General features: G+C 41.4%; 59 protein-coding genes and 1 pseudogene (1 of these 60 running past the window's edge). 22 read left to right on the forward strand and 38 right to left on the reverse strand.

The features are described from left to right. Positions 1 to 93 precede the first annotated feature (93 nt). The 3 genes from FTU37_RS07920 to FTU37_RS07930 all read right to left on the reverse strand — a co-directional run bounded on the left by FTU37_RS07920 (position 94) and on the right by FTU37_RS07930 (position 1,955). A complete protein-coding gene (locus FTU37_RS07920; protein ID WP_180124131.1) occupies positions 94 to 609 on the reverse strand; it encodes a hypothetical protein in 516 nt (171 codons plus the stop codon). Continuing rightward, complete coding sequence (locus tag FTU37_RS07925) at positions 606 to 1,247, reverse strand: ABC transporter ATP-binding protein (RefSeq protein ID WP_180124132.1); 642 nt, start codon at positions 1,245 to 1,247, stop codon at positions 606 to 608. Before FTU37_RS07925 ends, FTU37_RS07920 begins: the two co-directional genes overlap by 4 nt. Positions 1,248 to 1,361: 114 nt before the next feature. Further along, complete coding sequence (locus FTU37_RS07930) at positions 1,362 to 1,955, reverse strand: TetR/AcrR family transcriptional regulator (RefSeq protein ID WP_180124133.1); 594 nt, start codon at positions 1,953 to 1,955, stop codon at positions 1,362 to 1,364. Between the two features lie 95 nt (positions 1,956 to 2,050). Between FTU37_RS07930 and FTU37_RS07935 the strand changes: the two genes are divergently transcribed. Then, the gene (locus tag FTU37_RS07935) at positions 2,051 to 3,256 is read left to right on the forward strand and encodes an oxygenase MpaB family protein (RefSeq protein WP_180124134.1); all 1,206 of its coding nucleotides are present in this window, start codon (positions 2,051 to 2,053) and stop codon (positions 3,254 to 3,256) included. A 47-nt stretch (positions 3,257 to 3,303) separates the two neighbouring features. Here the strand turns inward: FTU37_RS07935 and FTU37_RS07940 are convergent, their stop codons facing one another. The 3 genes from FTU37_RS07940 to def all read right to left on the reverse strand — a co-directional run bounded on the left by FTU37_RS07940 (position 3,304) and on the right by def (position 6,505). Continuing rightward, positions 3,304 to 5,391 (reverse strand): TonB-dependent copper receptor, encoded by a 2,088-nt coding sequence (locus tag FTU37_RS07940; RefSeq protein ID WP_180124135.1) that lies wholly within the window; start codon positions 5,389 to 5,391, stop codon positions 3,304 to 3,306. 73 nt (positions 5,392 to 5,464) lie between these two features. Beyond that, entirely contained in the window at positions 5,465 to 5,893 is a 429-nt protein-coding gene (locus FTU37_RS07945) for a DUF2946 family protein (RefSeq protein ID WP_180005330.1), read from the reverse strand. An 81-nt stretch (positions 5,894 to 5,974) separates the two neighbouring features. Then, the gene (def, locus tag FTU37_RS07950) at positions 5,975 to 6,505 is read right to left on the reverse strand and encodes a peptide deformylase (protein ID WP_078191459.1); all 531 of its coding nucleotides are present in this window, start codon (positions 6,503 to 6,505) and stop codon (positions 5,975 to 5,977) included. 119 nt (positions 6,506 to 6,624) lie between these two features. Here def and FTU37_RS07955 point away from each other — a divergent pair, with 119 nt between their 5' ends. The 3 genes from FTU37_RS07955 (at position 6,625) to FTU37_RS07965 (ending at position 9,672) form a co-directional block, all read left to right on the forward strand. Then, positions 6,625 to 7,779 carry a LysM peptidoglycan-binding domain-containing protein gene (locus FTU37_RS07955; protein ID WP_180124136.1) on the forward strand — a complete coding sequence of 385 codons (1,155 nt, stop codon included), beginning with the start codon at positions 6,625 to 6,627 and terminating at the stop codon, positions 7,777 to 7,779. 110 nt (positions 7,780 to 7,889) lie between these two features. Continuing rightward, on the forward strand, positions 7,890 to 9,071 hold the full coding sequence (gene dprA, locus FTU37_RS07960; protein ID WP_180124137.1) for a DNA-processing protein DprA: 1,182 nt from the start codon (positions 7,890 to 7,892) through the stop codon (positions 9,069 to 9,071). Between the two features lie 31 nt (positions 9,072 to 9,102). After that, the gene (locus tag FTU37_RS07965; protein WP_180063288.1) at positions 9,103 to 9,672 is read left to right on the forward strand and encodes an L-threonylcarbamoyladenylate synthase; all 570 of its coding nucleotides are present in this window, start codon (positions 9,103 to 9,105) and stop codon (positions 9,670 to 9,672) included. Between the two features lie 438 nt (positions 9,673 to 10,110). Here FTU37_RS07965 and FTU37_RS07970 read toward each other — a convergent pair whose 3' ends face one another. Next, positions 10,111 to 10,992, reverse strand: a complete 882-nt coding sequence (locus FTU37_RS07970; RefSeq protein ID WP_180079238.1) for a DMT family transporter — start codon at positions 10,990 to 10,992, stop codon at positions 10,111 to 10,113. A gap of 122 nt (positions 10,993 to 11,114) precedes the next feature. Here FTU37_RS07970 and FTU37_RS07975 point away from each other — a divergent pair, with 122 nt between their 5' ends. From FTU37_RS07975 to FTU37_RS07995, 5 genes and pseudogenes are all read left to right on the forward strand, one after another. Then, positions 11,115 to 11,873, forward strand: a complete 759-nt coding sequence (locus FTU37_RS07975) for a helix-turn-helix transcriptional regulator (protein ID WP_180022165.1) — start codon at positions 11,115 to 11,117, stop codon at positions 11,871 to 11,873. 144 nt (positions 11,874 to 12,017) lie between these two features. Continuing rightward, the gene (locus FTU37_RS07980) at positions 12,018 to 12,563 is read left to right on the forward strand and encodes a glutathione peroxidase (RefSeq protein ID WP_180124138.1); all 546 of its coding nucleotides are present in this window, start codon (positions 12,018 to 12,020) and stop codon (positions 12,561 to 12,563) included. A 247-nt stretch (positions 12,564 to 12,810) separates the two neighbouring features. After that, positions 12,811 to 13,189 (forward strand): annotated as a pseudogene (locus FTU37_RS16840) (RcnB family protein). 144 nt (positions 13,190 to 13,333) lie between these two features. Beyond that, the gene (locus FTU37_RS07990) at positions 13,334 to 13,957 is read left to right on the forward strand and encodes a hypothetical protein (protein WP_180005336.1); all 624 of its coding nucleotides are present in this window, start codon (positions 13,334 to 13,336) and stop codon (positions 13,955 to 13,957) included. A 158-nt stretch (positions 13,958 to 14,115) separates the two neighbouring features. Continuing rightward, complete coding sequence (locus FTU37_RS07995; RefSeq protein WP_180124139.1) at positions 14,116 to 15,129, forward strand: pirin family protein; 1,014 nt, start codon at positions 14,116 to 14,118, stop codon at positions 15,127 to 15,129. 7 nt (positions 15,130 to 15,136) lie between these two features. Here the strand turns inward: FTU37_RS07995 and FTU37_RS08000 are convergent, their stop codons facing one another. Beyond that, entirely contained in the window at positions 15,137 to 15,604 is a 468-nt protein-coding gene (locus tag FTU37_RS08000) for a hypothetical protein (protein WP_180124140.1), read from the reverse strand. Positions 15,605 to 15,709: 105 nt separating this feature from the next. Here FTU37_RS08000 and FTU37_RS08005 point away from each other — a divergent pair, with 105 nt between their 5' ends. Further along, complete coding sequence (locus tag FTU37_RS08005) at positions 15,710 to 16,153, forward strand: AAA family ATPase (protein WP_180124141.1); 444 nt, start codon at positions 15,710 to 15,712, stop codon at positions 16,151 to 16,153. 6 nt (positions 16,154 to 16,159) lie between these two features. Here the strand turns inward: FTU37_RS08005 and FTU37_RS08010 are convergent, their stop codons facing one another. The 12 genes from FTU37_RS08010 to FTU37_RS08065 form a co-directional block, all read right to left on the reverse strand. After that, a complete protein-coding gene (locus FTU37_RS08010) occupies positions 16,160 to 16,465 on the reverse strand; it encodes a hypothetical protein (protein ID WP_180124142.1) in 306 nt (101 codons plus the stop codon). A 217-nt stretch (positions 16,466 to 16,682) separates the two neighbouring features. Then, positions 16,683 to 17,162: a hypothetical protein gene (locus tag FTU37_RS08015; RefSeq protein WP_180124143.1), complete on the reverse strand. Its 480-nt coding sequence runs from the start codon at positions 17,160 to 17,162 to the stop codon at positions 16,683 to 16,685. A gap of 183 nt (positions 17,163 to 17,345) precedes the next feature. Beyond that, positions 17,346 to 17,765, reverse strand: coding sequence for a F0F1 ATP synthase subunit epsilon (locus tag FTU37_RS08020; protein WP_078191472.1), 420 nt, complete (start codon positions 17,763 to 17,765; stop codon positions 17,346 to 17,348). A 26-nt stretch (positions 17,766 to 17,791) separates the two neighbouring features. Further along, positions 17,792 to 19,186, reverse strand: coding sequence for a F0F1 ATP synthase subunit beta (gene atpD / locus FTU37_RS08025; protein WP_078191473.1), 1,395 nt, complete (start codon positions 19,184 to 19,186; stop codon positions 17,792 to 17,794). 29 nt (positions 19,187 to 19,215) lie between these two features. Continuing rightward, the gene (gene atpG / locus FTU37_RS08030) at positions 19,216 to 20,085 is read right to left on the reverse strand and encodes a F0F1 ATP synthase subunit gamma (protein WP_078191474.1); all 870 of its coding nucleotides are present in this window, start codon (positions 20,083 to 20,085) and stop codon (positions 19,216 to 19,218) included. An 88-nt stretch (positions 20,086 to 20,173) separates the two neighbouring features. Then, positions 20,174 to 21,718, reverse strand: a complete 1,545-nt coding sequence (gene atpA, locus FTU37_RS08035) for a F0F1 ATP synthase subunit alpha (protein WP_078191475.1) — start codon at positions 21,716 to 21,718, stop codon at positions 20,174 to 20,176. 42 nt (positions 21,719 to 21,760) lie between these two features. Next, entirely contained in the window at positions 21,761 to 22,297 is a 537-nt protein-coding gene (locus FTU37_RS08040; protein WP_078191476.1) for a F0F1 ATP synthase subunit delta, read from the reverse strand. Positions 22,298 to 22,309: 12 nt separating this feature from the next. Beyond that, entirely contained in the window at positions 22,310 to 22,780 is a 471-nt protein-coding gene (locus tag FTU37_RS08045) for a F0F1 ATP synthase subunit B (protein WP_078191477.1), read from the reverse strand. 38 nt (positions 22,781 to 22,818) lie between these two features. Further along, a complete protein-coding gene (gene atpE, locus FTU37_RS08050; RefSeq protein ID WP_000424060.1) occupies positions 22,819 to 23,064 on the reverse strand; it encodes a F0F1 ATP synthase subunit C in 246 nt (81 codons plus the stop codon). A gap of 84 nt (positions 23,065 to 23,148) precedes the next feature. Continuing rightward, positions 23,149 to 24,024, reverse strand: a complete 876-nt coding sequence (gene atpB, locus FTU37_RS08055; protein ID WP_078191478.1) for a F0F1 ATP synthase subunit A — start codon at positions 24,022 to 24,024, stop codon at positions 23,149 to 23,151. Positions 24,025 to 24,126: 102 nt separating this feature from the next. After that, positions 24,127 to 24,525: an ATP synthase subunit I gene (locus tag FTU37_RS08060; RefSeq protein ID WP_078194025.1), complete on the reverse strand. Its 399-nt coding sequence runs from the start codon at positions 24,523 to 24,525 to the stop codon at positions 24,127 to 24,129. Positions 24,526 to 24,695: 170 nt separating this feature from the next. Further along, a complete protein-coding gene (locus tag FTU37_RS08065) occupies positions 24,696 to 25,535 on the reverse strand; it encodes a metal ABC transporter solute-binding protein, Zn/Mn family (RefSeq protein ID WP_180124144.1) in 840 nt (279 codons plus the stop codon). Positions 25,536 to 25,674: 139 nt separating this feature from the next. Here FTU37_RS08065 and FTU37_RS08070 point away from each other — a divergent pair, with 139 nt between their 5' ends. Genes FTU37_RS08070 through znuB form a run of 3 tightly spaced genes read left to right on the forward strand, consistent with a single transcriptional unit; the run spans position 25,675 to position 27,740 of the window. Continuing rightward, a complete protein-coding gene (locus FTU37_RS08070) occupies positions 25,675 to 26,172 on the forward strand; it encodes a transcriptional repressor (RefSeq protein WP_168378806.1) in 498 nt (165 codons plus the stop codon). Continuing rightward, complete coding sequence (gene znuC, locus FTU37_RS08075; protein WP_143221629.1) at positions 26,145 to 26,936, forward strand: zinc ABC transporter ATP-binding protein ZnuC; 792 nt, start codon at positions 26,145 to 26,147, stop codon at positions 26,934 to 26,936. The genes FTU37_RS08070 and znuC overlap by 28 nt, the downstream gene beginning before the upstream one ends. Before the next feature lie 3 nt (positions 26,937 to 26,939). Next, positions 26,940 to 27,740, forward strand: a complete 801-nt coding sequence (gene znuB / locus FTU37_RS08080; protein WP_180105975.1) for a zinc ABC transporter permease subunit ZnuB — start codon at positions 26,940 to 26,942, stop codon at positions 27,738 to 27,740. Between the two features lie 109 nt (positions 27,741 to 27,849). Here the strand turns inward: znuB and FTU37_RS08085 are convergent, their stop codons facing one another. Further along, positions 27,850 to 28,470, reverse strand: a complete 621-nt coding sequence (locus tag FTU37_RS08085; RefSeq protein WP_180085709.1) for a LysE family transporter — start codon at positions 28,468 to 28,470, stop codon at positions 27,850 to 27,852. A gap of 159 nt (positions 28,471 to 28,629) precedes the next feature. Here FTU37_RS08085 and FTU37_RS08090 point away from each other — a divergent pair, with 159 nt between their 5' ends. Then, a complete protein-coding gene (locus tag FTU37_RS08090; RefSeq protein WP_180124145.1) occupies positions 28,630 to 29,550 on the forward strand; it encodes a Dyp-type peroxidase in 921 nt (306 codons plus the stop codon). Positions 29,551 to 29,614: 64 nt separating this feature from the next. Here FTU37_RS08090 and FTU37_RS08095 read toward each other — a convergent pair whose 3' ends face one another. From FTU37_RS08095 to FTU37_RS08110, 4 genes are read right to left on the reverse strand one after another with little or no spacing between them, the layout of a single operon-like run. After that, positions 29,615 to 31,168, reverse strand: a complete 1,554-nt coding sequence (locus tag FTU37_RS08095; protein ID WP_180124146.1) for a DUF2235 domain-containing protein — start codon at positions 31,166 to 31,168, stop codon at positions 29,615 to 29,617. After that, positions 31,161 to 31,655, reverse strand: a complete 495-nt coding sequence (locus tag FTU37_RS08100) for a hypothetical protein (RefSeq protein WP_180124147.1) — start codon at positions 31,653 to 31,655, stop codon at positions 31,161 to 31,163. Before FTU37_RS08100 ends, FTU37_RS08095 begins: the two co-directional genes overlap by 8 nt. A 4-nt stretch (positions 31,656 to 31,659) precedes the next feature. Next, positions 31,660 to 32,505 (reverse strand): hypothetical protein, encoded by an 846-nt coding sequence (locus tag FTU37_RS08105; protein ID WP_180124148.1) that lies wholly within the window; start codon positions 32,503 to 32,505, stop codon positions 31,660 to 31,662. Next, the gene (locus FTU37_RS08110; RefSeq protein ID WP_180124149.1) at positions 32,498 to 35,116 is read right to left on the reverse strand and encodes a type VI secretion system Vgr family protein; all 2,619 of its coding nucleotides are present in this window, start codon (positions 35,114 to 35,116) and stop codon (positions 32,498 to 32,500) included. Before FTU37_RS08110 ends, FTU37_RS08105 begins: the two co-directional genes overlap by 8 nt. A 188-nt stretch (positions 35,117 to 35,304) precedes the next feature. On the opposite strand from FTU37_RS08110, the gene FTU37_RS08115 reads away from it, so the two are divergent. The 4 genes from FTU37_RS08115 (at position 35,305) to FTU37_RS08130 (ending at position 41,255) form a co-directional block, all read left to right on the forward strand. Further along, positions 35,305 to 36,459, forward strand: coding sequence for a methionine aminotransferase (locus tag FTU37_RS08115; RefSeq protein ID WP_180124150.1), 1,155 nt, complete (start codon positions 35,305 to 35,307; stop codon positions 36,457 to 36,459). 147 nt (positions 36,460 to 36,606) lie between these two features. After that, positions 36,607 to 37,974 (forward strand): MATE family efflux transporter, encoded by a 1,368-nt coding sequence (locus FTU37_RS08120; RefSeq protein WP_180124151.1) that lies wholly within the window; start codon positions 36,607 to 36,609, stop codon positions 37,972 to 37,974. Positions 37,975 to 38,228: 254 nt separating this feature from the next. Continuing rightward, positions 38,229 to 39,590, forward strand: a complete 1,362-nt coding sequence (locus FTU37_RS08125; protein ID WP_180124152.1) for an LLM class flavin-dependent oxidoreductase — start codon at positions 38,229 to 38,231, stop codon at positions 39,588 to 39,590. Positions 39,591 to 39,887: 297 nt separating this feature from the next. Beyond that, a complete protein-coding gene (locus FTU37_RS08130) occupies positions 39,888 to 41,255 on the forward strand; it encodes an LLM class flavin-dependent oxidoreductase (RefSeq protein ID WP_180124153.1) in 1,368 nt (455 codons plus the stop codon). 161 nt (positions 41,256 to 41,416) lie between these two features. On the opposite strand, the gene FTU37_RS08135 is transcribed toward FTU37_RS08130, so the two are convergent. Continuing rightward, positions 41,417 to 42,241 (reverse strand): ABC transporter ATP-binding protein, encoded by an 825-nt coding sequence (locus tag FTU37_RS08135; protein ID WP_180124154.1) that lies wholly within the window; start codon positions 42,239 to 42,241, stop codon positions 41,417 to 41,419. Between the two features lie 45 nt (positions 42,242 to 42,286). After that, entirely contained in the window at positions 42,287 to 42,502 is a 216-nt protein-coding gene (locus FTU37_RS08140; RefSeq protein WP_067765474.1) for a molybdopterin-binding protein, read from the reverse strand. Between the two features lie 230 nt (positions 42,503 to 42,732). Here FTU37_RS08140 and FTU37_RS08145 point away from each other — a divergent pair, with 230 nt between their 5' ends. Beyond that, a complete protein-coding gene (locus FTU37_RS08145) occupies positions 42,733 to 43,827 on the forward strand; it encodes a sigma-54-dependent Fis family transcriptional regulator (protein ID WP_180124155.1) in 1,095 nt (364 codons plus the stop codon). Between the two features lie 172 nt (positions 43,828 to 43,999). Here FTU37_RS08145 and FTU37_RS08150 read toward each other — a convergent pair whose 3' ends face one another. From FTU37_RS08150 to FTU37_RS08190, 9 genes are all read right to left on the reverse strand, one after another. Next, positions 44,000 to 44,830 carry an ABC transporter permease gene (locus tag FTU37_RS08150; RefSeq protein ID WP_111885796.1) on the reverse strand — a complete coding sequence of 277 codons (831 nt, stop codon included), beginning with the start codon at positions 44,828 to 44,830 and terminating at the stop codon, positions 44,000 to 44,002. A 20-nt stretch (positions 44,831 to 44,850) separates the two neighbouring features. Then, positions 44,851 to 45,684: an ABC transporter ATP-binding protein gene (locus tag FTU37_RS08155; RefSeq protein ID WP_180118168.1), complete on the reverse strand. Its 834-nt coding sequence runs from the start codon at positions 45,682 to 45,684 to the stop codon at positions 44,851 to 44,853. Between the two features lie 2 nt (positions 45,685 to 45,686). Continuing rightward, complete coding sequence (locus FTU37_RS08160) at positions 45,687 to 46,742, reverse strand: ABC transporter substrate-binding protein (RefSeq protein WP_257225240.1); 1,056 nt, start codon at positions 46,740 to 46,742, stop codon at positions 45,687 to 45,689. Between the two features lie 12 nt (positions 46,743 to 46,754). After that, positions 46,755 to 47,549, reverse strand: coding sequence for an ABC transporter permease (locus tag FTU37_RS08165; protein ID WP_180022181.1), 795 nt, complete (start codon positions 47,547 to 47,549; stop codon positions 46,755 to 46,757). After that, on the reverse strand, positions 47,546 to 48,394 hold the full coding sequence (locus FTU37_RS08170; RefSeq protein WP_180010791.1) for an ABC transporter permease: 849 nt from the start codon (positions 48,392 to 48,394) through the stop codon (positions 47,546 to 47,548). The genes FTU37_RS08165 and FTU37_RS08170 overlap by 4 nt, the downstream gene beginning before the upstream one ends. Beyond that, positions 48,391 to 49,644, reverse strand: a complete 1,254-nt coding sequence (locus FTU37_RS08175) for an MFS transporter (protein ID WP_180039784.1) — start codon at positions 49,642 to 49,644, stop codon at positions 48,391 to 48,393. The genes FTU37_RS08170 and FTU37_RS08175 overlap by 4 nt, the downstream gene beginning before the upstream one ends. A gap of 9 nt (positions 49,645 to 49,653) precedes the next feature. Next, positions 49,654 to 50,709: an ABC transporter substrate-binding protein gene (locus FTU37_RS08180; protein WP_180124156.1), complete on the reverse strand. Its 1,056-nt coding sequence runs from the start codon at positions 50,707 to 50,709 to the stop codon at positions 49,654 to 49,656. 32 nt (positions 50,710 to 50,741) lie between these two features. Then, positions 50,742 to 52,223 (reverse strand): carbohydrate porin, encoded by a 1,482-nt coding sequence (locus FTU37_RS08185; protein WP_180124157.1) that lies wholly within the window; start codon positions 52,221 to 52,223, stop codon positions 50,742 to 50,744. 535 nt (positions 52,224 to 52,758) lie between these two features. Continuing rightward, positions 52,759 to 53,589: an SDR family oxidoreductase gene (locus FTU37_RS08190; protein WP_180022186.1), complete on the reverse strand. Its 831-nt coding sequence runs from the start codon at positions 53,587 to 53,589 to the stop codon at positions 52,759 to 52,761. Positions 53,590 to 53,813: 224 nt separating this feature from the next. Between FTU37_RS08190 and FTU37_RS08195 the strand changes: the two genes are divergently transcribed. The 3 genes from FTU37_RS08195 (at position 53,814) to phoR (ending at position 56,819) form a co-directional block, all read left to right on the forward strand. Beyond that, positions 53,814 to 54,497 carry a TetR/AcrR family transcriptional regulator gene (locus tag FTU37_RS08195; RefSeq protein WP_180124158.1) on the forward strand — a complete coding sequence of 228 codons (684 nt, stop codon included), beginning with the start codon at positions 53,814 to 53,816 and terminating at the stop codon, positions 54,495 to 54,497. A gap of 229 nt (positions 54,498 to 54,726) precedes the next feature. Then, positions 54,727 to 55,437 carry a phosphate regulon transcriptional regulator PhoB gene (gene phoB / locus FTU37_RS08200; RefSeq protein ID WP_078194048.1) on the forward strand — a complete coding sequence of 237 codons (711 nt, stop codon included), beginning with the start codon at positions 54,727 to 54,729 and terminating at the stop codon, positions 55,435 to 55,437. 23 nt (positions 55,438 to 55,460) lie between these two features. After that, on the forward strand, positions 55,461 to 56,819 hold the full coding sequence (gene phoR / locus FTU37_RS08205) for a phosphate regulon sensor histidine kinase PhoR (RefSeq protein ID WP_078191505.1): 1,359 nt from the start codon (positions 55,461 to 55,463) through the stop codon (positions 56,817 to 56,819). On the opposite strand, the gene FTU37_RS08210 is transcribed toward phoR, so the two are convergent. Together FTU37_RS08210 and FTU37_RS08215 are read right to left on the reverse strand one after the other, a co-directional pair. Further along, a complete protein-coding gene (locus FTU37_RS08210) occupies positions 56,816 to 57,493 on the reverse strand; it encodes a glutathione S-transferase family protein (RefSeq protein ID WP_180003539.1) in 678 nt (225 codons plus the stop codon). The two genes, phoR and FTU37_RS08210, sit on opposite strands and share 4 nt — an antisense overlap. A 151-nt stretch (positions 57,494 to 57,644) precedes the next feature. After that, a protein-coding gene (locus FTU37_RS08215; protein ID WP_180124159.1) for an OsmC family protein crosses the window boundary here: on the reverse strand, positions 57,645 to 57,671 show its final stretch. 372 nt of this gene lie beyond the right edge of the window; 27 of the gene's 399 nt are visible here — the last part of the coding sequence; its start codon lies off the right edge, out of view; it ends in the stop codon at positions 57,645 to 57,647.

Below are 57,671 nucleotides of genomic sequence, written 5' to 3' on the forward strand. Positions count from 1 at the left end.
TCATTCGAGTCTAGACAAAATGACACCAAATGAGTTTTACTATGATCAGCTACCCCAACAAAACAAGGTGGCTTAACTAGAGCGGAATATCACTTATAAATACGCTTTTAGTTGTTCAAACAAGTGGGACCACCTCTGTAGCATCAATACACTGATGCCAATGGAAGCTAAGATTTCATACTCAACCCAAACATATAGAAGCGCTAAAACAAATGGCAATAACAGCAAAAAGCTTAAACTGCCTAAAAATTTGATTTCCACTGCAAAGCGACTTTTGAGCGTGATGGGCAATAGCGCTAGATAGCGATACCCTTCTCCACCGCTCAAAGCTTTACGTTGTATCGCACACCAAAAGACATTTAAGGCAAGAAAGCCAGTCCAAAGAAACAGATTCGTGATTAATGATTTGCAATAAACCAAATCAATAATGGGCTGTACTAAAGATAAGAGCAGTCCGAATAGCATTGGCCCGAGAATTAATGTGACTAAAATAAGTAAATGCTTTTGCCGTGCAACTGCGTCTGCTGTGGTCTTGACATAAAATCTCCATCGATATTTCAAAACCGTTTTTATGATTGTTCGCTGCCCAACATATCTTTGTTTATTCATGCCGCCTGCTCATTGGACTTTAGCCGATCTAGCTCGATGATTTTTGCTGCAAGACTGTCTCTAAATACAGGATCATGGCAAGACAATAGAATCAATTTTGATTGGCTCTGCTGTAAAAGTATGCTTGTTAATTCAGCCAAGGCGTTTTGATCTAAGCCATTGCTCGGTTCATCTAAAATCAGTAAAGGTGCCGAAGTCATTAAGGCTGCAACCAATAAAAACTTTTTGGTTGTACCAAAAGACATGTCAGCAAACGGCGTGGCTAAATAGTTTTCTAATTTAAATTTTTCAATGAAGATTTGATACTGCTCATGCGCTATCCCTCGAATATCACACATTAAATTCAGAAACTCCTGCCCTTGTAAAAAATCATAAATAGGGCTTTTATCTGGCACATAGGCCACAAGTTTCTTGTATTCATTGTTATGAGGGGCATATTGCTGATCATTAATCAAAATATTGCCTGTATCAAAATCCAACATCCCAGCAATCATCGCAAGTAAGGTGGACTTCCCTACTCCATTCTCAGCAACAACAGCGACAATTCCGAATTCGCTTAACTCTAAATTTAAATTTGAAAATATACATTTTCCCGCAAAAGATTTGGACAGTTGCTGCAAACTCAAAGAAACCATCATGATGTTCCTGATTTATTATCTTAAGTTATTGATTTATTATTAATCTATCTTCACATATCTTAGATCTGAATTAAATAGATTCTTTAATAGACAAATTTATTTTTTTCAGTGTTATTAACTATCTAAATACGCCAAAATCATCTTCAACAATTCCACTTTAAGCTGCTGTTCTGTAATTAAAAAACTATTATTGCTCACATAGCGCATCATGGTAAATAAGGTACTATTAATGATCACAAAAGAGCGATGTTTCAGCGTTTCAAAGTTCCAATGTGAATAATAGCGATTAAATAAATACATCCCAACTTCAAAAAAATGCTTTTCCAAAACCTGAGAGGCATCTGAATGACTGTATTGATGCCAATGTTTTAAGATCTCAATGAAGAAGCCACGATCAGCTTTCAACATATCAAAGCCAAACTGAATACAAAGTGGGATCACCTCATAAATACTGTGCTGTTCTTGCTCCACGACTATATTTTTTAGTGCCAACCCCAATTGTTCTGATTTTCTGAGCAGTAATTCTTCTACGATTTGTTCTTTATTTTCAAAATATTGATAAATCGACCCAACGCTCACGCCAGATTTTTCCGCAATTTTGGGCGTCGTCAACTCCAGTAAGCCTTGTTCTGCAATACACAACTGCGCAGCTTGCAAAATGCTTTCCACAATCATTTTCGCGCGTTGTTGTTGTGGTCTTTTTCTCATTCTATTGCTCTCCAATGCGATAGTGTTATGCGAATTGAATGCGAATAAATATTCATATTAGTGTGGTATGCAACAATAACATTGAAGATCAAAACATGACCACTCACTTCAATACCCGACTGACTTCATTTCAGGCCACGCAGCAATCTAATCTGCTGAGTTTTCTGCTGTCTCATTTGACGGGTCAGGCTGCACAGCCGAATTACGCTCAATATCTTGCCCTCAATAAAGCTTTGCAATGTGGTGACCCACAGATGGAAAAAGTGCTCACGTGGATGATGCAGAACCCTAAGCAGCATCGTGAATATTTTGAAATCGCTTTATTTAAAGGCGTAGAGCAACTTCCCTTTTCTATTCCCGAACTCGAACATTTTTTTAAGCATGTTGAACAAATACCGCCCTGGCTAGAGCCAGAAAAAATACAGCAAGCCCTTGAGTTCACCCATCGGCTAGGGATTAATAATGGCTTTATTTTGCGCGATCTTTCACTTATGGTCGGTTATCTTTTCCCCGGTTTCAATCAGCCGCTCATGCTGACCGGTGCTTTAAATAAACAAGCCGGTACACGGCTGGCTGAAACTACCAAATGGTGGGTAGATATCACTGAAGAACGCGGACTCGAACGTTTGCATGCGGGATTTACATCGACGATTTATGTGCGTTTTATTCACGCTTTGGTACGGCATCAACTCCAAAAAGGCAAAGACTGGGATTTTGCAACGTGGGGGGCGCCGATGAATCAATTTGACTTGGCGATGACCAATCTTGCCTTTAGCAGTGTGGTACTTTTGGGCATTCGCGCTTTAGGAATTTTTCCATCAAAACAAGAAACTGAAAGCTTTTTACATTTTTGGCGTTATGTGGGCTGGTTAATGGGTATTGATGAAAAATGGTTAATTGAAAAAGAATCAGATGGTTGGAAACTGCTGTATTGGATGCAATTTGTACACCCCCAATCCGATGCAAGCAGCATGGCTCTCGGCGCCAGTCTCTCTAAAGAACCCTTTGAACGACAATACAAATACCTCCGACCATTTCAGCAAAAACTGGCTTATCGACAACATCTGGAGCTGATAAAATTTTTTATTGGCAAAAAACGCATGCATAAATTAGGGCTCAAACCCCAGTCCGCCGCATGGTTTGCCTATTATTTATTGGCTAGAAATCTCGTCCTATATTCAGGTGCTAAGCATGTTCCGAGTTTAAATCAAAAATTACAGCAAAAAGGCCGTGCGATTCAAAAACTCGGTTTAGCACTGTATCAAAGTAAGGCCAAACAACTGGCGAGTATGCACCAATAAAAAAAGCAGAGCGATCGCTCTGCTTTTTAGATGACAAATATCAAGATTTAGAATTTCATCGAAATACGTGCCCAATAATTGCGACCGATATTATTAAACTGTTGATCGGTCGCTAAACCTGTCCCTGCATCACCTAGTTTATTTAGATGTTCGGTATAGGTTTTATTCAGGAGATTATCCACACCGATAGATACATCTACACCCTCATTAATATGATAAGTACCATTTAAAGACAGTGTGCCAAAACCTGCACTTTCTTTCAGGTCATAACCCACGATATTGCCTTGGTACGCACTGATACGATTTTGTCCATCAACCACACGCCAAAACGCTCCCAAAGTATAATTATCTTGGATATAACGTAGGTTGATACGTGTTTCTAAAGGTGAAATTTGTGGTAATGGCTTGCCATCTGTGGTGTTTTTTCCCCACGCATACATTGCGCTGACATCGGCTTGAATATGATCGTTAAATTGATAGCCAATCCCCGCTTCAGCTCCCGCAATAGTCGCATCGACATTTTTCGCACCCGCGCTAAAGGTTGAACCATGATCATGCTCACCTGTATTTGGATGATCGTGATAACTCATCAAAATAAAGTCTTGAATCAGTCCCGCATAGGCAGACGCCCATGAACTGAATGCGCCATGTTCATGTTGATAGCCCACATCTAACTGCAAGGTTTTTTCAGTCTCGACGCCATTAAAGGTGTTTGTTGTGCCTGCATTACCGTGTTTAGGGCTAAATAATTCCCAATAATCTGGCATGCGTTCCACATAGCCTAGACCGATATAGGTTTTACCATTGTCATGTTCAGGGTGTTTATTTTCAAAACGAATAAAAGCACTTGGCAATGTTTCATTCAGCTCCGTGTTATAGCCACTCGCTTTCGAAGCGGCACGCTCATCTTTCACTTGCACTTGATCAAGACGAAGACCTGAAACCAATTTATTGTTGTCACTCAATTGATAACTGACTTCTCCAAAACCGCCATAGGACTGAAACTTCATATCTGTTTCACGTGCTTTGTCTTTATAGCTATTGCGCATCCCTTTGCGAATACTATGTTCATTGTTCTGTGTGTCAATGCCTGTGACAAAGTCAATCTTATCCCATTCATGTGTCACAGCCATACGTGCATTTAATGTTCTGCGAGCAACATTCGATGCCATTGGCATATTCATCATGCCACTTGGTTGAAACTCACGTAAGCTGAAGTTATCCATGACATGATCATTAAAACTATAGTTGACCTGTGCTTCGATTTTTTTAATCACCTCCGTGACATTCTTTTTCTCGACACGAAGGCCTAAGCTTTCACGGGCAAATTGCGAACCATCCATTGAACGGCCTGCGTATACCGCCTCACCATCGGCTTTACCTCCAGTAAGTTCTACCCATGTATCTTCGTTTGGCGTCCAACCGAGTGCCAAATCTGTATTCCAACGCTCCCAGTCTGACGGCACAGTATTACCATCTCCATCTTGGTAGCTGTCTGCAACAGACCGGCTAGCATTTAAACGGACATATTTATGTTCATCCCCCACGGCCGCTTCGACATTATGATCTAAACGACCATAAGAACCGATCATCACACTGGCTTGACCACGGTAGTTTTTATCAGCATCCAACTGTTCAGGTTTACGTTCAAACAAGACTGTTGCAGCAGAACCTGTATTGGCATATTGAACCGTTTGAGGTCCTTTAATTACTGAAATTCGATCATAACTTTCAGGGGAAATATAAGAAGTTGGTGCATCCATACGACTCGGACACGCCCCTAGATTTTCTGTGCCATCGGTCAAAATTTTAATGCGTGAACCAAACATGCCACGGAAGGTTGGATCTGCATTGGTTCCCCCATTTTTAATAGCACTAAAACCTACAATACTTTTTAAATAATCGGCCCCATCACTGGCAGGTATCGGTTGAATCGGCTGTTTGGGATTGGCACGAACAATCAGGCCATTGGCATCATTCCCCTGATGTGATGTCACCACAATCGGTGCCAAAGTCTGTACCGCATTGGTTTCCGTCATCTCTACGGACATCTCGTCAGCCATCACAGAAGTTGAATAGCAGGCAACACAAATTGCAGCCGCAAGAGGCTGTAGAAAAAATTTAGGCTGAGCCATGTTTATCTCACAAAATACATAAATAAAGGCGTACCTGAGTCCTCAACGACCCAAGTTAAAAAAAACGTCGGATTTATGCAGCGAGTGGTGGGGCTCGACCTTGCGGAAGTAAAAAGAGTTGTTGAAGAACAAACCAGACATGCTTGAAAGCTTTTTGAAAAGCAATTAAACGAACTTGAATTCGATCAAGCACTTCTTTTACATCAAGTTCAGGGGGCAAAACCAAATTGCCATAGACTGTACAATACTGACATTGATGACTGGCATCATGTTCATGGCCAGTATGATCGACTTGAACTTGCTCAGCGTGAGCGGAAGATGAATGGTGTGAATGTGCGGTATGTTCAGCATGAACATTGGGAAGTAAAAGTGCACGCGTAATGGTTTCGCAGACCGGAGCAACTTGATATTGCTTGGGCAACAATGGCTGTAAAAAAACAGCAATCTGCAAAAAAACGGCTGCAAAGGACAGCAGCACTCCACTACGAAACAATACAGGCAAACCCTAACATTTGTCTGCCCCAAGTATAACAAAGCCCAATCAAAATTGGGCTTGTCTTAGGTATTTTTTAACCGCGATCAATTAACGTTTAACTGCGACTTTATCTTTTTGGCGTTGGCGAACCAATTTTTCCACTTTGTCACGTGCACGTTGACGTTTCAAAGGTGAAAGATAGTCGACGAACAACTTACCATTTAAGTGATCCATTTCATGTTGGATACAAACTGCGAGAAGTCCGTCCGCTTCCACTTCAAATGATTGACCTTCAAGGTTAATTGCCTGAATTTTTACACGTGACGGGCGCTCAACTTTATCGTATATTTGAGGCACTGATAAACAGCCTTCTTCATAGGGCTGCGTCTCTTGCGTCAATGGCGTAATTTTGGGGTTAATAAACACCATGGGTTGATCTTTTTCTTCAGATAAATCCATGACTATCAGCTGAATATGGTGATCTACCTGTGTTGCTGCCAGGCCAATTCCCGGTGCTTCATACATAGTTTCAAACATGTCGGCTGCTAACTGACGAATTTCATCAGTAACTTCTTCGACTGGTTTTGCAATGGTACGAAGACGGGGATCGGGGAAACTTAAAATAGGTAATAAGGCCATACGACGTCCTCACTTATGCCATTGATCAAAAAACAAAATGAAGGAATGCTTCATCAAAAAATTGTGTGTAATATCGTTATTATAACGCAGTTGCATACATAATTTTAGGAATTATGATAATGAAAAAGGTTTTGAAGGGCATGCCAACTTTTAGTGCCTTGGGGTTTAAAAAACAATTATTGGCACTTACAGTCTGTGTAAGTGTGGGGATGGGAATGGTCAGTGTTGCAGAAGCTGCCCCTGCTCGTAACATCAATCCACCATCATTGAAGGCAGGTGCGCCTCAAGTTTATGTGGTGAAAAAAGGTGATACGTTATGGGATATTTCCAAGCGTTTCTTAAAAAATCCTGTGCGCTGGCCTGAAATCTGGGCGAGCAATAAACACGTGAAAAATCCGCACTGGATTTTCCCAGGTGACCGCCTATTAATGTGTACTTACAATGGCCGCCCAATCATCGGTAAGGATGAAGGTGATGGCTGTGAAGGCATTATTCGTCGCTATACCGGTGGCACTAAACTTCAACCACAAGTTCGTGTTGAATCCCTCAACAGTGCGATTCCGGTTATTCCATTGGAATATATTAAGCAATGGCTTGAGCGCAGCATGATTGTTGCCGCTGATTCTGTTGAAGGCACACCTTACATTTTAGGTACAGCTGATCAACGTGTATTGGCAGCCAAAGGCCAAACAGTTTATGCACGCGGCCAAGGCATGCAAGTCGGTCAACGATATGCTGTTTACCGTGAAGGCGAACCGTACATCTTTACCGATGCAAACGGCAAAAAATACAACGCAGGTTTAGAACTGACTCAAGTCGCTTCAGGTGTTGCCGTTCGTGGTGAAAATGACATTACCACTTTAGAACTGACCGATACTTATAATGCCGAAGTTCGTCGTGGCGATCGTGTTCTTCCTGAATATGACCCAATGCTGCCAACACTGTTCTATCCAACCAATGCTGAAAATGTCACTGCTGGCGGTAGTATTGTTCGTGTCATGGGCTCGATTGGTACTGCAGCGGTTCACAGTGTTGTGACGATCGACCGTGGTAGCTTGCAAGGCGTTCAATCTGGTCAAGTCTTTAGCGTGAACCAAAAAGGTGAAATCGTGACTGATCCGAAAACCAAAGAACGTGTTCAACTTCCAGGACAACGTATTGGCAACATCATGGTATTCAAAACGTTTGATAACTTAAGCTATGCTTATGTACTTGAGAGCGAATTACCAATCAAAGTGGGTGCAACGATTCAGCCACCACTGATGGATGACTAAGACCAAATCCATAAAAATGAGGCTGTATTCAGCCTCATTTTTTATTATCCAACAACGATATCACTAATAATTTTAACCCATAAAAAGAAGACATATTCAAAGGTCTCATTATGCTCAACTCATTGACTGACTTGCATTTAGATTACATTCGCCTGTGGTTTGTGGTGCAACACTCACTTCGTAGTTTCTATAAAATTCAGCAGCACTATCCTGCCCTACACTACGCCCTTAAGCCTAATCAAATCACCACATGGCAAAAATTAGGACTGCATAAAAATCATTTAAAGCGCTTTGAGGAATTTCACAGCCCAAGTGGACAGCTTAGCTTTGAAAAATGTCTCAAGGATATTGAACAATACAGTGACTTTGTACTGATTCCTGAAGACCTAAACTATCCACAACAGCTTTTACCTTATAGCGACAAGCCGCCGATTCTATTTGGGCAAGGTAATACCCAAGCCTTGATGCAACCCCAAATTGCGATTGTTGGTAGCCGCAAACCCAGTCCCCAAGGTCGACAAATTGCCTATGATTTTGCTTATTATCTGAGTGAGCAAGGGTTCTATATTAATAGCGGTTTAGCACAAGGAATTGATGAAGCGGCACATCGCGCTGCCATACAACACCACAGAACCATTGCCGTGATGGGTACAGGTTTAGATCAAACTTATCCGACCGCACATCAGCGTTTAAGACAAGAGATCATCCAACATGGTGGGACCGTAATCAGTGAGTTTCTTCCACACACTCCACCCCTGCAACACCATTTTCCACATCGAAATCGTATCGTCAGTGGGCTCAGCCTTGGTGTCATCGTGGCGGAGGCGGCATTAAAAAGTGGTTCACTTATCACAGCTCAACGCGCTGCCGAACAAGGCAAATCTATTTTTGCCATCCCAGGCCATATTTATAGTGAGTCACATCAAGGTTGCCATCAACTCATACGCGAAGGTGCAATTTTGATTGATCATCCACAACAGGTCATTGAAGACTTGGCATTGGCTACACAATGGCAATCGCAGGCTGCCGAAACCTTAACAAACACCGAAATAGCGACACCCAAAACAGCAACACCGGACACCCCTCCACCCGAACCTATCCCAGAACATTTAATTGCGCTGTATCGGCAGCTTGATTGGGTCGGCCAAAGCCTTGATCAATTGTCCATTCAACTCAAAATTGATACCGCGACATTGACCAGTCAACTGATGGAATTAGAGTTAATGGGCTATGCCACACAACAAGCCGGACACTACTTACGTTGTCGAATGGGTAAATTAGGTTCACAATAGTCCTTTGTCGAATCAGATAAGGTCTATAGAAATGATTACCACCTCTGTTGCAGAAGCAGCTTCCTGTCTTAAAAAAGGTCAGGTTCTCGCATATCCTACAGAGGCTGTTTGGGGATTGGGCTGTGATCCCTACAATGAGCAAGCCTTTCTCGAAATTTTGCACTTAAAACAACGTCCCATTGAAAAAGGTGTGATTTTATTGGCGGCCAATGTCGCTCAAGTTGAACACCTGCTCCAAGGCTTAACAGAAGATATGCGTCAGCAGGTCATTGCGACATGGACCAACCGTAAACCCAATGAACGTGCAACTACATGGTTATTACCGGCTGGCGACCATATTCCAACATGGATTAAAGGCAATCATCCAAAAGTCGCAGTCCGTGTGACTACTCACTCTTTATGTGTGGCTTTATGCCAAGCTTTTAATGGCTTTATTGTGTCTACTAGTGCCAATCCTGCAGGATTAACCCCTGCACGGTCCTTACAAGAAGCCAATCAGTATTTTGCCAATGAACTAAATTACTTAAATGGTGATCTCGGCCTAAGCCAAGAACCAAGCAAAATTATTGATGCTGAAACAGGTGAAATCATCCGCGCATAAGCTCGGATGCCTGTCTATACCTGCCTTTTAGAAAATACAAACAAAAAAAAGCTCAGCCATATAGGGATGGCTGAGCATAAAAAAGGATGTGTATAAAATCACATCCAGAGGGTCTTGCAATCTCTGGGTAAATATCAAGTAATTATTAAGAATTACTTCCTCATTTACGATGAAAGTATTATGTAATATTTTTTTAAATTTAACAAATATATTTTTTATATAAATAAAACTACTGATAAGCACTTTATTTCTGATTTTATAACTACTTAGTCAAAATATGTATCTATTTTTGATTGATTTTTAAGACGATAATTTGTTTTTTTAATTCAGTTTTACACTCAAAAATCCATTTTCAAAAGATTTGCTCTATAAAAAATAAGTTTGTTTGCTTGTTTTTTAATCAGCACTTCTCGTAAATTTTCAACTTTTTTACTAGATTTACTTACGCTGCGCCAAGATCACCCCAGTAATCGCCATCACTGTGCCAACAGTATGATAAATCATCCACTGCTCAGCCAACCAGAAATAAGCAATGATCGCGGTAAATACCGGCATTAAATTCATAAAAATACTGGTGCGATTCGGCCCGAGATGTTGCACAGCCAACATCCATACCAACGGTGCAATCAATGATGGAAAAATTGCCGCATAAAATACACTTGGCGCATTCGCAGGATTAATCGCGTCAATGCCTAAATACAACACGAATGGCAAGTGATATAAAACGGCAAAGAAAATTTGTACATATAAACTCAACAGTAGCGGAAGTTTCAATTGCCATTTTTTTAAAAACACCCCATAAAAGGCATAGAAAAACACTGCGAAGATCATGAGGATATCGCCGAAATGTCCGCCCATATTCAGTAATTGACTGAAATCTCCTTGCGCAATGACAAACAATAGCCCCGTAAATGAAATCGCACAGCCCAAGATGGCATAGCGATTAGGCACATCTTTCAGTATGAAAAATGCAACGGCAATCGTAAAAACAGGGATAAAGGCATTGATGATGCCCATATTGGTCGCCGTCGTATAATGCGCAGCGGTATAGCCCAAGCCTTGATATAACACCATGCCAAAAGCACTCAGCACAGCCAATTGCTGCCAATGCTGCCCGATAAGCTGTCTTTGCTGCCAAACGGTTTTGAGCATAAAGGGGGTTAGGATCAAAAATGCAATAAACCATCGATAAAAACTGATACTGACTGGTGAAATATAATCAGTTACATAGCGGGTGACGGTAATATTTAACGACCATATAAATACTGCGATCAGAGGCAAACAAATTGCAAATTTCGCCCAACGCGCTTGAAGCAACATGTCTGACTCCTCAATATATCGTGCAAAGATTGGTCTAGGTATTTTGAGTGATGTCTGTTTTAATTGAAATACATGATTTCAGACATTTATATTGTAGTTCAGACATCGACACCTAGGCATATATGACATCAGCACCGATTGAACAACAAATCGAGCTTTTTGAAGCGCACTACACCACATTAGATACGGTCTATCCGCACAGTTGTCTTTGGGGTGATTTTAATTTTTGTCTCGATGGTATTTTCGAATATGAGATACAAGGGCAACACCATCTCTCACCTGCCAGTTATGGGGTGTGGATTCCCCCACATACAGAACATTGCTCAGTCGCGATTGATGAGCAACCTATTCATTATGTGGCAATCCGACTGGCACCTGATCTCTGCATAAATTTCCCCAAGCAGACGGAAGTATTTAGCATCCAGCCTTTCTTTCGTTTGTTGGTACAAGAAATTTTGGCCTTTCCTACAGAGCAACATACCACACCACCCTATCGACACCTACTACAGGTCTTATTCGACCAGTTAAAAACTGCACCCAAACATCAACATTATTTACCGCAAAGCCATGATGCGGTGTTAAAGCCGATCTTGGCGCAGCTTGCAGATGTAGATCATTTTAGTTTGAGCCTACAACGATGCTTATCCAATGTCGGTTTGAGTGGGCGTCAGTTACTGCGGCTGAGTCAGAACGAACTGCAAATGAGCCTTTCTGAATGGCGAAACCGTGCAAAAATTATTTATGCCATTCAACAACTCCGTGCTGGTCAGTCTATTAAAGCTCTCAGCTATGAATTGGGCTATCAACACAGCTCAAGCTTTATTGAGTTTTTTAAACGCTATACAGGAAAAACCCCAAACCAACACCGTGCCACTAGTTAAATGCCAAGCACTCAAGCAAGCCTCAGCTCGAATTCTGCAAACTACTACAAAAATTATGCGAAAAGCCTATCGATAAAAGCTTGCTGTTCACCAGATTTCCCTTTAAAACAAGGATGAAAGGCACAACTTCAATTAGGAACGAATATGTCAGCTTCAGTTTACGATATCCCGGTAAAAACCATCCAAGGTGATGACACCACACTCAATCAATACCAAGGCAAGGTTTTATTATTGGTCAATGTGGCCTCTAAATGTGGGCTAACACCGCAATATGAAGGCCTAAAAAAACTCTATACAGAGAAGAAATCACAAGGTTTTGAAGTCTTAGGTTTTCCTGCCAATAACTTTTTAGAACAAGAACCTGGTTCTGAAGCTGAAATTCAAGAATTTTGCTCAATCAACTACAAGGTTGATTTCCCACTTTTTGCAAAAATTTCTGTGGCAGGCGCGGATAAACACCCACTTTATCAAACCTTAACCCAAGCCATCCCTGAACGCATTGGTGAAGGCCCATGGTGGGATGATTTAGTTGAATACGGTTTAACTCCAAATCCTAAGCCTGAAGTTTTATGGAATTTTGAAAAATTCCTCGTGAATAAACAAGGCGAAGTTGTGGCTCGATTTGCGCCTGATATCAAGGCAGATGATGCACGTATTGTCGATGCCATCAACGCTGAGTTAGCCAAATAATTCGACAATATCTCAATATCTCAATATCTCAATATCTCAATATCTCAATATCTCAATATCTCAATATCTCAGTTAAGATTATTATGATTTTAACTGAGATTGATCATTTTAAATTATCATATATTGATAATTTACACATTTTATCCATTGTTTTAATATTTCACATACACATTGTTCAAAGCTTCCCTGTAAATACTCATTATGATGAGTCTTATCAATTCACATCCAGCAGTAAACAGGTGAACTTATGAATACATTAATGAAAGCTATCGTTTTATCTATTTCGACAGCACTTGTTGCTGCTCCAGCAATGGCTGCACCGCAAAATAGCCAACAATATGCACCTGCGCATAACCAAAATACGATAGCTCAATAACACACTAAACAAAAACACACCGGTAAAAAACCAAAGTCAGAACAAGAAAAAAGCTGTAAATCCTTCACATGATTGGCGTTCTGGACAAAAAGTACCTTCTGAATACCGTGGTCATAGCTACAAAGTAGACCACATTAAATACAAAAAATTATCTAAACCAGGCAAAAACCAACAATGGATTAAAGTGAATGGCGACTACATTTTAATGAATGCCGTCAGCCACGCCATTATCAAAATCATTGCGGGTTAAACCCACCAAAACATCAAAAGAGGGCAAATGCCCTCTTTTTTTTTGTTCAAGCGATTATTTTGTTATTGCTTTGCAACAATCTATTTTTAATCCACATTCTGCCCCTATATTCAAAGCATAGACTTAACACATAGTGATGATTGAATGAAAAAGCTAGTGCAGAATGCCCTTCTCCCTTTTGCCATTTTTAGTGGTGTTTTGGTGCTGATTGGCTGTGAACCTGCCACAGCACCGCAACAGGAACAAGAAATCGCAGCAGAAAATGATCGCCCTGCAACAACATCAACAAACGAAGATCAATCTGCGACACAAAGTCAGGCAACCGATCAAAGCCAATTAAAAAGCGGCAATATGTTTTATATCGTTCGCGATGTGGCGGATATGCAACTTAAAGCCGGCAATTATGTTGAACAACTCAAACAAACGCAGGTCGATTTAGAAGCCGCAGTCAGCAACCAAGATCATCTCCAATTACAAAAAGCTGCAACCCAGCTGCAACAGCAGCTCAAAGGTTTTAATCAAGCTTTGAATGATTTAAATCTAAAAAGCACTGAGATTAATGATATTCGCAGCAATTTACAGGCAGCGAATCAGCAAGTGTTGGCCTCACCTTTTCTCAATGGACAAGTCGATTTAAGCAAAGTTGATTTTCAGAAAATTCAAAATCAAATGGGCAATATTCAAGCTGAAATGCTGAAATTGGCAGGTATGTTGATCCAAGATCAAGCTGGAAAAAGCTCATCTACTGCACCCACTGAAACTGAATAAATAGCGAAATCTAGCATTTCCATTGCATTCCACCTGTTTTAAATCAAAAAAGCGTTAGACCTTGAGCTAACGCTTTTTTTCTTACAGTTCCGCTATAGAACACGAGTGTTTTTCCTTTTAGATTAATGCTTAATAACAAAGCCAATGATGGAACAGTTATGTCAAACTCTGTGATTTATAACATTACACCCATTACCTTTCGTTTAGATTTAAAAGATCCTTTCTTATTTACTGCTCATCATGTTGATCATTTTCCTGCTGCGAATGCAGACATGGGGCCAAAAACAGCCGCCGAGAAAGATGAATTCAATATGTACTATGACGATGTGGTTCCAGGTTTTCCAGAACATCCACACACTGGCTTTGAAACCATTACCTTGGTCGAACAAGGCTATGTCGATCACTTTGACTCATTAGGCAATGGCGGACGCTATGCTGCTGGCGATGTGCAATGGCTGTCCACAGGCAATGGGGTCGAACACTGTGAAATGTTCCCCCTACTGCATGAAGATAAAGCCAATCCTTTTGAACTTTTCCAAATTTGGTTTAATTCATCGGCTGAACAGAAAACCCATGATGCCGACTATAAAATGTTTTGGCGTGAAGAAATTCCTCATGTCTTTGAAAGTGATAATGAAGGAAAAAAATCGGATATCCGCGTGATTTCGGGGCAGTTCAAATCCACCGATGCCATTTCCCGACCGCCACACTCATGGGCGGCTGCCGCAGAAAATAAGGTCAATATTTATTTAATCACCATGAAAGCAGGTGCAGAATTGGTGATTCCCGCAACAACAAGTAGCTCAAACCGTTTTGCTTATTTTTATCAGGGCAATACATTAGAAATAGAAGGTCAAACCATTCAGATGAAGCATTTGGTTGAACTCCAATCAGATGCCGACGTCCATCTCAAAGCAGGTGGATTAGAAGCCCGGATTCTTTGGTTAGAAGGTGAACCGATTAATGAACCCGTGGCGATGCGCGGTCCATTTGTGCTCAATACCACTGAAGAACTCGATGCGGCTTTTAAACGCTATCGTGAAACCCATTTTGGAGATTGGCCTTGGCCGACGCCAGCACCGGTCTTCAAACGTGATCAAGCTCGATTCGCCAGTTATGACGGCGGTAAACGTGTAGAGCACCCAGAACAGGAAAACTCACAAGCGTCTTAAAGTTCAATTAGTTGGATTGAGCAAATTCATAGGTATTACAGTTTTTATCTTGTCCAAGTGCGCGTTGAACATCTTGTTTAAAGCGTGCTTGGGCAAAGGTATATTGCTTCGGTAAAAATAAGGTAATACGTGTCGTCTGTGGATCTAAACTTTCGACCAACATTTTATGCAAATACGCACCATGTTCAGTCCGTGCCATCAATGTCCCCTGCTCCAAATGCTCTTCTAAACGATTATCAGTATAGACGTAGCGATTGTTCGCGGTAAACGCAACACAGTGATTATAGGCTTGGCGCAGATTTCGAAAGGCGGTCAAATATGGGATCTCAAGCTCCGTACTGATGCCATTATCAAACGATTCAGCGACAAGTGCAGCTTCAGTCGGAAGATTGGGTGTCGTGACGTATTGGCTTTGACATGCTAGGAGTAAACTACAACAAAGACACAGCGATAAACTGGTAAAAAATTTGAGCATACAGACCTTTGTAACTTGTTCTTATTTATTTTGCAGCGATTGTAGCAAAACTGCGTTGCTGATTTAATACTCTATTATTCATTCCATGCTTTCATTGCAGACACCATGCAGCTGATTATTTTTACAGGCGTTCAAGCCTCTGGCAAATCAACCTTTTACATGTTGAATTTATATCATAGCCATTTACGCATTAATTTGGATATGTTGAAAACCCGACATCGGGAAAATATGATCTTTGAAGCTGGTTTGGCATCCAAAACCAAAATGGTGATTGATAATACCAACCCAGATCGGGAGGCTCGTGCTCGCTATATCCAACGCGCAGTTGATGCAGGTTTTGAAGTGATTGCTTATTATTTTGAAACCGATTTGGACAGTACCTTAAAGCGTAACAGTTTTCGTGAAGGCAAAGCCCATATTCCAGAAGTTGGCGTGCGTACGACCTATCGAAAGCTTCAAATCCCGTCACAAGATGAAGGCTTTGATCACATTTTTAAAATTAAAATTATCAGTCACGGCGAGTTTTCAATTTTACCCATTCATGAATAAGGACCATTAACCTGCTTTTTGGCTATCTTGCCATTTTTTAAAAGCCGATTGCATGGCCTGACGTTCATATGGTTTCACTAAACGACTTTCTAATGAAGCAAAATCACCTTTATAAGCAGCAGCAACCATCGATTTTGCCAGTTCTTGAATACTCACGCGCCCACGGTGTTCATATTGCAGGACTTCTTCATGAGTGAGTTCAACATCCCAACATGACACTACAGAACTGAGATCAACCGCAATGCTCAAGTAATATTGATCAAAGTCTTGATAAAGTTCCCAAAAATGCGGCTCATAGGTAATAAGGTTCATGGTGCAATACTAGCTGATTGAATTTAATCACTATAAAGATAATATTGAATAAAATATATTCAACTTTAGGTGATAGATATAAAGCCTGAGCTGAAAAAATTAGGGGAAAATTTTGATAAGAGATTTGATGTGAATATTATGGAGAATAGAAATTTCTCAATTATTCATTACAAATAAATCACTTCAAATTCATCAAAGACAATCAAATGAAATTTACTTACCAGTTATGTTCTTTGAACTCAATATTTGGGCAATATTGTTGTATTATCTTTTCTACGTCATTATTAATTTGGTGTAAGGGCAAAATAATCCCTATACACATACCGAAGAAAACAATTAAATGAGTTTGCGTTTTCTCAATATTTGATACCAAACTCCATGAAAAAATTTGAGTGTAATACTCAGTACTTTCGATAAGATTTTTCTCTGTAATCTCAATTTCTTTATCCCCAATGAAAATTTTCGAATTTTCAGCCATATGATCGATATATCGTATCTTAAACATATTTTGAAAAAGAGAGTTTACTTTGGGCAATAATCCTAATAAAAGAGCGACTAAAACAATCAAGTAATTCAAAAGTGAAGAATCATTTTTGAAGAAAATAAAAATAAAGAGACCGACAATTAATAGTATAAAAAATTTAAACACTAATCTGAGAAACTTAACTTCGAATTTGTCATATACAACAGGATTCATCAGATTTTCATTTAGCACCTGAAATACATAAAAATCTTCATTGGTTGTTTTAATGTTGAGTTTCATTTTATTTTTTATATCAAGATTTATTTGCTAAATATTATATCCATCTCGATTTAAGTTGTATATTTGAACATAAAAAAACCACCCTTTCGGGTGGCTCTTTCAATCTCGAACAGCGTCTTATTGAGCGCGGTTTTTGATTTTGCGGATGGTTTCCAACTGAGCAGCAGTTTCTGCAAGAGCAGCCAAAGCAGCAGCTGAGTCCAAGTCGCTCTTTTGATTTGCTAACAATTGTTCAGCTTGTTTACGAGCTTCAATAATTGCTGCTTCATCAAGGTTGTCAGCACGTACTGCAGTATCTGCAAGTACAGTAACAACGTGCGGTTGAACTTCTAGTACACCACCTGATACATAGATTAATTCTTCTGTACCATTTTCAAGCAGAACGCGGATTGCGCCCGGCTTGAGCAAAGTTACTAGTGGCGCATGGCCAGGCATAATACCCAACTCACCACCAGCACCTTTAGCAATTAGCATAGTTACAGTGCCAGAGTACAAAGACTCTTTAACACTTACAACGTCACATTGCATAGTTGACATGAGAATCTCCTAAATTAGGTAACTAATTAAAGTTTCTCAGCTTTAGCAATAACTTCGTCAATACCACCAACCATGTAGAACGCTTGTTCTGGAATGTGGTCGTATTCACCAGCTAGAAGACCTTTAAAGCCACGAATTGTTTCTTTAAGCGGTACAAGTTTACCAGGAGCACCAGTAAACACTTCAGCTACGTGGAACGGTTGAGAGAAGAAACGTTGGATCTTACGTGCACGGTATACAGTAAGTTTGTCTTCTTCTGCCAATTCGTCCATACCAAGAATTGCGATAATGTCTTTCAATTCTTTGTAACGTTGAAGAACGTTTTGAACTGAACGAGCGATTTCGTAATGCTCAGTACCCACTACAAGTGGATCTAACTGACGTGAAGTAGAGTCAAGTGGATCGATCGCTGGGTAAATACCAGAAGATGCGATGTCACGGCTCAATACAACAGTCGCGTCCAAGTGAGCGAAGGTAGTAGCAGGCGATGGATCTGTTAAGTCATCGGCAGGTACGTATACCGCTTGGATTGACGTAATAGAACCAGACTTAGTAGACGTAATACGTTCTTGAAGAACACCCATCTCTTCTGCAAGAGTCGGTTGGTAACCTACTGCAGATGGCATACGACCTAGAAGTGCTGATACTTCAGTACCCGCTAGTGTATAACGATAGATGTTGTCGACGAACAATAGAACGTCACGGCCTTTACCGTTTTCGTCTTTTTCGTCACGGAAGTACTCAGCCATAGTCAAACCAGTCAACGCTACGCGTAAACGGTTACCTGGTGGCTCATTCATCTGACCGTAGACCATTGCTACTTTGTCTAGAACGTTAGAGTCTTTCATTTCGTGATAGAAGTCGTTACCTTCACGAGTACGTTCACCAACACCAGCAAACACAGATAAACCTGAGTGAGCTTTCGCGATGTTGTTGATCAACTCCATCATGTTTACAGTTTTACCAACACCGGCACCACCGAACAGACCAACTTTACCACCTTTAGCGAACGGGCAAAGTAAGTCAATTACTTTAATACCAGTTTCTAAAAGGTCAGTAGAAGCCGCTTGTTCTGCATAAGAAGGCGCTTGACGGTGAATTGGTAAACGAGCTTCAGTACCAACAGGACCAGCTTCGTCGATAGGGCGACCAAGAACGTCCATGATACGACCTAAACATGCAGTACCTACAGGTACAGAGATAGGCGCGCCAGTGTTAGTTACAGTAAGACCACGCTTAAGGCCTTCAGTAGAACCCATTGCAATAGTACGAACTACGCCATCACCAAGTTGCTGCTGAACTTCTAATGTAGTTTCAGTACCATCAACATGGAGAGCGTCATAGATCTTAGGAACGCTGTTACGTTCAAACTCGACGTCGATAACCGCGCCGATGATCTGAATGATACGACCGCTACTCATTGCTGTCTCCTCAATTCAAACTAATAATGTTAAACGGCAGCGGCACCACCAACGATCTCAGAGATTTCCTGAGTAATCGCGGCTTGACGCAGCTTGTTATAAATAAGTTGTAGGCTCTTGATCAATTCACCCGCGTTATCAGTTGCAGCTTTCATTGCAACCATACGAGCAGACTGTTCACATGCGATGTTTTCAATCACACCTTGATAAACCATAGACTCAATGTAACGAACCAATAAACCATTTAAAAGCTCTTCAGCTTCTGGTTCATAGATATAGTCCCAACCGTATTGACGGTTTAGACCTTCGCTTTCCTCAGCAGCTGCTAAAGGAACAAGCTGTTCGATTTTTTGGTTTTGAGTCATGGCGTTGACAAAGCCGTTTGACACCAGATAAATACGATCTAACTCGCCTTTATCAAACGCGTCTAACATCACCTGTACAGAACCAGTTAACTGTTCAAGACTCGGAGCATCACCTACGTTTGTAGTTGCACCAAGAACTTTACCGCCGTAGTTTTTAAAAAACGAAACCGCTTTTTGACCAATTAAAGCAAATTGAACTTCAATTGACTGCTCTTGTTGCTGTTGCACGTGTTTTACCACTTTTTTGAACAAGTTAATGTTCAAACCACCAGCAAGGCCACGATCTGAAGAAACAATGATATAGCCAACGCGCTTTACAGGACGTTCAACCATATAACGGTGTTTGTATTCAGGGTTCGCTTGTACCAAATGAGCAATTACACGGTGCATATTTTCGGCATACGGACGGCCTTGAGCCATGCGCTCTTGCGCACGACGCATCTTAGAAGCTGCTACCATCTGCATCGCGCGAGTAATTTTCTGCGTGCTTTTGATACTAGCTACTTTGGCGCGAATTTCTTTTAAATTTGCCATACGCTTAACCTAGTATTCGAAAGCCCTTTCGAGCTTCCGAAGGTTGATCCGTGAACCAAACCAAAACCAGATTCAACACAGTTGAATCTTAGTAAGTTTGAGTCGCTTTAAAGCTTTCAATACCTGCTTTGATTGCTGCTTCGATTTCTTTATCGTAAGCACCAGTCTCGTCAATTTTTTGCATTAACGCAGCATTTTCTGAACGGAAGTAAGAGATCAACGCAGCATCAAATGCAACGATTTTCTTCACTTCTACGTCAGCCATGTAGCCTTCGTTAGATGCATAAATTGAAACAGCTTGGTCAGCAATTGAGTATGGAGCATATTGTTTTTGCTTCATAAGCTCAGTTACACGTTGACCATGTTCAAGCTGTTTACGAGTTGCTTCGTCAAGGTCAGAAGCGAACTGAGCAAACGCAGCTAATTCACGGTATTGCGCAAGAGCGGTACGGATACCACCTGACAATTTTTTGATGATCTTAGTTTGAGCAGAACCACCAACACGTGATACAGAGATACCCGCGTTCACAGCAGGACGAATACCTGCGTTGAATAATGATGTTTCTAAGAAGATCTGACCGTCAGTAATCGAAATTACGTTTGTAGGTACGAATGCAGATACGTCACCGGCTTGAGTTTCAATAATCGGTAATGCAGTTAATGAACCAGTTTGGCCTTTAACTTCACCGTTAGTGAATTTCTCAACGTAGTCAGCAGATACACGTGAAGCACGTTCAAGTAAACGTGAGTGTAGATAGAATACGTCACCAGGATATGCTTCACGACCTGGTGGACGACGTAGAAGCAATGAAATTTGACGGTAAGCAACAGCTTGTTTAGACAAGTCATCATAAATGATAAGCGCGTCTTCACCGCGGTCACGGAAGTACTCACCCATTGTACAACCAGCATACGGAGCAAGATACTGCATCGCTGCAGGATCAGCTGCAGCAGCTGCTACAACAGTTGTGTACGCCATAGCGCCAGTTTCTTCTAGCTTGCGCACAACGTTAGCGATAGTCGATTGTTTTTGACCAATTGCTACGTATACACATTTAATGCCAGAATTTTTCTGAGCGATGATCGCATCGATCGCCATAGCTGTTTTACCAGTTTGACGGTCACCGATGATCAACTCACGTTGACCACGACCAACAGGGATCATTGTATCTACTGATTTATAACCAGTTTGTACAGGTTGATCCACTGATTGACGCCAAATTACGCCTGGTGCTACTTTTTCAACAGCATCAGTAAGTTTTGCGTCAATAGGGCCTTTACCATCAATTGGGTTACCAAGAGCATCTACTACACGGCCTAAAAGTTCTGGACCAACCGGAACTTCTAATACACGACCTGTGCAACGAGCTTTTTGACCTTCTTGAAGGCTTAAGTAGTTACCTAAGACAACGGCACCCACTGAATCCTGTTCTAGGTTCAGTGCCATACCAAATAAGCCGCCGTCGAATTCGATCATTTCACCGTACATTGCATCAGCAAGGCCGTGAATGCGCACAATACCGTCGGAAACCATAACAATGGTCCCTTCGTTCTTAGCGGTCGCGCTGGTGTCCAGATCGCCGATACGCTGTTTAATGAGCGCACTGATCTCGGATGGATTCAGTTGTTGCATTGCGCTATACCTCAATCTTTTTAAAGTTCAGTCTTCGAGCTGTTAAGCAAGAAGACGAGTCCGCATTTTTTCAAGCTTGTTAAGCGCAGAATCATCTATCACTTGGTCGCCTGCACGAATAACTACACCCGCGATTAACGCTGGGTTAACTTCTACAGAAACATTTACGGCAGCTTCGAATTTTTTCTCTAATGCATGCGCAAGTAATTGTTCTTGTACAGAAGTCAATGGGAATGCAGATTCAATCACTACATCCACAGTATTGTTATTCTGTGATTTGAGCTGTTCGTATTCTTCTGAAATTTCAGGAAGAAGTGCCAGACGGTCATTATCGGCAAGCAATGTCAAAAAGTTTGACACTGCTGCTGTCTGGTCTTCACCTAAAACTTTTGCGAAAACACTTACCTGCTCAGCAGGAGTAAGCTCAGGGCGATTTAGATAAGCTGAAAATGCTTCGTCTTGCACCGCAGCACTGAGCAAATTCAATGCATTTGACCAAGCGTCAGTTGCATTTTGCTCAGAAGCGTAAGCAAATGCTGCTTTAGCGTATGGGCGTGCCAACGTCAAGAGTTCAGCCATAATCCGCCTCTCTTAAAGTTTAGCAGCCAGCTGAGTCAGCATGGCATTGTGAGCTTCTGCGTCAACTTGCTGGTTCAGAATTTTTTCTGCGCCAGTAACTGCAAGAGCAGCAACTTGTTGACGTAATTCTTCGCGAGCAGCATTGATTTCAGTATCAACAGCTTCTTTAGCTTGTTGACGAATACGCTCACCTTCAGCCGCAGCTTGAGTACGCGCTTCTTCTACCAATTGCGCACCACGACGGTTCGCTTGTTCGATCAATTGAGCCGCTTGTGCTTTAGCCGCGTCTAATTCAGCTTTCACTTGTGCTTGCGCATCCGCAAGGTCAGCTTTTGCTTTTTCAGCAGCGTTTAAGCCATCAGCGATTTTACGCTGACGCTCACTAATCGCATTGATTAGTGGTGGCCATACAAACTTCATGCAGAATGCGACAAAAATCGCAAATGCAATCGCTTGGCCAATCAATGTGAGGTTGATATTCATTGCTATTCCTCAATAGTTTAATTTAGGAATTAAGCTGATTAACCTACAAATGGATTAGCGAAGATGAAGAACAAGCCAATACCAACACCGATCATAGGCACAGCATCAAGAAGACCTGCGATTAAGAACATACGAGTTTGAAGTTGTGGAGCCAATTCTGGTTGACGAGCAACAGCTTCTAAGAAACGGCCGCCTAGAAGACCAAAACCAATCGCAGTACCTAAAGCACCAAAAGCGATCAAGATAGCAGATGCAATTGCAACTAGACCTAAAGTGAGTTCCATGATAATTCCTCAGAGGTTAGGTTTATACCAAATTAAGTTAAAAAATTGTGTGCCCAACCACCCTTTGACAGTTGAGCAATACCATTAATGCTTTTCGCTAGCCATACTCATATATACGATAGTCAACATCATGAAAATGAATGCTTGTAACGTAATAACAAGAATATGGAAGATCGCCCAAGGCACAGACAACGCCCACTGGATCCAGAACGGTAGTAATGCGATCAAGATGAAGATCAACTCACCCGCATACATGTTACCGAACAGTCGAAGAGCCAATGAGATTGGACGTGCAATAAAAGTTACTAATTCAAGAATAATGTTTACTGGAATAAGTAATGCTTTTAAAACTGGGTTACTTGGGTTAAATGGGTTAAGTGCAAATTCTGCACCGAATCCGACAAGACCTTTCTCACGGATACTATAGAAAATAGTTAACGCAAATACTGATAATGCCATACCCAAGGTAATGTTAGGATCAGTAGATGGAACGATTTTGAAGTAAACGTGGTGAGGATCCATACCAAACACGTTAGCACCGATCAATTGAGCTGTATAAGGAATCCAGTCAACAGGGATCAAGTCCATCAAGTTCATGAGGAAAATCCACACGAAGATGGTCAACGCTAACGGCGCGATTAAGCGCGATTTGCCATGGAAAGTGTCACGGACACTTGAGTCAACGAACTCGATAATCATTTCGATTGCAGACTGGAACTTGGTCGGAACACCAGAGTTTGCAGCTTTCGCTACAACCCAGAACAACAAACAGAAAACAATACCAAGGCCAATAGACCAACCCATTGAATCCAAGTGAATAGCAGTGAACCCCATCTCTTGAGCTTCTTTAGCAGTCTCAGCTAACTTCCAAGTACCATCTGGCATTTTGCCATAGGTCAAGTTAGTCAAGTGATGCTGAATGTACTCGGTCGAAGTAAGGGCATGTTCTTCAGCAGCCATAAATCACACCTGGTCAATGTCAAAACTAATAGAGAAAACGAATATCGCGTGCTGCCTGATATCTCGTTACTCTCCAAAAAACTTTTCAATTTTTTGTTGTGTTTATACTCGTTTTTTTAAGCGTGTTGCCCAAAAAGGAGCGACCCACGACATACTTTGTACGAGCATAAAACCACAAAACAATGCCACCGCTGACAACGGCTTGACATTGATCAAAATCAAAATGAATCCAACAATCACGATTGCAAACTTGCCCATTAAGCCACGATACATGTTTGACAGCACCTGTTTAGAGGCACGGGCACCAGCCGCACGAAACGACTGCCATGAAAAGTAGCTACTTGCTAGCCAACATACCAACGCACCCAAAGCTGCACTATATGCTGTGATTGTGTCTTTAAGGACCCAACCAATCAGGGCTGAAACAGGAATCATTACTGCTTGTAAGATGACTAAAGCTTTCGCTAATCGTCGATCAATCATGCGACTAGTTCGACTCATTTTTGTTCACTCACAGCAATTCTGCTTGACAAGTTTAACTGATGATTATTTTTAATCGCAGGCATTATAGAGTTACACCCCTTAACTTGCAATCTTTTCCCGACCTTAGTCGTGTTTTTTTAAATTGGCAAACTGCTTTCAAACTAATCAATAGTTGTTTATTTTTTACTTTACTTTCGTGCATTTAGTGTGCATTTCAGGGTTTCATCAGCCAACATCTTCCATGCTGTTACAAAATCCCCTGCCCCACTCATCGTTTCGTCAACCGGCTGAAAGACGATACCACCGAGCTTTTGATACTGATTTCGGCTGGCATGTGCTTCTGCAAGTAAGCATACTTTTGGCTGCGCGCGATGGTCTTTCAGGTATTTGATTTGTGCCAATGTCGGCGCGACATGTGGATCATCTGTCAACGCACCGGTAAATTTCAAATTCAGTGAGCGCTCAAGATATTGATAGGCATCGTGGTAAGACCAGTAAGGTTGAGCACGGCTCGACACATCAGTTTTTTGTGCAGTGACCAAGAGTTTCTGCGCAAATGCACGCGCATTGGCCCAATATTTTTCACGATGTTCTGGAAACTGTTGTGAACGTAAAGCAGCAATAAAAAAGCCGATTCGAACCGCATTGTTAGGTTCAAGCCAGACATGGGTATCGATTGTGCCTTTTAATGCATTGCCACGGACATCCCGTAATGGCAAAGCACTGATAATGCCTGAGTCTAAAATAGCGATACTTTTGCCACTTTCACCCAACATTTTTGCCAATGGTGCTTCGTGTGCATGGCCTAACCATAAAACGAGATTGGCATCTTGCACGGTTTTACGGTGCGCAGGCGTCAAACTCACATCATGTCCAGATTGATGGTCAAGCAATAGTTTTGGCTGCTCTACACCCTTGAGTACATCCTTCGCGATTAGATAAATCGGTTGTGTAGAAACAACGAGGCCTTGCGCCCAGCTCATCACACTGAATAAAGCCAAACTACAAAAAAGAATTACACGGGACATGGGGAGAGAGCACCATAAAATGAATAGTGTTATAATATAACAAAATCGTAAAAAAACCTACGTCTGTTCGTAAGTCCTTACGCTTCATGTTAAGATTTAAAGTCTTTTTCTTTATACAGTTTCGTACTCGAGGTTGGCTATGAGCGCATGTTCACACGAACATCATAATGCTTTGCATGGTGTACACGATCATCATAATGTCGAACAGCGCCTTGCTGAAGCTGAGAGTCTCTGTAGTGCGACGGGTGCTCGGCTTACGCCCTTGCGTAAAGAAGTATTAGAACTGATCTTAAATGCAACAGGACCAATGGGCGCTTATGACCTTTTGGCTAAAATCAAAAGTGAGTCTGACCGACCTGCAGCTCCACCGACAGTGTACCGTACGCTGGATTTTCTGCTTGAAAAAGGTTTGATTCACCGTCTGACTTCGATTAATGCGTACATCCCGTGTTGCCATCCGCGCGAAGGACATCAAGCAGCATTTCTGATTTGCACCGATTGTAAATTAGTGAAAGAAGCATCTGCTCAAGGCTTGATGGCGCAACTCGATGAATTATCTGCATCCGATGGCTTTACTGCACATCACAGTATTATTGAAATTTCAGGGATCTGTCAGCAGTGCCGCAGCAAACACTAAATGTGAAGCCCATTGTGGCTTTAGAGCATGTTCATGTCCGAATCGATGAACGTGACATTTTAAAAAATGTAGATTTCGCCTTACACGAAAAAGAAATTGTCACCTTGATTGGTCCCAATGGTGCAGGAAAATCCACGCTAATCAAAGTGTTGTTGGGTATTGTAAAACCTGTATCTGGTAAAGTGATCAGCATACAAAAATTAAAATTCTCATATGTGCCACAAAAATTTAATCCATCACACAGCTTACCGCTACGTGTGTGTGATTTATTGGCATTAGAAAAATGTGATGCCAGCATTAAGCAAGAAATTATTCGTGATACAGGCATTGCCAAGTTACAACAATCTAAAGTTCAGCAACTATCGGGCGGCGAACGTCAACGTGTATTGATTGCACGGGCATTATTGCGTCAACCGAATGTATTGGTTCTGGATGAACCTATGCAAGGTCTGGATATCCAGTCTGAAGCGGAACTGTATGACTACGTGCGTAGCTTGCCAGAAAAATATGGCTGTGCAGTTTTGATGGTTTCTCATGATTTACAATGGGTCATGCAAGGCACGCACCGTGTGGTTTGCCTGAACAAGCATATTTGTTGTAGTGGCTTGCCTGAAAATGTCCAGCAACATCCTGAATATCAAGCGATCTTTGGAACAAATCGTGTGTTCTATCAACACCATCATGATCACTGTGCACATGGCGATAGTGCAACGCCTTGCCAGCATGACTCTCGTCCTCATATTCACCCTGAACCGGAAGCATAATCCATGATGGAATGGCTACAACTCCTTTTGCCAGCATGGATCATGGGCACTTTGCTGGTGTTCCTGACTGCACCGCTTGGCTGTTTAATGTTATGGCGTCGCATGTCATTTTTTGCGGACACCATGGCACATGGCACTTTACTCGGTGTCGCCATTGCCGGTGCGATGAGTCTACCGCTTTGGACAGGCGTTACATTGATTGCGCTCTTATTGGTTGCAATCTTATGGGTGTTACACGATCCACGCTTGCCCAATGACGCCTTGCTCGCGCTTTGTTCTGCAACACTCCTGTGCTCAGGCTTACTGTTCATACAACATTTGCCAAGTTTAAGACCTGAGTTACTCAGTTATTTATTTGGGGACTTGCTCACCATTTCTTGGTCAGATTTGCCTGTCTTTGCAGTGGTGATCATTGTGGCACTGACCGTGCTGTATAAAAATTGGCAATCTCAGATTCAGATTGCCATTGACCCCGATATTGCGGTCAGTGAAGGTGTCAGCGCTAAATGGCAACGTCTGATTTTTATGTTATTACTGGCATTATTTACTGTATTGGCTTTACGTGCTGTCGGCTCATTGCTGATGGGTGCATTGTTAGTGATTCCTGCATTAACCGCTCGTTTATTGGCAAATTCCCCGAAGCAAATGGTACTGTGGTCTTTCATCATTGCCCAAGTCGGTGTAACTGTAGGTTTATGGTCAAGTGCTGGTTTAAACACCTCTACAGGACTGACCATTGTATTAACTATGGCGCTGCTCTTTGCCCTGATTTTTATTATGCAAAAATTTAAGAAAGTCGCTTGAGTAGCAACGTTCATTGCTCAATTCGCCACATATCAAAATAAAAAAGCCATGCAGTTGCATGGCTTTTTTTTGCACGTCAAATACGATGCTCAGAATCATCTAACTGGATTTATTGATGCACCAAACTCAATAAACTCGCCGCACAAGCAAATAGAACTGCAAAGGTACGATTCAAATATTTTTGTTGTTTGGGTGATTTTAACAACCGCAGCACTTTTGCAGCGAGACCGGTATACCCCGCCATGACAATCAGATCGATACTAATCATCGTTGCCGCCATGATGACATATTGAATCCATTGGGGTTTGGATAAATCTAAAAACTGCGGCAAAACCGCCAACAAAAATACAATCGCTTTAGGGTTGCTCATATTGACCAAAAAGCCATGTACAACTAATTTTAAACGTGATTTATTTGGTAAATCTTGTTGGATTTCAATTGACTCTGTTGGCGCTGTCCACTGTAAATAAGCCAAATACAATAAATAGCCCACACCAAACCATTTCACGATCAGAAAAGCCCATGGTGTCGTCGCAAATAAGAACCCTGCCCCAGCTGCAACAATGACTATCTGAACCAAAAGTGCCAATTGCAGGCCGATGGCATTCCAATATCCATGCTTAAACCCATAATTCAAACCACTCGACATAGACGCAATTGCACCTGCACCTGGGGAAACACTAATCACCCAACATGCCAACATATATGCAATCCAGATTTGATAGGACATTATTAGCTCAAGTTTGAAATGGGTCTGTATTATATGACATTTACTCTATTTTCATGACAATAATGCACGCTAAAAGGCCAAATGAAGGCTACACTCTCAGCGCTGCTTAAGGCACAATACACACAGCCACTCAGAAATTATAATTTTTAGGAGCCATGAATGTCTGCTCAATCTGTAATTTTGCCATTACCCTCAGATCATGCTCGTTTTATTGTTTTACGTTTAAAAGATTTAACGATTAGCGAATTAAAAGAACAACTTGAAGACTTACTTAATACTCGTGATCGTCTGATTACCCAACATCCAAATGCACAGATTAAAACGGCTGTCGCTTTTGGCCCAGAATTATGGGCGCAACTATATAACCAATCACCTGTAGGTTTTAAGCAACTTGCTCCAATTCAAGGCTCTTTTGAAATGCCTGTTGTACCTGCTGATGTATTTATCCATATTGCAGCACAGCGTACAGATATTTGCTTTGCGCTGAGCCAAGCATTCTTTGATGGTATTCAAGATAAAGTTGACGTACTGGATGAACGTGTGTGCTTCCGCAATTTTGATGGCCGTGATTTAACCGGCTTTATTGACGGAACTGAAAATCCGCAATTTCCAGATGATCGTGCTGAAACAGCATTACTAGCTGAAGAAGCTGGCGTATTTGCCAATGGCTCTTTTATTTTTGCACAGCGTTATGCGCATAATTTGGATAAATGGAAAAAGCTGAAAGTCGATGCGCAAGAGCATGTAATTGGCCGTACTAAACTTGAGTCTATTGAGTTAGATGAAGATGAACAGCCTGAAAACTCACATGTATCACGTACAGTTGTAGAAGATGGTGAAGGTGAAGAAATGGCGATTTTGCGTCATTCACTCCCTTATGGTGATGGCCGTGGCGATCAAGGCTTGTTCTTTGTGGCATATACCAATGATTTAAGCATTATCGACAGCATGCTAGTACGTATGTTTGGCACCAGTGGTGACGGCATTCATGACCGCTTACTTCACTTTGTTACGCCAATGGACGGAGCGTATTACTTTGCACCAAGTGAAGAGCTGTTGGAAGAAGTTTTAGAAGGGTAAAGTAGAAAAAGCCGACGAGTGTCGGCTTTATTTAAAACAAGTATTTAAAAAAGTACATTCTGAATTAACCTCTTGCTAAATTAGAGGCATTTATGAGACTTCTAGTTGTGAAATAATTTGCACGATTTAAATCTACTAATACATATCCAGATTTATACATTGAATAGCCAACTCCTACACCACCAAATATTGCTCCAGCTACAGCTCTACCACCATTAATTCTTTCAGCAAATCCACCTAAAGAGTCACAGACATACTTTTCAATAAACAATTTGACATCATCGGATGTTGTATATTTAGTAATTTGCTGATCCAAAACTTTGGGCTTAATATTATCTGGTAGTTCAACATTTAATACTGCCTCAATATTTTTGAAAATATCTAAATTTTCTTCATCAACATCTGTTTTATTTCTTAAATTTTCGAGATATTTAATATTATTATTAATATATTGTGAGTATAGCCCATCGTTAATCCATTGTTGATATAGATTTAAATGGGCATTTATATGATCCTTTACACTACTAGATTTCACTTTAGAATGAGACAAAAATTTATCTAACTCTTGTTGAGCTTGAGTTGTATCTGTGAACATATATTGATATGTACTTTTCCAAAATTTGTGATTTTTCATTTGCGATAATGATAAAAATTTAAGACCTGATCTCTCTGCACACTCATGCATTTTCTTAAGTGCAATATCAGCAACTCCCCTATATTTCCTTTGCTCATTTTTCGCATACCCACCTCCAACATTGGAGTGAGCACCTGGATAAACTCTAATTTCTTGACGCTGTAGTTGTCCAATAGTTTCAGCTAAATTTCCAGTTACAGTAAGAGGGAAAGTTTTTCTTAACTCAATTGAGGCAACTAAATGAACAGTTTGCTCAATATCATTATCAACTTTTACTTTGTAAAGCTCTCTATTGTTATTCCCTCCACTTTTATCAATTCCAATTGATTCGACTGTATCAAAGATACCCAAGAATTTTAATTTGATTTCTGTCTGACCTCGATAATATAACTTACCTCCCTTAGAAGTTACATTTGGGGCACTTCTAATCCAATTCATAAATATTCGGGCTTCGGTTGCACCCCTAGAAAATCCAAAAGCAGATATATTAACTGTAGTAATTGTTTTATATGTTATTTGCTTCTCCATACGCTCAACGAACTGATAAATAGCTTTTTGTAATCGTTGAGTCATCCCTCCTCCGTTAGCCATGTTCTTTTTCTGGCCAACTGTACCTTGAGAATCACTCCAACCAGTAGAGCCTGTTTTCGTACCAGTTCTAGGATTATAAATAGGTTTATAATAGCCAGTAAAAGTAAAAGGTGTTCCAATCCCTTCATAATAATATTTATATATTAATTGTTTTGAATCTTGTAAGTGCGCCGCAAATAATGCAGCAACATTAGAGTGCTTTATAATATTATCTTTGGGGCTAAAATCATTTCCAAAATTATTACCCGTGCCATCAAAGAAAAAACTAATCCACATTGGAACCTTACAAGTTTCACAGAAATCCTTATCTTTTTTTACTTCTTTACTTAGGTTTATTCCTTTAATCAACATATCCTCAGTAGATCTATTAATTTGTCTAATTTCATCACTCATTTTTCAATCTCCAAGAGGAGGGATCATCTAAATTATTTCTTTTTAATTTATTCTCTAAAATAAAATCATCTAAAATTTTTTCGCTAGGCTCTGGAAGTTCATTCGTAAATTCAATTATGAAATTTTCATTTGGTAAAATATGTAAAATGGCATTACTGCCTTCATTATTAGAATTCAGAAAAACTGCCTGTTTTTCCTTATGTATAGGCTTACGCCCTTCCCCAATTAAATCATAATTCACCAATATTTTTTTAGCTAAATCAACTGAAATGCAACAATATTCCCCAGAACTTTCATATGATCCTATAAACTTAGCAGCGGTAACATTTGCTATTCCTTTATCATTCACTTTTATATTTGCAAAATCATCAGTAGAGTAATTAAATACACTATATGAAAGTCCATCTAATACTTTACTATTAATTTGAGAAGAACAACCATTCAATATGAAAAAAAATATAATACAATATAGCTTAAAAACATTCATATTATCACCCTAGTTTACTTAAATTAATTTCATTTAAAGATTGTTCCAAAAAAACCCCTTCAACTAATACTTTATCCAAAGCTTCATTCATAGGTCCTTCATTAAAAATATCGTCCCCTAGCCCAAAAGATAATATTGCATACAAATCCACATCTCTCTTATGATATAAATTCCTTTTCTTTGCTAAGTCAATCCTACGCATAACTTCATGATACCAATCAAAATCATCTTTATTATTTGTTTCAAATTGTGCATATTCAGCATAATCTTTAAATTTAGGGATTAAATGAAAAGGATATACTAGATCATTTATTTTTTTAAATTCATCCTCACTTAAAAACAAAGACTTTAATGAGTTCAAAAGATTTAATTGAACGATATAAAAAATATCTCCGTGCAAATCATTCCAATACCACTCTGATATATAGCGACCTAAATTCAAGATTTTTCTATTATTTATAATAGTTTTCATTGTAAAATCAAAAATATAATTATCATAAAACCTGAAAAGAAATTTTCCAGTCTGATCAACCTTAATCTCTAGAAGTTTTTTCAACTCATCCAATACAATATCTGACTCATTCTCACTAAACAAAAAGCTCAATTTATTATTTTCTTTTAAAATTTCAAATATTTTAATAAAATCATCGTATTTTTTAATTACAATTATTTTTGGAGAAATATCTTGAGCATCATCTTTAAAGTCTTCAAATAAGGTTAAAACATCCATCGATTCAAAAATCAAATAATTTGATTGATAATCAGAATTTTGCAAAATAAAGAAACATAAAAAATTATTTTCAAATCTTTCTAAAAAAAAATCATTATCGTAACACTCTAGTTTATTCATATTTCACAAATGCCTCATGTTGACTATCTGCATTTTTTAAACAGTCTACTGTTTTTTCTTTGAAAATCCATGTTAATTTTGGCACATCTACTTTTGCCCCACCCTCAAATACATGCTGCCCTGCTTTCACTTCAAATTTACCAACAGTCGTTATAAAAACTCCGGAATCATTAATCTTTAATTGAGAGTTATTAACTGTTAATGAAATTTCTTTAGGAGAGTTAATTTCGATACTAGATTTTGCTGATAATATTTTTATAACTTTATCTGCAATTAAGTTAATGTCATAATCGTGCGATTCAATCTGAACAGCTTTTTTAGCTGATACAATTTTAATATTATTTTTTTCTGAAAATATTTGTATGTCTTTTTTTCCATATAAACCAATAGAATCCTTAGATACTAGGTTTATATTATTTAATGCAGATAAATTTATATTAAAATCAACACTAGCATTTAAATTATTTCGAGTAGCAATATTAACATCTGCAGGTGAACCAAGTAACAGAATCGCTTCTTTAAGCTCTTTTAATTTATTTCCATCACTTACTCCTTCCATGAACTTGATAGTCTGTTTTAGGCTATTTAATGCTTTTATCCCATTCAATCTATGTTCATTAATAACTTCATCAAAATTTTCTTGAAATTGTGAATGAAAATTCAATTGCTCAATAATTTCATCATTTCTAAGTATTTCTGACTCTGCTGATTTTTGTTCATATGTAGAAATATACATCCCTTTACCTGCGCGCACTGCACCATAAGCATCTGTTCTCAGCTCAAAACCCTCACCACGGCCATGGCTACTGTCTTGTTCTTTAGGATGGCTGAGATTACCTAAATTCAGCTGTGTCGCTGCATGACTACTCTGTAATTGGGTACTGATCTGCCCCGTCGTGTCATCAAAGCGCAGTTGGTTAAAGCCTGCTCCCGCAACTTCTTGTGAGCGGATACCACTGAGTTTTTTGGTTTCAGGAAGCTGACCTTTGAGGTCAAACATGGTCTGAGATCGCTCAGCCTCATGTATTCGTCCTACTACAAAGGGACGATCCACATCACCCTCAAAAAAGTCGATGACCACGATCTCACCAATACGAGGATGGAAACGTGCCCCATAACCTTCACCCGCCCATGGAGTCAGTACATCGACCCAAGCCGAGTCACTGTCATTATCATTACTCCCTGCTCCACCATCATGACTGTGATCATCACTGCGGGTGAACGTAAACCGAACTTTGATACGCCCCCAAGCATCGACATAAATACTTTCACCTTCTGGACCGACCACTTTAGCCCGCTGTGGAAACGCAGGTGGCCGATGTAATAAAGGATCATATTCAGGCACCACAGAAATTTGCCGACGGACCACATATAGGTCATTGGCCTGCCGTTCATCCCCTAAAGATAGCCAACGGCTCGCCGCAAGTAACTTTTCTAATTGAACCAAAATATCTTTGGGTAAATTGTTCTGGTTATAAAATACTTTGCCCAATATGAGAAATTCACGATCTGTCGTTTGATGTTGATCGATTTCAGGATGATTTTCTAATTCAAACCAGTACCCAACTTGCGCATCCCTTACACTACTGCTGGCGGTAAAATATTTGGCTTGTAATTCCTGATATTGATTGAGTTGCCGATTCAACTGATCCAATTGCTGTGTATTTGAAGTGGTCGCCTGATCTGTACCTTTAAGGTCAGTTGTCCAAGCCGAACTCATGGTCCACGCCTGCTCTAAACTTAAGGTTTCATTGTGCTGTTGCTCACTCTGTGCATGGGCACTTAAGAGCGGATTACTTTGGTCTTGTGCCAAATGTTGAGCTTGCCAACGCTGCGTTTGAATCGTGGTCGATTGTAAAAAGCGTTCTGCCACAAAACTGGTGATTGTGTCTAAACGTTCCGTGGCATGACTCCGATGAAAGCGAATTTTTTTCCGCTCTAAAGCACTATAAGCCTGATTCGTATCAATTAAACGCAGCCGCTGTGCTTGCATCGGTGCAGCCGAAAATGCGACAAATAACTCAGCTTCATCAATTAACCAATTGATCCCTTCACTACGCCACAGTCGAGTCAGAAATTCGTAGTCACTCTCATTGGCTTGCATAGTAAATGGTCGAACATCATAGTTTCGAGTCAATCCATCCATGTTGAGGCTCAAGCTCGCGGCAAATAATGCGCTTTTTTGCTGCCACTCAGTAAATAGCACTTCGGTAATTTCACGCACCGACTTATTCATAAATACACGGCTATTACGGCGCTTATGCCAAAGTGCTGTCGCATCTTCAATAATGAGTTTATATACCGTCAGGGAACCATCACTTTGACCTTGGCTGGCCCCGGTAATCACACCAGTCAGGCGACTGAGTTGACCTAGATCAGTCACTTGATCGACAGCCACTCGGCCGCCTATAAACTGCTTTAAAGCCAAATGTGCATTGGTGGATAGACAAATAATTTCCGCGCGAATGCCTTGATTGATTCGGTGCTGACCCTCAATCCGCTGAATAAAAACTTCGGTGTTTAATGGTTCATTTGAAAAATGAATATGTAGCGCACGTTTTTGTACACTCAAGCCAAAGTTCTCGACCATGGCATATATATTTTTAAGCATTGCTATTATGAAAATAATTTTTATAATCGTGGCATTTTAGAAAATGTTTAATTTTTCGTCTACCTTGTTTTGTAACTAAATTGTTGAGGAAACAAAATTTTTCAGGAATATCAGCACCTCATTTTATTTTTACTCTCAATGATCTGTGGCTGCTACACTGCGTGTATCCTGATAATAATTTAATCCGCATGATCCAAATCGAATCAAAACTCCCTGCGCAAGGCGTGACTATTTTTAGCGTCATGAGTGCAATGGCGCAGCGTCTAAATGCACTGAATTTATCTCAAGGTTTTCCTGATTTTCCAGCACCTCCAGCGCTGTTAAATGCGCTAAGTGATGCAACGCAAAAGGGTTTTAACCAATATGCGCCCGGCGATGGACTGATGCATTTGCGTGAGCAATTGGTCCAACTGTTTGCCCAACGCGACCAATTAAATATTGACCCTCACACCGAAGTCACCATTACCCCGGGTGCAACCATTGGTATTTTTAGTGCCATTCAAGCTGTGGTTCATGCGGGTGACGAAGTGATTATTTTTGATCCGAGCTATGACAGTTATGCGCCCAGTGTAAAATTGGTTGGGGCTCATCCCATTCATATTGCTTTAGAGACGCCACATTTTACTGTTGATTGGAATCGTGTTGCCGCTGCAATTAACCATAAAACCCGGATGATTATTGTCAATACACCGCATAATCCAACAGGTGCTGTTTGGGGGCGTGAGGACTGGCTCAACTTGATCGAACTGATTCGAGATAAAAATATTATTGTGCTGTCGGATGAGGTCTATGAGCATTTAATTTTTGATGGTCGTCAGCATCTATCTGCTTTGTCATTTCCTGAGCTGCGTGAACGCAGTTTTGTCGTGGGTTCATTTGGTAAAACCTTTCATGTCACAGGTTGGAAAACTGGTTATTGCATTGCAGCGCCAGCCTTGATGCAAGTGTTTCGCCAAATCTATCAATTTGCAAATTTCTGCGGTGTTACGCCCGTACAAATGGCATTGGCTAACTTTATGGCAGAATATCCTGAGCACATTGCTGAATTGGCCGATTTTTACCAAGCCAAACGTGACCGTTTCAATGCGGGCTTAAGCCACTCTAGATTTGAGTTGATTCCGTCCGCAGGCACCTATTTCCAAAACCTTGATTATAGTGCCATACGCCCAGATTTAAGCGATGTGGAAATGTGTCAGTTGTTGGCAGAGCAACATAAAATCGTGGCGATTCCTGTCTCAGTGTTCTATCAAAAACCGCCGGAAAATTTACGATTATTACGTTTCTGTTTTGCCAAACAAGATGCCACCTTAGATCGAGCTGCAGAGATTCTCTCCGCGGTTTAAAGCAGTATCTGCCTAAACGTTTTTTTAAAACAGACATGTAGAAATAATGAAGCCTTGGTTACTCAAAAACTAAGGCTTTTTTGAATGCAAACATGATAGTGTTATCAGTAACTTAAAATCATAAAAAGCCGCGTCTAGGACCTGAGCATGTCAAAACAACAGTCCCTCGTTACTCAGCAAAATTTATGGAAAACGTTTTTAGTTTTTCTGGTGCCTTTGATCGCCACCAATATTTTGCAGAATTTATCTGGGACCATTAACACCGTTTTTGTCGGTCAGATGCTTGGGGTACATGCCATTGCCGCGGTCGCGGTATTTTTCCCGATCTTGTTCTGTTTAATGGCTTTTGTGATCGGGCTCTCGGCAGGTGCAACCGTGTTGGTGGGTCAAGCTTGGGGCGCGCAAAACCTTGAAAAAGTTCGTACCGTCGTGGGTTCCACGCTGTTTATGACCTTGATTGGTGGCAGCATCATTGCCTTTTTAGGGGTGATATTTGCCAAGCCTATTTTATTGGCCTTAGGCACTGCCCCTGACGTGATGCATTTATCTTTGCCTTATGTGCAATGGATGCTTGCCGGTAGTCCACTGCTCTTTATTTATATTATTTACACCTCGATTTTGCGTGGGGTCGGTGACAGTACAACACCGCTCATAGCGTCAGGAATGACCATTGGTTCAGGACTGATCATTACACCGGTGCTAATCGCAGGAAAATTTGGATTTCCAACATTAGGTATTATTGCCCCTGCCATTGCCAGTCATATCGGCTTTTTAATTGCCTTGGTGTTTTTATATTTCTATTTAAAAAAGAAAGATCACCCGCTCAAACTCGACTTCGAGTTGATTCGTCATATTCGCCATCAACATGATCTCAGTAAAATTATCTTAAGACTCGGGATTCCAACGGGTATTCAGATGGTCACGACCTCTGTGGCCGGTCTCGTGATTGTCGGTTTAGTGAACCGCCATGGTGCTGATGCCACTGCTGCATATGGCGCGGTCAATCAGGTTTTGAACTATATCCAATTCCCGGCTTTGTCTATCGCAATTGCGGCTTCTATTTTTGCAGCACAAGCCATTGGTTCGGGTCATTCTGAATTAATTAATCGCGTAAAACGTACAGCCATCGGAATGAATTTCATTATTACTGGCATCTTGGTGGCATTGGGCTATTTATTCTCTAAATATTTAATGGCGCTGTTTATTACAGACCCTGAAGTTGTGGTTCTCGGTCAAGAATTACTGTTCATTGTGCTTTGGTCGATTTTATTTTTTGGTGCCAGTGCTATTTTTGCTTCCATTATGCGGGCCAGTGGAACGGTGACCGTACCGATGATTATTAATATTATGGCGATTATTTGCATTGAAGTGCCGTGTGCCTACCTGTTCAGTGAATGGTGGGGCTTAAAAGGTATTTGGTATGCCTATGCCTTGGCCTTTGTCAGCTTATGTATTTTACAAGGGCTGTATTACCAACTGGTATGGAGACGAAAAGCCATCAAAGTATTGCTATAAGGTTCGCTAATAGCGTTCAATGCCAATCCGCAGCTTTGCATCTCAATATGGAGAATCTTGTACGGGCTCATGCATAAAGTTTGCCGTTAAACTGCTGTTTATATTTCAACATATGGCTTTACATCCTGTTGATTTATCTACACTTAAAAAAATAATATAAATAAAAATTGTATATTTTCAAACAATTACGCTTTGGCATAGATTTTGTTCTTATCCCTTTTATCTTTTAAGAATAATTGGAATGAGAAATTATTATGTCTAAACGTCAAATAAAGCTTGGGGCTTTTATTCCAACCACCTCACAGCATGTCGCGGGTTGGCGTCACCCCGAATCGCGCCCACAAGATCATCTCAATATTGATTATGCAATTGAACTGGCAAAAACCGCAGAACGTGGTCTATTCGATGCCTACTTTCTTGCCGATGGTCTGTCTGTCCGTTGGAGTTCTGCTATCGAAGGTGAGAAGGGTTTGGGCGATAAAGGTGTTGGCTTTGAACCCGTCACATTATTTGCTGCCCTTTCGGCTGTGACGCAAAATATAGGCTTTATTGCCACAGCATCTACGACTTATGAAGACCCTTATATTTTGGCGCGTAAATTTGCTTCTTTAGATCATATTTCTAAAGGTCGTGCTGCATGGAATGTGGTAACGACAGCGTCTGCCGATGCCGCAAAAAACTTTAACATTCAGCAGCACCCTGAACCCAAAGAACGTTACGAACGTGCCGATGAATTTATTGAGGTGACTCAAAAACTGTGGGACTCATGGGAGGATGATACCTTCCATTACAACAAAGAAACTGGACAATTTTTTGATGCTCGCAAACAACATCAGCCCAATCATCAGGGCCAATACTATCAGGTACTGGGTGCACTCAACGTCTCTCGCCCACCGCAAGGCTATCCGGTGATTGTTCAAGCTGGGCAATCTGAAGATGGTCGTGAACTAGCCGGTAAATATGCCGAAGTGATTTTTACAGCACAGCAGAACTTAGCAGATGCGCAAGCCTTTTATCGTGATGTCAAAAACCGTTTAGTGAAATATGGCCGCCATGCGGATGACCTGAAAATTATGCCGGGTGTCTCGATCTTTGTTGCCAAGACAGCGCAAGAAGCCCAAGAAAAATATGACTTTTTAAATAGCTTAATTCACCCAGAAGTGGGTTTAAGTTTATTGTCTGCTTTGGCGGGTGGCATTAATCTGGCCAAATTTGATCTAGATGCCCCTTTCCCGAAAATAGAAGATGCAGACATTAATTTCTCTAGTCGTCAGCAGATGATGATTGATATTGCCCGTAAGCACAATTTTAGTATTCGTCAGCTCTATCAATATATCGCTTCAGCCCGTGGACATTGGACCTTGATCGGCACGCCTGAACAAGTCGTAGATCAATTGCAAGAATGGTTTGAGAATGACGCTGCCGATGGTTTTAATGTGCTGCCACCAACAACACCTGCGGGGTTAAATGACTTTGTCGATCTCATCGTTCCTGAACTGCAACGTCGCGGTCTATTCCGAACGGCCTACGAAGGTACGACTTTACGTGAAAACCTCGGTCTAAAACGCCCTGAAAATCAATATGTGCTGAAGAGTCAACAAGTGCAGGCCTCTTAGTAAATTTTTAATCCGTGATTTTATTCCCCATCTCTAAAATGCCTCTTTCGAGGCATTTTTTCTATCTGAGTTAGGCCATCTGCATAAAATCCCTTAATTTTATTATGTGTTTATATATAAACAGATAAGTTCTGCAAGATTTTGGATGATGCATCCACAACAAGCGATTAATTTCTCTGTTGATTTTAAAACAGTAAAAACTTCAAAATAAAATAATATATTGTTTTATAACACTATTTTTATTGGCATAAACATTGTAATACTCCTAGTGAACAATAACATTTACAGAGTTTATTTATGTCAAAACGTCAAATTCGCTTAGGGGCATTCGTACCAGGGACTTCGCAACATGTGGCAGGTTGGCGCCATCCGCAGGCTCGCCCACAGGATAGTCACAATTTAAAATACTTTATTGAACTGGCAAAGACCGCAGAGCGTGGCTTATTTGATGCCTATTTCCTTGCGGATGTTCCCGTCACCGTCGATCCTGATACAACACCTGATTTGGGGCTGAATGGCACCTTCTCTGCCGGGCTCGAACCGGTATCCCTATTTTCTGCACTTGCAGCGGTAACCGAACATATAGGCTTTATTGCCACAGCGTCGACCACCTATGAAGCACCTTATAATTTAGCGCGAAAATTTGCCTCTTTAGATCATCTGTCTGAAGGTCGGGCGGCATGGAATGTGGTGACCACTTCTGGCAGTGTGGTTTCAAAAAACTATGGCATCAATGATGCGCTGCTCCCCAAAGAACGCTATGAACGTGCGGATGAATTTATAGAAGTGGCACAAAAGCTTTGGGACTCTTGGGAAGATGATGCCTTTGAATACAATAAACAGACTGGGCAATTTTTTACGGGCGATAAACTGCATCCACCTCGCTTTAAGGGTAAACATCTTGCGGTACATGGTGCATTAAATATTGCTCGTCCACCACAGGGCTATCCCGTGATTGTGCAAGCAGGTCAGTCTGAAGATGGTCGTGAACTGGCCGCCAAATATGCCGAAGTCATTTTCACCGCACAGCAAAAATTAGAAGATACCCAAGCCTTTTATCGTGATGTAAAGTCGCGTCTTATCAAATATGGTCGCCATGCCGATGACTTAAAAATCATGCCGGGTGTGTCGATCTTTGTTGCACAAACTGAAGCCGAAGCTCGGGCAAAATACGATGAATTAAATGCATATATTCATCCGACTTTGGGACTGAACTTACTCAAAAAATTGGGTGGTTTTACTGAAGACCTGTCGCAATTTGACCTCGACCAAGCGCTGCCAGAACATTTAACACAGGCGCAAAATGGCGCAAGCCGTCAACAACTGATTTTAGAGATTGCGCGTAAAAATAATTTTACCATCCGACAACTTTACCAATGGGTTGCAAGCGCACGTGGGCATTGGACACTGATCGGAACACCCGAACAAATAGTCGATCAACTACAAGCGTGGTTTGAAAATGAAGCGGCGGATGGTTTCAATATTTTGCCACCAACCACACCTGCAAGCTTAGATGATTTTGTGGATTTGGTTGTCCCTGAACTGCAACGTCGTGGTCTATTCCGCACGGCTTATGAAGGCAAGACCTTACGTGAAAACTTAGGTTTAAAACGACCTGAAAACCAATATGTTTTAGAAAAAAGACATACCTCTCAAGCCTCATAAACCAACGCTTGATAAAACTGAAAAACAAATGCCCCAACTGGGGCATTTTTATGGACTGAAATTGATCCAACTTATGCGATGATCTTACTGATATATCTGATAAGCCTAAAAAAGCCCTGAATTCAGGGCTTTTAAAAGTTTAGGTGATGGTCAATTCAGACTTACCATGCAAATTTATAATCAGCAAATCGGTGAGATAAAGGTTCAAGCAACTGATCTTTTACTGGATCACTAAAGTCAGTCAAAATGTCATTTTTAATCTTGGTCAGACGGACATCTTCGCGTTTACGCGGATGGGCTAAATGAATATCTACAATACGTTTAATTCGTCCCGGATGTGGCTGCATGACCACAACCCGATCACCCAAAAATACCGCCTCTTCGACATCATGAGTGACAATAATCATGGTGATTTTTTCACTTTGCCAGATTCGCTGTAATTCATCCTGTAAATTTTGCCGCGTCAACGCATCGAGTGCGCCAAAGGGCTCATCGAGCAGTAAAATCTGTGGTCGATTCACCAAACTCCGGGCAATCGCCACACGTTGATTCATCCCACCAGACAACTGCGAAGGATAAGCATCTTTAAATTGGGTTAATTTGACCAACTCTAAATGTTCATCAATCAATACATCTTCTTCTGCACGGCTAAACTGACTTTTATGCAAGGCAATCCGTACATTTTCCCGTACCGTCAACCATGGAAACAGGCGATGATCTTGAAACACGATGCCGCGTTCCAAACTCGTGCCCTGTATAGGCTGACCATCAACCAAAATTTGGCCCTGAAACTGATGTTCTAGACCAACCAATAACCGTAATAATGTGGATTTTCCGCAGCCACTACTCCCCACTATACTGATGAACTCACCCGGCTGAATATTCAGATTAATGTCCTCAAGTACGGTTAAGTCTTCTTGCTTTTGTGTGGGATAATGCTTCGTTAGCTGCTGAATAGAAACCGAACCAGCTTGTTCTACGCTCATATCATTATTCTCTATTTGTGCTGACAAACTTTGCTGGACTAAACCTTAAAGTTTAGCCAGTGACACTTCCGTCGATTTAATTAACACCACCACCTCTGAACCTACTTTTAAGTCTAAATCCTTCACCGAACGCGTCGTGATCACGGACGTAAAAAAGCCCGCTTTGGTTTCCACATCAATTTCTGAAACCACTGGACCTTCTACGATTTCATTAATCACGCCTTTGAATTGGTTTCGCACATTTACTGAAGTAATCGCCATTTTAATTCTGCCTTTTGTTATTAAGAGAGCTTTACTATAAAACAGTTCAATCACTTGCTATATCTTGATTTATCCTTTAGTTATCCCGATTTTATTTATCTTAAAATCAGATAAATAATCCATACATGAATTTATCGGTGAAACTGATATTTAAATATCGAATTATTATTTATCTTTTATTTTTAAATCTTTCATCATGATCTGCATTTTCAACAACTATAAGAAACGATATGTCTATTTTGACCCACCCTGCAGTGCCCTCTGCACTGAAACATAAACGGGCAACAGCGACTGTCTTTGCAGACCCGTTATCGCAAGCGTTGTTGTCTCGAATTGAACAAATTGCGCCGAGTGAGGCCAATGCACTCATCATTGGTGACACAGGCACAGGGAAAGAGTTGGTTGCACGCCAAATCCACCAACTGAGCCATCGTGCCAAAGGTCCTTTTATCGCGGTCAACTGTGGTGCCTTTACCGAATCCTTGGTCGAAAGCGAACTATTTGGACATGAAAAAGGAGCGTTTACAGGGGCAATTAATAGCCGTGTCGGTTGGTTTGAAGCAGCCCATAATGGCACCTTATTTTTAGATGAAATTGGTGATCTGTCCTTACCAATGCAAGTCAAATTACTCCGTGTTTTACAAGAAAGAGAGATTGTTCGAGTCGGCTCCCTCAAATCCATTCCGATTAATGTTCGGATCATTGCCGCAACCAATGTCGATTTGGAGCATGCCGTACAGGACGGGCGTTTCAGGGAAGATTTATTCTACCGCTTACATGTGGCGTTGCTACGTATTCCACGTCTCGCAGAGCGTCGTGGTGACATTTTGCCTTTGGTTAAACACTTCATTCAGGTCTATCAAACCAATCCACATGACACACCATTACGCCTCAGCCAACTGGCTCTCAAAAAACTCAGTTTACATAGTTGGCCGGGCAATATTCGCGAATTAGAAAATACCATTCAACATGCAATTTTAGTCAGTGAAAAAGGCGTAATTGAACCGGAAGATATTAGTTTTTCAAGTATTCAAAGTGCATCGTCATTTTCACGTGCAGAACCCTTTAACTTACAAAATGCCACCTCGGCTGTAGCCAATATCAAGGACATTCAAGATGCTGGACAGTTACTTGAGCAGACCTTTTTACAAATTTTTCAAGCCGCAAATCAACTTAAGCAAGACAATATTAATGAGCTGATTGAAGAAAAATTTATCCGTAGTGCATATCAACACTGTCAATACAATCAAGTGCATACGGCTCGTTTGCTTGGAGTGACACGCAACGTGATTCGTACTCGCCTGATTAAATATGGCTTATTATAAATAAGTCATATTTTTATTTTCTCCACATTAAAATAATAATCCATACAAAAATGATAAATAAATAGTCATCCACATTATTTTTTATTCATTGCATTATTTTAAATATAAAAAATCAGCAATAAAAAAACCTCGGTATATCCCGAGGTTTTTTTATTTTTCTATTTCGTCTAGATTATTCCACGGGGTTACGTTTCCACGCTGTGAAGTATTTCTCTAGACCAATCAAGAAGTAGTTAAAGGATAAGCCTACAAGAGTAATGACTAAAATCCCCACAAACATTTGTGGAATTTCAAAGCTGAACTGCGAATAAATAATCAGATACCCCAGACCTGCTTTGGCACCAAACATTTCTACTGCCACTAAGGCCAAAATCGAAATCGCCCCTGCCAGACGGATACCGACAAAAATCGTGGGTACGGATGCAGGTAGAATCACTTTTCGGAACAATTGATAGGGTTTTAGGCCCATGGTTCGTGCCGATTTAATCAGTAAAGGATCGACTGTTTGTACGCCTGTAATGGTGTTCAATAAAATCGGCCATGTGCATGCATACACCAACAAACTGATTTTTGAGGTTTCACCAATGCCTAAAAATAAGATGAACAACGGCATTAACGCCAGTGCTGTGGTATTACGAAACAGTTCTAACAATGGATTTAAGGTTTCAGCCACGAGCTTGTACCAACCAATGATGAGACCCAAAGGAATGGCGATCGCTAGGGCCAAAATGAAACCAATAATGGAACGCTTTATACTGGCAAAGAAATGGATGCCTAATTGCCCGCTTTGATATAGCTGCCATGTGGTTTCCAACACCACAGATAACGGCGGTAAAAAGGCTGGATTGACCACACCACTACGCGGCAGAATCTCCCACAGCAGGAAAAAAGCCACGATGGCAATGGTGCGTTTAAATACCGTGTTTAACCAAGTGAACTGTAGTCGGGGTTTAATGTCGTTATACGATTGAGTATAACTGATGGCTTGTTTAGTCGATGACATAAATAAATCCTCTGAATATTTTAGTTATGTGCAAGCTGTTTATGTTTTTCGAGGGCTTGCGCTTTAATCACTTCTTCACTGAGCAATGACCAAATTTTGTGGCGAATTCGGCCATATTCAGGCAATGAACGGACATCTTCACTCGAGCTGCGCAGGCTTTGCGGAATTTCAATCACTTCCTTAATCCGCCCCGGTCTTGAGGTCATAATCGCCACACGCTGACTCAGATAAATCGCTTCATCAATACTGTGAGTAATAAAAACGATGGTTTTTTTCGAGCTTTTCCAGATATTGATCAACTCGGCTTGCAAGGTTTCTCGGGTTTGCGCATCCAAGGCAGCAAAAGGCTCATCCATCAATAAAATTTCTGGTTCATAAGCCAAACTTCGGGCAATCGCAACCCGCTGTTTCATCCCGCCGGAAAGCTCATTCGGATAATGCTTTTCAAAGCCACTGAGACCCACAAGCTGCAAATAGTATTCGGCTTTTTCACGGCGTTCTTTTTTTGCTACGTCTTTGGCTTCTAGACCAAATTCGATATTTTCCAGTGCGGTTAACCATGGATAGAGCGCATATTGCTGGAACACAATGCCACGGTCTAAACCCGGTTGAGTAATCTGCTTGCCACTCAGTAAAATCTGCCCTGCCGACGGTTTGGTTAAACCCGCAATTAAGTCTAATAATGTAGATTTTCCGCAGCCACTTGGCCCCACGATTGAAACAAATTCACCCGGCTGAATATCCAAAGTGACATTTTCTACAGCAACAAATTCAGGCTTATAGTTTTTACTGCCGACATGGTTTTGTGCAGGAAATACCTTACGCACGTGATCTAAATGTAATGCACTGGTCATTGTTATATTCCTTTTGATTTTTGGTCTTTCGCATAGGGATTAAATTCATTGCTATAGATGCGACTGACCTCAATTTGATTCGGTTTTAATTTGTGTTCTTTTTCTAAGGCACTCACCCATGGGGCAAAATCCTGATCTTTTTGCACGCCACCGACTTCGTGGACACCTGTGCCTGTGTAATATGGAATAAGTGCTGTATTTTCATTGCGTTGGCGTTTTTCGATAATACTTTCCATACGAGCAATGATTTGCTCTTTCGGCGTGTTGTGTAGCCATTCCTGAGCTTTGGCCACGCCACTGACAAAAGTACGAGCTAACTCGGGATGCGCTTGAATAAACTCTCCGCGCATCGAAAAACTGCCTGCGGTAAAGGGCCCGTATAAATCAATATCTTTAAAGATGCTGCGTACACCGCCATGTTTTAAGGCCCGTTTTTCCAAAATGCCTGAGAACACCGCAATATCAATTTGCCCATTCCGTAGAGCTTGTTCTGAGCTCACGGGTGGCAACATAATCAGTTCGACCTGACGGATTTCATCGTCAGTTAAGCCATGACGGGCCAAATAATCTTTCACCACAAAGTCATAATGTGCCCCATAGGCATTCACTGCGACTTTCTTGCCAATAAAGTCTCGTGGGCCACGAATAGGGCTATTTTCTAGCACGTAGAAACCCACATTTTGCTCAGCATCGCTGCCATAAGATGCCACTACGGGGACCACATCTAGACCCGCGGCAATAACTTTCACCACAGCGCCATTAAAGGCTCCAGCGAAATCAACATCTCCTGCCACCAAGGTAAGTAAATCTTGTGGTCCACCTTGTACTGTGCCGACATAACTGAGTTTAACGTCGCCTAAATAGCCCAAGTCTTGTGCCAACTCAGGCAAAGACACCAGTCCCGGATAGCTTTGATAGCGTAGTTCTTTTAAAGCCATTTGCTGAGGTTCATCCACTTGCTGCGTGCTGCAACCAACCAAGGCTGTGCCACCGACCAAGGCAGCTAAAAATAGGCTACGCCAGAGATGGGGAATGTTATGGATTGTCATTTTTTTCATTGTTATGTTCTCCTATCCAACCTGCTGCCAAGCTAAAACTTTACGCTCAACCCAAGTCAGTACCGTATTGAGCAACACGCCCACAGCACCAATCAGCAACATGCCAAAAATAATCAGTTCGACATCAAAAGCCTGACGCCCTTGAATCACGATATTGCCCAGACCATTGCCATAGTTCGCCAATAAAAATTCAGAGCCAATAGTGGCAAGCCATGCGAAAATCAGCCCAAGTTGTAAACCGACAAAAATCTGCGCCGAAGCACCGGGTAATATCAATTTACGAAACGCGTATGTCTTTGGAAATTGGTAGACTTCGGCCACTTCACGATATTTATGCGAAATACTGCTCACACCTTCAAAGGTGTGTAGCGCCACGGGATAAAACACAGATAAGGTAATAAACAGCACTTTGGCGCCGTGTCCCTCACCTAAAAAGGTCGAAATTAGTGGCAACCATGCAAACAGCGAAATTTGACGCAATACATGAAAGCTCGGTGCAAATAACCAATTCGAAAGGCGTGAACTCGCGATCAAGATCCCAAACAACACACCTGCTATCGCACCTATGCCATAGCCAATAAAATTTCGTGCCAAACTTTCGCCGAAGCCTGTCAAAAAGCTCGGTTGTTGGAGCACGGTCACAGCTTTTTGCAGCACGAGCCATGGACTAGGAATCAACTTTGGATCGACCCAGTTTTGCTGTGAAGCCACTGCCCACAGTGCGATAAATGCCACAGGTAGAACGAGTGCTTTTGCTGTTTTAACTAAGACTTGGTGCGCTACCCCGTGTAATGAAAGAATGCTCATGAGTTGCCTCCTACTCGGGTTGCATGAAAGCGTGCCGTTTTTTCTAACCAAGCCAGCAAGGTATCTAAGACATAGCCCGTAATACCAATCAGGATGATCGCCATGAAGATTAAGTCCATCTGCATTAGCTGACGTCCCCACACCATGAGATAACCAATTCCTTCACTACTTGCTAATAACTCGACAAAAACCAATGCCAACCACGCCTGCATAATGCCTTGACGTAAACCACTGATCACACTGGGTAGTGCAGCTGGGAAAATCACTTCTTTGAGTTTCTGCCAATTGCTGTATTGGTAAACCTCTGCCACTTCCATCAAACTATTCGGCACATGAGTAATGCCCTTATAGGTTGCAATCAACAGCGGTGGTAACACAGCCAATGAAATAGCGGCAATCTTCAAAGCCTCATCGATGCCTAAGAAAATCATCAATAATGGAATCCAGCCAACTATGGGAAATTGCGCAACAAGATTCACCGTCGGAAAAATAAAGTCCCGACTACGCTTTGCTAATCCCAACACAGTACCAAGCAAAATCCCGACACTGGCACCAAGCAAGACACTCCATAAAATACGTTTGGCACTGATGGCAAAATGAAAACTCAATTCACCGCTTTGCCATAATTCGACTGTGCTTTGCCACACCAGACTCGGTGCAGGTAAAATCTGCTCAGGCAACCACTGTTTAAGTGTTGCCACATACCATAGACCGAACAACAAAACTGGCATCAGGAGTCCACACGCCACTTGCAAAGTTAGTTTTAAATAGGTCTTAAAAAAATCCAACGCACTTCGGTCACTTTGCAAGGGAACCGAATGTGCAGATACATCCGTAAGGCTCATAATTCTTGTCCTTTTACGCTCTGTTCTGAGACATCAGGTTTTAAAAATTGAATAAATTCCTGATCTTTGCTGATCAAAATAATCAGACCAATAAACACCAGCCCGATCGGTAAAAATAAATTTTGTAGTCCAACCTGTGCGCCAAATACGGCGCCTATCAAGCCACCCAACAGCCCACCCGAAGGTCCGACGAGGGCTAAAATTGGAGAAATCTTAGCCATCGCAGTTTGCTCACCGACTCGGGCGAAAGACATAAAATTGGCGATATGCAACATACCGAGTCCAAGTCCAAACATGACCGAAGCAGGCCACATCAACAGCGTGATTTTGGTTAAGGCTAAAATCAGTAATGCCGTTGCCATCAGGCTTAGGCCAATCAAATAAAACTTTTGATAACCCATCAGCTCAGCCAAACCGCCCATGCTAAATAGCGATCCCACAAAGACGATGCCTTGTACGGTCAGCAGCATCACCGCCATTGGCTCCGAAAGTGCAAAACTTTGGATAGCAATCACCACAATGAAAAAGCCAAAGTAGTTATTTGCCACGCTGCTCAAAAATTCCAATATGCAGACAATCCGCAGCGAGGCATGGGTTTTGATGAGTGCCAAAGGCGCCACAATATCTCGCCATTGAAAATGCGGACGATTCGTCGCTTGCGGAGTACTACGTTGAAAGCACCACGGAGCCAACAGCAAGGTGCCTAAAAAAAGCAAAGACACCACATAAAAACTTCCGCCATAGCCGAAATGCTCGACCAACAACACGCTCAATGCAGGCGCAATCAGGAAATATCCCATCATGTGCGAACCGCGAAACCAACCCGCACGGACTGGACCTAAACGTTTTAAGTTGCTCAAAAAAACGGTATTGATCGAAACAAAGCGCATGGGTAAGACAAAACTTACTAAGGCTGTGACTGCAAAGAGATACCATGCACCAGCTTTGAGTGGCGTTAAGCTATAGACCACAGCGCCCAACACACTGCCGATGCAGAATATTTTCAAAGACCCAAAGCGCTGTACCAACACGCCAATCGGCAATGCCATGATCAAAATGCCAAAATTTTGCGCTGCAGAAATTAGCCCCAATTGCAATTCGGTGGCTTCTAAATGCACGGCATACAAGGAAATTAATACCCGTGCTACACCCACACCCAGTCCAGCCAAAATCGTAAGCAGCACAAAACTGCTCATAAATTTGGTGGTTAATGGACTGGCAATTACATTGCTTTCAATCGGACGACTCATGGCTGCGACTTACTTCGGTTGACCTTGAGCATTAAATTGGCGCCAGTAACCCTCTAACTTCAGCTCTTTCAAGGCATTATTTAGATACTTCGGCTCATACCATGTTTTGGTATCTACATCACGACGGATTAAGCGAGCGTCTTTGGCAATTTTTAAAGCACTATCAATTTGTGAACGATGGAACTCGTCTAGTAGCGGTGTAGTACGGTCCTTTAAATTCCAGCCATCCCACGTTTTTTGATAATCCACCAACGGAATGCCACTTTGTGCCCAAAGTTTATATTGCGCACTACGATTAGCTTCTTGAGAACTCCACTGCGCTTGTTTAATCAGCGTCGTCACGACACGTTGCACCACTTCTGGATATTGTTTTTCAAAACTTTCTGTCACCCAAAAGTGCGCAATCGGTGCAACTTTGGGATCTTTAATTTCTAGTAATGTTTTCGCCACACCACGCGCTTGCAAACTAAATGGCGAAGTAATCGTGGCATCAATATCACCTGTCGCTAAGGCCGTACGTGCCGAATATGCATCTTGCGAAATCACTCGTAAATCGCGCTCAGTTAAATTGTATTTTGCTAATACACGGTTAAAGACGATCTGACCATTGGTGCCTTTAAAGACGGAGAATTTTTTGCCTTTTAGATCTGCAAAGGATTTGGCATTAGAACCGGCAGGCACCACCACATAAGTTGGGCCAAAACGCCCTGTTGAAAACAAGACTTTGGTTTTTAATCCCGTTGAACGTCCAACCAATGAGGGCAAATCGCCATGCAATGCAAAGTCAACTTTGCCATTGGCTAAAGCTTCATTGGTTGCAGGGCCTGCTCCTGGGAAAAACAGCCAATTCACCTTAATGCCATCTTTTTTAAATTCTTGTTCGAGCACACCTCGTAAATGTGCTGTAGCTACAAAACTACCGCCCACTTTGGGTTTGCCCCCCTCACCCGCGCCTGATACAGAAATACGAATTTCTTTGGGATTGGTAGCATGCAATTGAACGCTTAAACCAAGTGCTGAAAGTGCCAAGAAAGTGGCTGCGATTTTTTTAGAAAAGTTATTCATATCGAATGTCCTTAATGATTTAAATTTTTGAATTAAAAGGTGTACTGAACCTGAGCTTGTAGCTCATTGGTGTCTTTTTGATTTGCCGTTTCGACATCAAACAGGTAGTGATTCAGCTGTAATTGGAATTTTGTGGTTTGCGCAAAAAATAGGTTTAAACCCAAAGAGTGAATGTCATATTCACCAATACGACCGCTCGCGGTATCGAGATAGCTTGCGTTGTTTCTATTCGGGTTATAGCGGTCAAAACGGTAATAGCCTTGGACTGACTTCGGCCAGAAATCATCAAATTTGGCATTGGATTTAATACTGTTGTAGAACTGATCACCCAAGGTGTAGAAAGCGGTAAAAGTATGCCCTTCCGCTTTGGCTTCTTTGATGTCTTGGGCTACGGTGTCAACATAATCGGTCTTGCCTTGCAGATATTCATAGGTCACGCCAAATGGGGCATGGTTATAATAAATATCGAAACCCAAACGATCACGTTTTGCAGCATCATCAGTGATTCCGCCGGCTGAAATTTTCGATTCGCCTTTGATATAAGAGGCACCGAACTTCAACTCACGGAAAATGCTGGCGTAGTCCACTGGCAAGGTAAAAGCCACACGACCGATATAATCTTTGCCGTTGTTGTCATCCGCCTTATTACTGGCATTCCCATTGGTTACCCCTAAGGCATACTCAAACAGCGGCGCACGGTAGTTCGATGCAAAGTCGACAAAAGGTTTGGCATCACCACGGACGATAAATCCATTTTGACGGTTAAACAGTCCTAAAAAGGTCGAAGCTGCAGCGGTACTAATGGTTGGACGCAAATCTTCAGGAGACTGCACATCTAAACCAAAGGGTAATAACTGCTGACCGAGCGTAAAGTTGAGTTTGGCAGTTTCAGGGCCCGCATTGGTGGCAAAAGCGTTATAGCGAACAAAGGCATCTAGTAAGTTAAAGTTACTGTTATTGGTGCCATCATTGCGTTTGCCATAACCAAAGGACAATTGATAGTCGAGGTTTTTGCCTTCGTTATAATCACGGAATAAATTCCCGCGTACACCGATCAGCGCAGTCCCAATATCAAATGTCGATTTGGTTGAACCCAACACACCCGTTTCATCGAGCGCACTGGCACGTAGTTGAACCGTGCCATACAGGGTTGTGTCACGGGTCGATTTGGTGGTTTGACGTTCATATTGACGTGACTGATCGTACTTATAGTTTTCAATATCTGCACGTAAGCCGTCGATATCTTCGGATGTTGCTGTGGTCACTTCTGCAACCTGCGTTTCACCTTCAACATCAGCGGCGTTGCTCGTATCGTCTGTCGTCACAGTGGCCGTTTCGACGACTTGGCTTTTCGTCGTACCAGATTCCACTGCATTTAAGCGTTTTTGCAAACTCTCAATTTGTTGTTTTAAGCTGCTCAGTTCTTGCTGAAGTGCTTCATCCGAAGCAAAACTCAGCTGACTGGTTGCGGATAAAATCAGTCCGACCGCAACGGTTAATGTGGTTTTTTTCATGATTTGGTTTCACTAATATTTTTCCCAAAGCGCAAAATCCCCCAACCCCATGCAAGGTGCATGAAGTGAATGTACTGCGTGGGTTTTTTAAAAATTAATCTGAGTGGTCGTAGGTTTTATTCAACTTATGCACGACCGAAACTCGAAGACAGCTTTTAGAATTTAAGCGCGCATCATCGCGAGTGTCATAGCACAACAACATGCCTGTTGTAGGACACGAAAAGCAGAAAGATATCGATGCGTAAAAGTACTCATAAATGTTCCATACAGTGGTGAGTTTTGTTCACTCTAATATGGCAACAACTGTGCCAACATCTTAAATATTTATTTTTTAAAGTTTTATTATTCAAACCCGATAGATTCTGTTGGTTTTGACGCCAAAAAACTGTTGGTTATTCAACAGTTGCTTATTTCAAATCATCAGATATCTCCATTTTTATATCTCATTTTATGAAATAAGCAATACGCCTTGGGCTTTCCTTTGGGCATAAAAAAAACCCACTGACGTGGGCTTTCAATCGATTTTAATTACCGCTTATTGACCAAATTTAGTCGCCATCGCTGTTAATTTTTGATAGCCCGTCGGTAGAAAACGTTGAATTAAATCAATCGCTTTTGCATCATTACCAATCAATAAACGACGCTTATCTTTTTGTACTGCTTCAATGATTTGACGAGCCGCTTCTTCAGGTGGACAGCGCAAGAATTTATTAAAGGACTGTGCCGATTTTTGCGGGTTCATGCCTAAACTTTTCAGGCTATCATTCATTTTTGCGGCATTGGCAATATTGGTACGAATCCCGCCCGGATGAACACATAGCGCACTCACGCCACAGTTTTCAATATCCAATTCTTGGCGTAAAGATTCGGTAAAGCCACGTACTGCAAATTTAGTGGCATTATATGCCGACTGTGTTGGCTGTGCCGTTAAGCCAAACAAGCTGGAAATATTGATGATATGACCTTCACCACTTTGCTTAATATACGGTAAAAACTCCTTGGTGCCATAAACCACACCCCAGAAGTTAATATTGACAATCCACTCCAGCTCTTCGTAGCTTGCCCCTTCAACGGTCGTGCCCAATGCCACACCCGCATTGTTAAAAATCATATTCACCGAACCATGATCTTTAACGGTCTGTGCTGCCCATGCTTTCATTGCCGCAAGGTCTGACACATCGAGTTTTTGCGTGGTTACACGTACATTGCTGGCTTTCACTAAGTCTACGGTTGCCGCAAGACCCTGCTCATTCACATCGCTTAAAGACAGATGACAGCCTTGTTTCGCCAAAAGCACTGCCAATTGCTGACCAATACCTGAACCTGCACCTGTAATGGCAGCCACTTTATTTTTGAAGTTTTTCATTGTGATTCCTTATTCCTTTATGCTGCCGCTTGGCTTTATCACAGCGTGATCTCATTTGCCAATGTGTGCAGTTCGTCGACTTAATATAGTTTTGACAATACATATTGTCAATGTCATCTTAGGACGTGCTAAGCTGTTGAAATCGCCAATGCTTAAACATAGGTTTAAACTGAAATTATTGCTAAAATAAGACAAAATTCTGCTTTAGTTCAGCGTATATTTTCATGACAGATGTAACAAATCACACAGAACAACAACAGGCAAAAAATGTGAAGGAACGTCAATTTAAAGGGCTTTCTCTCAGTGAACGTAAACAAGCGCGACGTGAAAAACTGATTGAAGCCGGTATAGAAGCCTATGGTACACATGGCTTTTTTTCCGTGACCGTAAAAGATATTTGTTTGGAAGCCAAGTTGACCGAACGCTATTTTTACGAATCATTTAAGAAAAGTGAGCAACTGTTCCAAACCATTTTTTTAAAATTAATCGATGAACTGCAACAAAACGTGATGCAAGCCATCATGCAAGCATCAACCGATTCTAAAAAAATGATTGAAGCGGGTTTAACCGCCTTACTGTTAACCTTAAAAAATAATCCACGTATGGCGCGCATCATTTACATCGATGCCATGTTGGTACAAGAGCTACATAACCAAGCGACGATTCATGAAACCATGATGCGCTTTGACCGTATGATTCATGCCTTTGTCATGCTCATGATGCCCAATATTGATCGTTCAGAACGCGAAATTTCAATGGTCGCAACAGGTCTCAATGGTTATGTCACCCAAATCGCGATTCGCTGGGTCATGAGTGGTTATAAACAACCGATTGACGAAGTTTTATCGTCATGTAGCGTGGTCTTTTTGGCCTTGTTGGATGCTTTTTCTGAAAAACCCAGGAAATAAATTCTGAGCTCAACACTGATCTTTACAATTTTTTGAATGATTTTTTTGTGACAACAACATGATGCAAAGCCCATGTTGTTGAATATTTCAGGATTTAAATTGTCACAATTTCTTTCTAAACCCCAATGAAAGATCATTTTTGCAATGATACTGTCATAATTAATCTTTGTAATAAGCCTGTCATAAATATAAAACGGTCTACCGTTTACATAAAATAGGGTATTGCGCTGTGAAAGATGACTATATTTTAATCGTCGACGACGAACTCCCGATTCGGGAAATGATCCATACTTCACTGGATATGGCTGGTTTTCAATGTCAGCAAGCTGAAGATGCCAAACAAGCGCACCAAATGATTGTGGATCAGCGTCCTGCACTGATTTTATTAGATTGGATGATGCCTGGCGGCGTGAGTGGTGTAGACCTATGTCGTCGTTTAAAACGCGATGAAAATTTGTCAGAAATTCCAGTCATCATGCTCACTGCGCGCGGCGAAGAAGACCATAAAGTTCAAGGTCTAGACGCGGGTGCAGATGACTACATGACCAAACCCTTTTCCACCCGTGAGTTGGTGTCACGCATTAAAGCGGTGCTACGTCGCTCAAATGCATTGGGTGGTGAAAAAACCATTGATGCCAATGGCTTAATCCTCGATCCAGTCAGCCAACGTGTCAGCTTTGGCAACACCATTTTAGATATGGGACCAACTGAATATCGTCTACTGGCCTTCTTCATGACTCATCCTGAACGTGCCTATACTCGTGCTCAATTATTAGATCAGGTTTGGGGTGGAAACGTGTATATTGAGGACCGTACCATTGACGTTCATATTCGTCGTTTGCGTAAAGTTCTTGAACCTTTCCAAGCAGATCGTTATGTGCAAACTGTTCGTGGTACAGGTTACCGTTTCTCTACCCGTGCAGATGCTGTGATGGGTTAGTCATTTTAGGTCTTTAATTTTCTATGTACGAACCGTATCCCGTCCCTGAACTTGCCAGTGAACATAAAAAATTCCGTTACAGCAGTTTATGGACTTTTGCCAAGCAGGATTTAAGACTGCTGGCATTTTTCCTGCTCATTGCTGCACTCATCGGCTTTGGTATCGGGTACTTATGGATCTGCATCTTAATTGCCTTTGCAGTGTTCTTTGCATTGCAAATGCGCTCGCTGTACTTGGTTAACGAATGGATTTCAAACCGTCCCTATGATGTTCCGCCAAATTTAGACGGCATTTGGGGGGCTTTGCTCTTTAATGTATACCGTGCGCAGCGCCAAGAACGCATCGTACAAGCTGAAATGGTCGGCCTAATTGACCGCGCTCAATCTTCCTTGGTGGCGCTTGCTGAAGCTGTGGTATTGATTGATGAATTACACCAAATCGAATGGTGGAACCCTGCCGCAGAAAAGCTTTTAGGGATTCAACAGCTCGATCAAGGGCGCAATATTTTAAGTATTTTAAGACAGCCTAGTTTTATCGAATACTTTACCAATATCGATTTAGCTCCCGATGGTTTAAAAATGAAATCATCGGTACTTGAAGACCATTATGTACAAGTCAAATTAACCCGTTTTGGTCGCGAAAGTCGTTTATTGGTGGCTTATGACGTCACGCGCATGCATAACCTTGAGCAAATGCGTAAAGACTTTGTCGATAATATTTCACATGAGCTACGCACACCACTTACGGTTTTAAGTGGCTATATCGAAACCTTTACCGATCAGGAAGATTTAAATCCACGCTGGAAACGCGCATTCGATCAAATGCAGTCTCAAACCCGCCGTATGAATGCTTTGGTTAATGACTTGTTATTATTATCTCGTCTGGAAAATGATAAAAAAGTTGCTAAAAATCAAATCATTGAAATGCCCAGCCTAATGAACCAACTATATGACGATGCACATGCTTACAATGTGGATTATGGACATACACTGAATCTCGAGATTGATAGTCACTGTGACCTGATCGGATCAGATATGGAATTGGCGAGTGCCTTTAGCAACCTCATCACCAATGCGATTAAATACACCCCCAAAGGCGGCACTGTGACCATTGGATGGCATGATGATGGTACGCATGGTTATTTTACTGTTGAAGATACCGGTATCGGGATTGACCCGAAACACTTACCCCGTTTGACGGAACGTTTTTATCGTGTGGACAGCGCCCGTAGCCGCCAAACGGGGGGCACAGGTTTAGGTCTTGCCATTGTAAAACACGTTTTAATGCAACATCAGGCACACCTTGAAATTGAGTCCAAAGAAAATCGTGGCTCACTGTTTAAGGTGGTCTTCCCTAAAGAACGCTTGTATCACGTGAGCTAAGCAGAATCATCCCGCCGGTCTTGCTGTGCTTCCAACTGTTGTTCTTGTTGTTTGGCACGGCGATATGCAGGACGCTGTTGCATCCGTTGTAAGAAAGCCTGAATTTGTGGATATCGCCCTTGCGTTCGGGTCATGACGGCTTCTAATGGAAACGTCATCTGAATATCCGCAAAGCTAAACGGTCCCGCAAAATATTCATTTTCCGCTAAATGGTTTTCTAAAAACTCGATATGTTCTTTTAAGCGAGGTCGTACAAAACCTTTTTTGACCCCATCACAAATGCGATTAGCTACGGGTTTGATGACCCAAGGTACATGGCGTGGCACATTGCTCATGACCAACTGCATCACCAATAACGGCATCAGAGAACCTTCGGCATAATGCATCCAAAAGCGATATTGTTGTTTTGAATGTTCCGCCTTGGCTGCAAAAAAATCATGCCGATCGTACTTCTCTTGTAAATACTCCAAGATCGCTGCAGATTCTACCAAGACCAGTCCATCATCCTGCAATATGGGCGACTTTCCTAAAGGATGGATGACTTTAAGCTCAGGGGGAGCAGACAAATTTGGCTGGCGCAGATAAAACTGAACCTGATAATCCAGTCCTAATTCCTGCATTGCCCATAAAATACGAAATGAACGAGATTTTTCTAGATGATGTAGCACCCGCATGGGTTCATCTCCTATATGAAGTCTAAAATTTTCTTATTTCTGGCAAGCCATTACTATTTTGAAGTACTTAAATCATAAAAAGTGTCAGATCACTGCTTAGGGCTATATCAAAACTAAATTTTGCACAGTACAGCAGCGACCTGCTTTTAAATTAAACTAGAGTGGTTTTAATGTCTAC

This window comes from Acinetobacter sp. YH12097 (assembly GCF_013419225.1).
In the GTDB taxonomy this organism is placed as follows: domain Bacteria; phylum Pseudomonadota; class Gammaproteobacteria; order Pseudomonadales; family Moraxellaceae; genus Acinetobacter; species Acinetobacter amyesii.

Coding starts and splice junctions, on each gene's coding strand:
- FTU37_RS07920 (WP_180124131.1), bottom strand. CDS start 609: ATGAATAAACAAAGATATGTTGGGCAGCGAACAATCATAAAAACGGTT.
- FTU37_RS07925 (WP_180124132.1), bottom strand. CDS start 1,247: ATGATGGTTTCTTTGAGTTTGCAGCAACTGTCCAAATCTTTTGCGGGA.
- FTU37_RS07930 (WP_180124133.1), bottom strand. CDS start 1,955: ATGAGAAAAAGACCACAACAACAACGCGCGAAAATGATTGTGGAAAGC.
- FTU37_RS07935 (WP_180124134.1), top strand. CDS start 2,051: ATGACCACTCACTTCAATACCCGACTGACTTCATTTCAGGCCACGCAG.
- FTU37_RS07940 (WP_180124135.1), bottom strand. CDS start 5,391: ATGGCTCAGCCTAAATTTTTTCTACAGCCTCTTGCGGCTGCAATTTGT.
- def (WP_078191459.1), bottom strand. CDS start 6,505: ATGGCCTTATTACCTATTTTAAGTTTCCCCGATCCCCGTCTTCGTACC.
- FTU37_RS07955 (WP_180124136.1), top strand. CDS start 6,625: ATGAAAAAGGTTTTGAAGGGCATGCCAACTTTTAGTGCCTTGGGGTTT.
- dprA (WP_180124137.1), top strand. CDS start 7,890: ATGCTCAACTCATTGACTGACTTGCATTTAGATTACATTCGCCTGTGG.
- FTU37_RS07965 (WP_180063288.1), top strand. CDS start 9,103: ATGATTACCACCTCTGTTGCAGAAGCAGCTTCCTGTCTTAAAAAAGGT.
- FTU37_RS07970 (WP_180079238.1), bottom strand. CDS start 10,992: ATGTTGCTTCAAGCGCGTTGGGCGAAATTTGCAATTTGTTTGCCTCTG.
- FTU37_RS07975 (WP_180022165.1), top strand. CDS start 11,115: ATGACATCAGCACCGATTGAACAACAAATCGAGCTTTTTGAAGCGCAC.
- FTU37_RS07980 (WP_180124138.1), top strand. CDS start 12,018: ATGTCAGCTTCAGTTTACGATATCCCGGTAAAAACCATCCAAGGTGAT.
- FTU37_RS07990 (WP_180005336.1), top strand. CDS start 13,334: ATGAAAAAGCTAGTGCAGAATGCCCTTCTCCCTTTTGCCATTTTTAGT.
- FTU37_RS07995 (WP_180124139.1), top strand. CDS start 14,116: ATGTCAAACTCTGTGATTTATAACATTACACCCATTACCTTTCGTTTA.
- FTU37_RS08000 (WP_180124140.1), bottom strand. CDS start 15,604: ATGCTCAAATTTTTTACCAGTTTATCGCTGTGTCTTTGTTGTAGTTTA.
- FTU37_RS08005 (WP_180124141.1), top strand. CDS start 15,710: ATGCAGCTGATTATTTTTACAGGCGTTCAAGCCTCTGGCAAATCAACC.
- FTU37_RS08010 (WP_180124142.1), bottom strand. CDS start 16,465: ATGAACCTTATTACCTATGAGCCGCATTTTTGGGAACTTTATCAAGAC.
- FTU37_RS08015 (WP_180124143.1), bottom strand. CDS start 17,162: ATGAATCCTGTTGTATATGACAAATTCGAAGTTAAGTTTCTCAGATTA.
- FTU37_RS08020 (WP_078191472.1), bottom strand. CDS start 17,765: ATGTCAACTATGCAATGTGACGTTGTAAGTGTTAAAGAGTCTTTGTAC.
- atpD (WP_078191473.1), bottom strand. CDS start 19,186: ATGAGTAGCGGTCGTATCATTCAGATCATCGGCGCGGTTATCGACGTC.
- atpG (WP_078191474.1), bottom strand. CDS start 20,085: ATGGCAAATTTAAAAGAAATTCGCGCCAAAGTAGCTAGTATCAAAAGC.
- atpA (WP_078191475.1), bottom strand. CDS start 21,718: ATGCAACAACTGAATCCATCCGAGATCAGTGCGCTCATTAAACAGCGT.
- FTU37_RS08040 (WP_078191476.1), bottom strand. CDS start 22,297: ATGGCTGAACTCTTGACGTTGGCACGCCCATACGCTAAAGCAGCATTT.
- FTU37_RS08045 (WP_078191477.1), bottom strand. CDS start 22,780: ATGAATATCAACCTCACATTGATTGGCCAAGCGATTGCATTTGCGATT.
- atpE (WP_000424060.1), bottom strand. CDS start 23,064: ATGGAACTCACTTTAGGTCTAGTTGCAATTGCATCTGCTATCTTGATC.
- atpB (WP_078191478.1), bottom strand. CDS start 24,024: ATGGCTGCTGAAGAACATGCCCTTACTTCGACCGAGTACATTCAGCAT.
- FTU37_RS08060 (WP_078194025.1), bottom strand. CDS start 24,525: ATGAGTCGAACTAGTCGCATGATTGATCGACGATTAGCGAAAGCTTTA.
- FTU37_RS08065 (WP_180124144.1), bottom strand. CDS start 25,535: ATGTCCCGTGTAATTCTTTTTTGTAGTTTGGCTTTATTCAGTGTGATG.
- FTU37_RS08070 (WP_168378806.1), top strand. CDS start 25,675: ATGAGCGCATGTTCACACGAACATCATAATGCTTTGCATGGTGTACAC.
- znuB (WP_180105975.1), top strand. CDS start 26,940: ATGATGGAATGGCTACAACTCCTTTTGCCAGCATGGATCATGGGCACT.
- FTU37_RS08085 (WP_180085709.1), bottom strand. CDS start 28,470: ATGTCCTATCAAATCTGGATTGCATATATGTTGGCATGTTGGGTGATT.
- FTU37_RS08090 (WP_180124145.1), top strand. CDS start 28,630: ATGTCTGCTCAATCTGTAATTTTGCCATTACCCTCAGATCATGCTCGT.
- FTU37_RS08095 (WP_180124146.1), bottom strand. CDS start 31,168: ATGAGTGATGAAATTAGACAAATTAATAGATCTACTGAGGATATGTTG.
- FTU37_RS08100 (WP_180124147.1), bottom strand. CDS start 31,655: ATGAATGTTTTTAAGCTATATTGTATTATATTTTTTTTCATATTGAAT.
- FTU37_RS08105 (WP_180124148.1), bottom strand. CDS start 32,505: ATGAATAAACTAGAGTGTTACGATAATGATTTTTTTTTAGAAAGATTT.
- FTU37_RS08110 (WP_180124149.1), bottom strand. CDS start 35,116: ATGCTTAAAAATATATATGCCATGGTCGAGAACTTTGGCTTGAGTGTA.
- FTU37_RS08115 (WP_180124150.1), top strand. CDS start 35,305: ATGATCCAAATCGAATCAAAACTCCCTGCGCAAGGCGTGACTATTTTT.
- FTU37_RS08120 (WP_180124151.1), top strand. CDS start 36,607: ATGTCAAAACAACAGTCCCTCGTTACTCAGCAAAATTTATGGAAAACG.
- FTU37_RS08125 (WP_180124152.1), top strand. CDS start 38,229: ATGTCTAAACGTCAAATAAAGCTTGGGGCTTTTATTCCAACCACCTCA.
- FTU37_RS08130 (WP_180124153.1), top strand. CDS start 39,888: ATGTCAAAACGTCAAATTCGCTTAGGGGCATTCGTACCAGGGACTTCG.
- FTU37_RS08135 (WP_180124154.1), bottom strand. CDS start 42,241: ATGAGCGTAGAACAAGCTGGTTCGGTTTCTATTCAGCAGCTAACGAAG.
- FTU37_RS08140 (WP_067765474.1), bottom strand. CDS start 42,502: ATGGCGATTACTTCAGTAAATGTGCGAAACCAATTCAAAGGCGTGATT.
- FTU37_RS08145 (WP_180124155.1), top strand. CDS start 42,733: ATGTCTATTTTGACCCACCCTGCAGTGCCCTCTGCACTGAAACATAAA.
- FTU37_RS08150 (WP_111885796.1), bottom strand. CDS start 44,830: ATGTCATCGACTAAACAAGCCATCAGTTATACTCAATCGTATAACGAC.
- FTU37_RS08155 (WP_180118168.1), bottom strand. CDS start 45,684: ATGACCAGTGCATTACATTTAGATCACGTGCGTAAGGTATTTCCTGCA.
- FTU37_RS08160 (WP_257225240.1), bottom strand. CDS start 46,742: ATGAAAAAAATGACAATCCATAACATTCCCCATCTCTGGCGTAGCCTA.
- FTU37_RS08165 (WP_180022181.1), bottom strand. CDS start 47,549: ATGAGCATTCTTTCATTACACGGGGTAGCGCACCAAGTCTTAGTTAAA.
- FTU37_RS08170 (WP_180010791.1), bottom strand. CDS start 48,394: ATGAGCCTTACGGATGTATCTGCACATTCGGTTCCCTTGCAAAGTGAC.
- FTU37_RS08175 (WP_180039784.1), bottom strand. CDS start 49,644: ATGAGTCGTCCGATTGAAAGCAATGTAATTGCCAGTCCATTAACCACC.
- FTU37_RS08180 (WP_180124156.1), bottom strand. CDS start 50,709: ATGAATAACTTTTCTAAAAAAATCGCAGCCACTTTCTTGGCACTTTCA.
- FTU37_RS08185 (WP_180124157.1), bottom strand. CDS start 52,223: ATGAAAAAAACCACATTAACCGTTGCGGTCGGACTGATTTTATCCGCA.
- FTU37_RS08190 (WP_180022186.1), bottom strand. CDS start 53,589: ATGAAAAACTTCAAAAATAAAGTGGCTGCCATTACAGGTGCAGGTTCA.
- FTU37_RS08195 (WP_180124158.1), top strand. CDS start 53,814: ATGACAGATGTAACAAATCACACAGAACAACAACAGGCAAAAAATGTG.
- phoR (WP_078191505.1), top strand. CDS start 55,461: ATGTACGAACCGTATCCCGTCCCTGAACTTGCCAGTGAACATAAAAAA.
- FTU37_RS08210 (WP_180003539.1), bottom strand. CDS start 57,493: ATGCGGGTGCTACATCATCTAGAAAAATCTCGTTCATTTCGTATTTTA.